Source organism: Paenibacillus sp. Lou8.1 (genome assembly GCF_024213565.1).
GTDB classification, from domain to species: domain Bacteria; phylum Bacillota; class Bacilli; order Paenibacillales; family Paenibacillaceae; genus Paenibacillus; species Paenibacillus polymyxa_B.
In genome coordinates this window covers 230,686-288,356 of record NZ_JANAVN010000005.1, presented here as the reverse complement: position 1 = coordinate 288,356, position 57,671 = coordinate 230,686, and the positions used below count along the sequence as shown (strand labels likewise).

General features: G+C 46.2%; 51 protein-coding genes, 1 tRNA gene, 1 pseudogene and 3 riboswitches (2 of these 56 only partly in view). Of the genes and pseudogenes, 22 read left to right on the top strand and 31 right to left on the bottom strand.

The window, feature by feature from the left end; translation table 11 throughout:
- Window positions 1-101: the 5' portion of an alanine/glycine:cation symporter family protein gene (locus NLX78_RS09525; protein ID WP_235308583.1), read on the bottom strand. 1,318 nt of this gene lie to the left of the window's left edge; 101 of the gene's 1,419 nt are visible here — the first part of the coding sequence; the start codon lies at window positions 99-101; its stop codon lies beyond the left edge, outside the window.
- Window positions 102-261: 160 nt separating this feature from the next.
- A riboswitch (glycine riboswitch) is annotated at window positions 262-356 on the bottom strand.
- Window positions 357-374: 18 nt separating this feature from the next.
- Window positions 375-451: riboswitch (glycine riboswitch) on the bottom strand.
- A 168-nt stretch (window positions 452-619) separates the two neighbouring features.
- Window positions 620-1,813 (bottom strand): annotated as a pseudogene (locus NLX78_RS09520) (glycoside hydrolase family 1 protein); the annotation flags it as partial.
- 130 nt (window positions 1,814-1,943) lie between these two features.
- Here NLX78_RS09520 and NLX78_RS09515 point away from each other — a divergent pair.
- The 4 genes from NLX78_RS09515 to NLX78_RS09500 all read left to right on the top strand — a co-directional run bounded on the left by NLX78_RS09515 (window position 1,944) and on the right by NLX78_RS09500 (window position 6,736).
- On the top strand, window positions 1,944-2,915 hold the full coding sequence (locus NLX78_RS09515; RefSeq protein WP_061828835.1) for a LacI family DNA-binding transcriptional regulator: 972 nt from the start codon (window positions 1,944-1,946) through the stop codon (window positions 2,913-2,915).
- Between the two features lie 233 nt (window positions 2,916-3,148).
- Complete coding sequence (gene licT, locus NLX78_RS09510) at window positions 3,149-3,991, top strand: BglG family transcription antiterminator LicT (protein ID WP_235308579.1); 843 nt, start codon at window positions 3,149-3,151, stop codon at window positions 3,989-3,991.
- 234 nt (window positions 3,992-4,225) lie between these two features.
- Window positions 4,226-6,082: a beta-glucoside-specific PTS transporter subunit IIABC gene (locus tag NLX78_RS09505; protein ID WP_254350241.1), complete on the top strand. Its 1,857-nt coding sequence runs from the start codon at window positions 4,226-4,228 to the stop codon at window positions 6,080-6,082.
- 138 nt (window positions 6,083-6,220) lie between these two features.
- Window positions 6,221-6,736: a thioredoxin family protein gene (locus tag NLX78_RS09500; RefSeq protein ID WP_254350240.1), complete on the top strand. Its 516-nt coding sequence runs from the start codon at window positions 6,221-6,223 to the stop codon at window positions 6,734-6,736.
- Between the two features lie 199 nt (window positions 6,737-6,935).
- Here NLX78_RS09500 and NLX78_RS09495 read toward each other — a convergent pair whose 3' ends face one another.
- The gene (locus NLX78_RS09495; protein WP_254350239.1) at window positions 6,936-8,294 is read right to left on the bottom strand and encodes a sugar phosphate nucleotidyltransferase; all 1,359 of its coding nucleotides are present in this window, start codon (window positions 8,292-8,294) and stop codon (window positions 6,936-6,938) included.
- 160 nt (window positions 8,295-8,454) lie between these two features.
- Between NLX78_RS09495 and NLX78_RS09490 the strand changes: the two genes are divergently transcribed.
- Window positions 8,455-9,150 carry a response regulator transcription factor gene (locus NLX78_RS09490; RefSeq protein ID WP_061828838.1) on the top strand — a complete coding sequence of 232 codons (696 nt, stop codon included), beginning with the start codon at window positions 8,455-8,457 and terminating at the stop codon, window positions 9,148-9,150.
- 42 nt (window positions 9,151-9,192) lie between these two features.
- Here the strand turns inward: NLX78_RS09490 and NLX78_RS09485 are convergent, their stop codons facing one another.
- Genes NLX78_RS09485 through NLX78_RS09475 form a run of 3 tightly spaced genes read right to left on the bottom strand, consistent with a single transcriptional unit; the run spans window position 9,193 to window position 15,853 of the window.
- Window positions 9,193-13,623: a hypothetical protein gene (locus NLX78_RS09485; RefSeq protein ID WP_254350238.1), complete on the bottom strand. Its 4,431-nt coding sequence runs from the start codon at window positions 13,621-13,623 to the stop codon at window positions 9,193-9,195.
- Between the two features lie 50 nt (window positions 13,624-13,673).
- A complete protein-coding gene (locus NLX78_RS09480) occupies window positions 13,674-15,407 on the bottom strand; it encodes an ATP-binding protein (RefSeq protein WP_254350237.1) in 1,734 nt (577 codons plus the stop codon).
- Window positions 15,404-15,853 carry a hypothetical protein gene (locus NLX78_RS09475; RefSeq protein ID WP_023990008.1) on the bottom strand — a complete coding sequence of 150 codons (450 nt, stop codon included), beginning with the start codon at window positions 15,851-15,853 and terminating at the stop codon, window positions 15,404-15,406. The genes NLX78_RS09480 and NLX78_RS09475 overlap by 4 nt, the downstream gene beginning before the upstream one ends.
- A 45-nt stretch (window positions 15,854-15,898) precedes the next feature.
- Between NLX78_RS09475 and NLX78_RS09470 the strand changes: the two genes are divergently transcribed.
- Window positions 15,899-16,603: a response regulator gene (locus tag NLX78_RS09470; protein ID WP_069290230.1), complete on the top strand. Its 705-nt coding sequence runs from the start codon at window positions 15,899-15,901 to the stop codon at window positions 16,601-16,603.
- On the opposite strand, the gene NLX78_RS09465 is transcribed toward NLX78_RS09470, so the two are convergent.
- From NLX78_RS09465 to NLX78_RS09450, 4 genes are read right to left on the bottom strand one after another with little or no spacing between them, the layout of a single operon-like run.
- Entirely contained in the window at window positions 16,571-17,482 is a 912-nt protein-coding gene (locus NLX78_RS09465) for a glycosyltransferase family 2 protein (RefSeq protein WP_254350236.1), read from the bottom strand. The genes NLX78_RS09470 and NLX78_RS09465 overlap by 33 nt on opposite strands.
- Window positions 17,442-18,668, bottom strand: a complete 1,227-nt coding sequence (locus tag NLX78_RS09460; protein WP_254350235.1) for a glycosyltransferase family 4 protein — start codon at window positions 18,666-18,668, stop codon at window positions 17,442-17,444. The genes NLX78_RS09465 and NLX78_RS09460 overlap by 41 nt, the downstream gene beginning before the upstream one ends.
- The gene (locus NLX78_RS09455; protein WP_254350234.1) at window positions 18,652-19,917 is read right to left on the bottom strand and encodes a polysaccharide biosynthesis protein; all 1,266 of its coding nucleotides are present in this window, start codon (window positions 19,915-19,917) and stop codon (window positions 18,652-18,654) included. The genes NLX78_RS09460 and NLX78_RS09455 overlap by 17 nt, the downstream gene beginning before the upstream one ends.
- Window positions 19,918-19,921: 4 nt before the next feature.
- A complete protein-coding gene (locus tag NLX78_RS09450; RefSeq protein ID WP_061828845.1) occupies window positions 19,922-21,043 on the bottom strand; it encodes a glycosyltransferase in 1,122 nt (373 codons plus the stop codon).
- 397 nt (window positions 21,044-21,440) lie between these two features.
- Between NLX78_RS09450 and NLX78_RS09445 the strand changes: the two genes are divergently transcribed.
- From NLX78_RS09445 to thiE, 5 genes are all read left to right on the top strand, one after another.
- Window positions 21,441-23,162, top strand: a complete 1,722-nt coding sequence (locus NLX78_RS09445) for an NAD-dependent malic enzyme (protein WP_254350233.1) — start codon at window positions 21,441-21,443, stop codon at window positions 23,160-23,162.
- Between the two features lie 92 nt (window positions 23,163-23,254).
- A riboswitch (TPP riboswitch) is annotated at window positions 23,255-23,357 on the top strand.
- 137 nt (window positions 23,358-23,494) lie between these two features.
- Window positions 23,495-24,184, top strand: coding sequence for a thiaminase II (gene tenA / locus NLX78_RS09440; protein ID WP_254350232.1), 690 nt, complete (start codon window positions 23,495-23,497; stop codon window positions 24,182-24,184).
- A gap of 75 nt (window positions 24,185-24,259) precedes the next feature.
- Window positions 24,260-25,102 (top strand): hydroxyethylthiazole kinase, encoded by an 843-nt coding sequence (gene thiM, locus NLX78_RS09435; RefSeq protein WP_254350231.1) that lies wholly within the window; start codon window positions 24,260-24,262, stop codon window positions 25,100-25,102.
- A complete protein-coding gene (thiD, locus tag NLX78_RS09430; RefSeq protein WP_254350230.1) occupies window positions 25,099-25,929 on the top strand; it encodes a bifunctional hydroxymethylpyrimidine kinase/phosphomethylpyrimidine kinase in 831 nt (276 codons plus the stop codon). The genes thiM and thiD overlap by 4 nt, the downstream gene beginning before the upstream one ends.
- Window positions 25,926-26,639, top strand: coding sequence for a thiamine phosphate synthase (gene thiE, locus NLX78_RS09425; protein ID WP_254350229.1), 714 nt, complete (start codon window positions 25,926-25,928; stop codon window positions 26,637-26,639). Before thiD ends, thiE begins: the two co-directional genes overlap by 4 nt.
- Here thiE and NLX78_RS09420 read toward each other — a convergent pair.
- The 3 genes from NLX78_RS09420 to NLX78_RS09410 form a co-directional block, all read right to left on the bottom strand.
- On the bottom strand, window positions 26,584-26,751 hold the full coding sequence (locus NLX78_RS09420; protein ID WP_080682975.1) for an aspartyl-phosphate phosphatase Spo0E family protein: 168 nt from the start codon (window positions 26,749-26,751) through the stop codon (window positions 26,584-26,586). The genes thiE and NLX78_RS09420 overlap by 56 nt on opposite strands.
- A gap of 299 nt (window positions 26,752-27,050) precedes the next feature.
- The gene (locus tag NLX78_RS09415; protein ID WP_483311675.1) at window positions 27,051-28,487 is read right to left on the bottom strand and encodes a helix-turn-helix domain-containing protein; all 1,437 of its coding nucleotides are present in this window, start codon (window positions 28,485-28,487) and stop codon (window positions 27,051-27,053) included.
- Between the two features lie 140 nt (window positions 28,488-28,627).
- On the bottom strand, window positions 28,628-29,602 hold the full coding sequence (locus NLX78_RS09410; protein WP_061828852.1) for a LacI family DNA-binding transcriptional regulator: 975 nt from the start codon (window positions 29,600-29,602) through the stop codon (window positions 28,628-28,630).
- A gap of 186 nt (window positions 29,603-29,788) precedes the next feature.
- Between NLX78_RS09410 and NLX78_RS09405 the strand changes: the two genes are divergently transcribed.
- A complete protein-coding gene (locus NLX78_RS09405) occupies window positions 29,789-31,132 on the top strand; it encodes a 6-phospho-beta-glucosidase (RefSeq protein ID WP_013311670.1) in 1,344 nt (447 codons plus the stop codon).
- Between the two features lie 163 nt (window positions 31,133-31,295).
- Here NLX78_RS09405 and NLX78_RS09400 read toward each other — a convergent pair whose 3' ends face one another.
- From NLX78_RS09400 to NLX78_RS09390, 3 genes are all read right to left on the bottom strand, one after another.
- Window positions 31,296-32,198 carry a PhzF family isomerase gene (locus NLX78_RS09400; protein ID WP_254350228.1) on the bottom strand — a complete coding sequence of 301 codons (903 nt, stop codon included), beginning with the start codon at window positions 32,196-32,198 and terminating at the stop codon, window positions 31,296-31,298.
- 341 nt (window positions 32,199-32,539) lie between these two features.
- Window positions 32,540-33,358, bottom strand: a complete 819-nt coding sequence (locus NLX78_RS09395) for an IS4 family transposase (RefSeq protein ID WP_254350227.1) — start codon at window positions 33,356-33,358, stop codon at window positions 32,540-32,542.
- 413 nt (window positions 33,359-33,771) lie between these two features.
- Window positions 33,772-33,845: transfer RNA gene (locus tag NLX78_RS09390), tRNA-Arg, on the bottom strand.
- Window positions 33,846-34,019: 174 nt separating this feature from the next.
- On the opposite strand from NLX78_RS09390, the gene NLX78_RS09385 reads away from it, so the two are divergent.
- Window positions 34,020-34,313: a magnetosome magnetite crystal formation protein family gene (locus NLX78_RS09385; RefSeq protein ID WP_016324668.1), complete on the top strand. Its 294-nt coding sequence runs from the start codon at window positions 34,020-34,022 to the stop codon at window positions 34,311-34,313.
- Between the two features lie 319 nt (window positions 34,314-34,632).
- Here the strand turns inward: NLX78_RS09385 and NLX78_RS09380 are convergent, their stop codons facing one another.
- Window positions 34,633-34,992 carry a hypothetical protein gene (locus tag NLX78_RS09380; protein ID WP_069290242.1) on the bottom strand — a complete coding sequence of 120 codons (360 nt, stop codon included), beginning with the start codon at window positions 34,990-34,992 and terminating at the stop codon, window positions 34,633-34,635.
- A 163-nt stretch (window positions 34,993-35,155) separates the two neighbouring features.
- On the opposite strand from NLX78_RS09380, the gene asnB reads away from it, so the two are divergent.
- Window positions 35,156-37,000, top strand: coding sequence for an asparagine synthase (glutamine-hydrolyzing) (gene asnB, locus NLX78_RS09375; protein ID WP_029518362.1), 1,845 nt, complete (start codon window positions 35,156-35,158; stop codon window positions 36,998-37,000).
- Between the two features lie 168 nt (window positions 37,001-37,168).
- On the opposite strand, the gene NLX78_RS09370 is transcribed toward asnB, so the two are convergent.
- From NLX78_RS09370 to NLX78_RS09360, 3 genes are all read right to left on the bottom strand, one after another.
- Window positions 37,169-37,801, bottom strand: a complete 633-nt coding sequence (locus NLX78_RS09370) for an XTP/dITP diphosphatase (RefSeq protein WP_254350226.1) — start codon at window positions 37,799-37,801, stop codon at window positions 37,169-37,171.
- Entirely contained in the window at window positions 37,801-38,562 is a 762-nt protein-coding gene (gene rph / locus NLX78_RS09365; protein WP_013311675.1) for a ribonuclease PH, read from the bottom strand. Before rph ends, NLX78_RS09370 begins: the two co-directional genes overlap by 1 nt.
- A gap of 92 nt (window positions 38,563-38,654) precedes the next feature.
- Window positions 38,655-39,713 (bottom strand): GerMN domain-containing protein, encoded by a 1,059-nt coding sequence (locus tag NLX78_RS09360; RefSeq protein ID WP_254350225.1) that lies wholly within the window; start codon window positions 39,711-39,713, stop codon window positions 38,655-38,657.
- Between the two features lie 152 nt (window positions 39,714-39,865).
- Between NLX78_RS09360 and NLX78_RS09355 the strand changes: the two genes are divergently transcribed.
- Together NLX78_RS09355 and NLX78_RS09350 are read left to right on the top strand one after the other, a co-directional pair.
- Complete coding sequence (locus NLX78_RS09355; protein WP_039272599.1) at window positions 39,866-40,423, top strand: phosphatidylglycerophosphatase A family protein; 558 nt, start codon at window positions 39,866-39,868, stop codon at window positions 40,421-40,423.
- A gap of 77 nt (window positions 40,424-40,500) precedes the next feature.
- The gene (locus tag NLX78_RS09350) at window positions 40,501-40,938 is read left to right on the top strand and encodes a GNAT family N-acetyltransferase (protein ID WP_254350224.1); all 438 of its coding nucleotides are present in this window, start codon (window positions 40,501-40,503) and stop codon (window positions 40,936-40,938) included.
- Window positions 40,939-41,081: 143 nt separating this feature from the next.
- Here NLX78_RS09350 and NLX78_RS09345 read toward each other — a convergent pair whose 3' ends face one another.
- From NLX78_RS09345 to NLX78_RS09325, 5 genes are all read right to left on the bottom strand, one after another.
- Window positions 41,082-41,873 (bottom strand): SDR family NAD(P)-dependent oxidoreductase, encoded by a 792-nt coding sequence (locus NLX78_RS09345; RefSeq protein ID WP_103050104.1) that lies wholly within the window; start codon window positions 41,871-41,873, stop codon window positions 41,082-41,084.
- 105 nt (window positions 41,874-41,978) lie between these two features.
- Window positions 41,979-42,617 (bottom strand): TetR/AcrR family transcriptional regulator, encoded by a 639-nt coding sequence (locus NLX78_RS09340; protein WP_061828860.1) that lies wholly within the window; start codon window positions 42,615-42,617, stop codon window positions 41,979-41,981.
- A 222-nt stretch (window positions 42,618-42,839) separates the two neighbouring features.
- Window positions 42,840-43,475 (bottom strand): NAD(P)-dependent oxidoreductase, encoded by a 636-nt coding sequence (locus tag NLX78_RS09335; RefSeq protein WP_254350268.1) that lies wholly within the window; start codon window positions 43,473-43,475, stop codon window positions 42,840-42,842.
- Window positions 43,476-43,550: 75 nt separating this feature from the next.
- Complete coding sequence (locus NLX78_RS09330) at window positions 43,551-44,561, bottom strand: MBL fold metallo-hydrolase (RefSeq protein WP_254350223.1); 1,011 nt, start codon at window positions 44,559-44,561, stop codon at window positions 43,551-43,553.
- Window positions 44,562-44,583: 22 nt separating this feature from the next.
- Entirely contained in the window at window positions 44,584-45,369 is a 786-nt protein-coding gene (locus NLX78_RS09325; protein WP_039272606.1) for a class I SAM-dependent methyltransferase, read from the bottom strand.
- 342 nt (window positions 45,370-45,711) lie between these two features.
- Here NLX78_RS09325 and NLX78_RS09320 point away from each other — a divergent pair, with 342 nt between their 5' ends.
- A complete protein-coding gene (locus NLX78_RS09320; protein WP_254350222.1) occupies window positions 45,712-46,590 on the top strand; it encodes a DUF72 domain-containing protein in 879 nt (292 codons plus the stop codon).
- Here the strand turns inward: NLX78_RS09320 and NLX78_RS09315 are convergent.
- Genes NLX78_RS09315 through NLX78_RS09295 form a run of 5 tightly spaced genes read right to left on the bottom strand, consistent with a single transcriptional unit; the run spans window position 46,582 to window position 51,621 of the window.
- Complete coding sequence (locus NLX78_RS09315) at window positions 46,582-47,697, bottom strand: tetratricopeptide repeat-containing glycosyltransferase family 2 protein (RefSeq protein WP_254350221.1); 1,116 nt, start codon at window positions 47,695-47,697, stop codon at window positions 46,582-46,584. The genes NLX78_RS09320 and NLX78_RS09315 overlap by 9 nt on opposite strands.
- Window positions 47,694-48,569 (bottom strand): class I SAM-dependent methyltransferase, encoded by an 876-nt coding sequence (locus NLX78_RS09310; RefSeq protein ID WP_254329279.1) that lies wholly within the window; start codon window positions 48,567-48,569, stop codon window positions 47,694-47,696. Before NLX78_RS09310 ends, NLX78_RS09315 begins: the two co-directional genes overlap by 4 nt.
- Window positions 48,562-49,911 carry a nucleotide sugar dehydrogenase gene (locus NLX78_RS09305; RefSeq protein ID WP_254350220.1) on the bottom strand — a complete coding sequence of 450 codons (1,350 nt, stop codon included), beginning with the start codon at window positions 49,909-49,911 and terminating at the stop codon, window positions 48,562-48,564. The genes NLX78_RS09310 and NLX78_RS09305 overlap by 8 nt, the downstream gene beginning before the upstream one ends.
- Window positions 49,912-49,913: 2 nt before the next feature.
- The gene (locus NLX78_RS09300; protein WP_254350219.1) at window positions 49,914-50,894 is read right to left on the bottom strand and encodes a polysaccharide biosynthesis protein; all 981 of its coding nucleotides are present in this window, start codon (window positions 50,892-50,894) and stop codon (window positions 49,914-49,916) included.
- A 19-nt stretch (window positions 50,895-50,913) separates the two neighbouring features.
- Window positions 50,914-51,621 carry a glycosyltransferase family A protein gene (locus NLX78_RS09295; RefSeq protein WP_254350218.1) on the bottom strand — a complete coding sequence of 236 codons (708 nt, stop codon included), beginning with the start codon at window positions 51,619-51,621 and terminating at the stop codon, window positions 50,914-50,916.
- A gap of 215 nt (window positions 51,622-51,836) precedes the next feature.
- Here NLX78_RS09295 and NLX78_RS09290 point away from each other — a divergent pair, with 215 nt between their 5' ends.
- Together NLX78_RS09290 and NLX78_RS09285 are read left to right on the top strand one after the other, a co-directional pair.
- Window positions 51,837-52,550, top strand: coding sequence for a GT-D fold domain-containing glycosyltransferase (locus NLX78_RS09290; protein WP_250266550.1), 714 nt, complete (start codon window positions 51,837-51,839; stop codon window positions 52,548-52,550).
- Window positions 52,551-52,809: 259 nt separating this feature from the next.
- Window positions 52,810-53,937, top strand: a complete 1,128-nt coding sequence (locus NLX78_RS09285; RefSeq protein ID WP_254350217.1) for an SGNH/GDSL hydrolase family protein — start codon at window positions 52,810-52,812, stop codon at window positions 53,935-53,937.
- 218 nt (window positions 53,938-54,155) lie between these two features.
- Here the strand turns inward: NLX78_RS09285 and NLX78_RS09280 are convergent, their stop codons facing one another.
- Window positions 54,156-54,572, bottom strand: coding sequence for a hypothetical protein (locus NLX78_RS09280; protein WP_254350216.1), 417 nt, complete (start codon window positions 54,570-54,572; stop codon window positions 54,156-54,158).
- Between the two features lie 164 nt (window positions 54,573-54,736).
- Here NLX78_RS09280 and NLX78_RS09275 point away from each other — a divergent pair, with 164 nt between their 5' ends.
- The 3 genes from NLX78_RS09275 to NLX78_RS09265 form a co-directional block, all read left to right on the top strand.
- Window positions 54,737-56,716 carry a methyl-accepting chemotaxis protein gene (locus NLX78_RS09275; protein ID WP_254350215.1) on the top strand — a complete coding sequence of 660 codons (1,980 nt, stop codon included), beginning with the start codon at window positions 54,737-54,739 and terminating at the stop codon, window positions 56,714-56,716.
- A 56-nt stretch (window positions 56,717-56,772) separates the two neighbouring features.
- Window positions 56,773-56,949, top strand: coding sequence for a YjfB family protein (locus NLX78_RS09270; protein WP_235308518.1), 177 nt, complete (start codon window positions 56,773-56,775; stop codon window positions 56,947-56,949).
- Window positions 56,950-57,139: 190 nt separating this feature from the next.
- A protein-coding gene (locus NLX78_RS09265) for a dipeptidase (protein ID WP_254350214.1) crosses the window boundary here: on the top strand, window positions 57,140-57,671 show its 5' portion. The gene runs 824 nt beyond the window's last position; 532 of the gene's 1,356 nt are visible here — the first part of the coding sequence; it begins with the start codon at window positions 57,140-57,142; its stop codon lies beyond the right edge, outside the window.

Genomic DNA, 57,671 nt, shown 5'->3' with positions numbered 1-57,671 from the left:
AAACGGATCGTTAGCCACAACCCAGTGCCCATTACAAGAATAAGAAGCGGCGCTCCCCATATCCAGCTGTCAATCGTTTCTAATACATGTACCAAATTCATTTCAACCCGCTCCTCCAGCATATTAGAAAACAAAAAAGAGTCAAATCAGCTGATTCGACTCCTGGAGAGGTTAAAGGCACGAAAAAATACAACCATCTTGTGCAGGTTTCTACCTCTAATAGCTCATAAAAAAGCCTAGGGGCATTCCCTGTCACAGGTTATTCGCGTCTCTGTCCTTTTGCCTGAGAGTTTAAGCAGATGTTTTCTGCGGTGCACCTTCGGCGCCCAATTAAGGGTCTCTCCAGAGTTCTGTCCGTTTACGGTCCCCGCTTGTTGCTGTAACCAGCCTAAGCACCTGAGAGTTTTGCCCCTTCGGTCGGAACTTTCGTTCCATCTCCCGCAAACATCAACCAGACATATGAAATTTTTATTTATTATACAGAAAACTTTCAGCTTATTACAAGTGAAAAGTTTGTGAAGCCCTCTGAAATATTATTATTGTGTCTATCAAAAAAGCAGATACAGCAAATTTCATCCTTAGGATGTCCTCTGCTATACCCGCCCGAGATGATATGGAATTACAATTCTTCACCATTGGTTGCTATCACATTTTTATACCAGTTAAATGAGTCCTTTTTGGAGCGTTTGAGCGTTCCGTTACCGTCATCATCCAGATCAACGTAAATAAATCCGTAGCGCTTGGACATTTCGGAAGTAGACATGCTCACAAGGTCGATAGGACCCCAGCTGGTGTAACCAATCAGATCAACACCGTCGGCAATCGCTTCCTTCATTTGGACAATATGCTGACGCAAGTAATCAATGCGATACGTGTCATGCACAGAGCCGTCTTCTTCCACCTTATCATACGCACCCAAACCATTTTCCACGATGAACAGCGGCTTTTGATAGCGGTCATATAACGTGTTCAGCGTAACACGCAGGCCGATCGGATCGATCTGCCAGCCCCAGTCGGAGGACTGTAAATATGGATTTTTCACGCCACCAATCAGGTTTCCTGCTGCTTTCTCACCTTCTGGACCTGCAGATACGGTCAAGGTCATATAGTAGCTGAATGAGATAAAATCAACCGTGTTATTTTTCAATATTTCGGCATCGCCTGGTTCTGTGTGTATTACAACATTATTTTCTTCAAAATAACGATTCATGTAGTTAGAATATTCCCCACGGGCATGCACATCCGTAAAGAACAGGTTCATCTGATTTTCATGCTGGGCTTTCAGTATATCCTCTGGGTTACACGTATGTGGATAGCTTTCAATACGTGCCAGCATACAGCCGATCTGAGCGCCCGGGATGATCTCATGTCCCCGTTTGGTCGCCAGTGCACTAGCTACAAATTGATGATGCAATGCTTGATATATCGCTTGTTGTTTGTTTTCTACACGGTCAATAACCACACCGCCACCGGTGAACGGACTCATGGTCATTACATTGATTTCATTAAAGGTCAGCCAGTATTTTACTTTATCCTTATAGCGTATAAACACCGTTTCGGCATAATTTACGTAGTGCTGTATGACTTCACGTCCCAGCCAGCCATTATACTTCTGCGTCAGACCTAGCGGTGTTTCATAATGTGACAATGTTACCAGTGGCTCAATATTATACTTGCGCAGCTCATCAAATACATTGTCGTAGAATTGCAATCCTGCTTCATTCGGCTCGGCATCATAGCCATTCGGGAAAATCCGCGACCAGTGGTTGGACATACGGAATACTTTGAAGCCCATTTCAGCGAACAATGCAACCTAACGATAACCGTTCTCCTTTGAAATGCATTGATAGATACTTTAAAATAGACGTAATGCCTTCATAAGCATCCTAATCGTTGTAACGCGTTTCATGTCAAGTATTTTTTCTTATGTGAGGAGAAGCACCATGTCGAATCTTGATCAAATTGCAAAACTGGCGGGCTTTTCCAAAGCTACGGTATCCAGAGTATTAAATCAGTCCCCCCACGTTAGTCACGAAACAAGAGCTAAGATTTTGAAAATCATGCAGGAATTAGATTATGTTCCTAATCGGAATGCCATTTCTCTATCCAAGGGTCAGACGCTTCAGATCGGTATCATTACTTCAACTATTAATGAAATTGTTCTCGCTTTTCTGGACAGCTTTGTGGAAGTAGCGGGCCAATATGAATTTCAAACCATTATTTATACTTCGGGAGAAGACAAAAAGAAAGAGCTTCAAGCCTTTGAGGATTTAAAAAGAAAAAGAGTCGATGCGCTGGTCATCATTTCCTGCGTGAATGACACTGATTTTTTGAGCACCTATTGCAAATATGGCCCGATCGTGTCGTGGCAACGAATGGAGCATACCGATATTCGCTCCGTCGCTATGGATCAGTATGAAGGATATATGTTAGCGCTCAAACATTTGATACAAAAAGGCTATACTCGTATAGCCAATGCTTTTGGCCGTCCGAGCAGTATTAATACCCATAGTAGACAACGAGCCTACGAACAGATCATGAGTGAGCACAATCTGCCAGTGTTGCAACACTGGAATCACTCTTCTATTTATAATATCCGTGATGGCGAACAGGTCGTACGGGATTTGTTACAGCATCCGGACGAATTTCCAGAGGCTATTTTATGTGCTAACGATTATGTAGCAGTGGGCATTCTCTGCGAAGCACGCAGACAAAAACTGAACGTACCGGAAGATCTGGCAATTGTTGGATTCGATAACACGGAGCTGGCGCATACGCTGGGGATTACAACGATTCAAAATCCTATCATGGCTCAAGCACAAAATGCCTTTTTCATGCTTTCCCCTCAGCTGATTGGACGCCAAATGAAGCTTCATTCGCTAGAGTACAGCCTCATTGAACGTACGACTACATAAGGTAACGATGTACTTGCAAATTAGGCAAAAGGGCCTTGATAAGAAATATTTTTTGTCGAAACAGAATAAAATATGTTGAAATCGCTTTTTTTTGTGCTACAATAGCACTATATCGAAGGATTGTGACCGGTGATGCGGGCAATGCCTGAGTTCAATTGAGTGCTATTGCTAACAATAGTATTGAATTGTGCTTAGGCATTTTTTATTGGTAAAGGATGGGAGGGGGAACTTCAATGATTATTGAGAAGGTGCTCAATAACAACGTCCTATTGACTAAAAACGATAAAGGCAAAGAGGTCATCGTGATGGGAAGAGGTATTTCCTTCAAAAAGGTGGCTGGCGATCAAGTCGATGATGATAAAATAGATAAGATTTTCATGTTAAATGAAAACGAGTTCACGGCCAAACTAACCGAGTTGCTGAACGATATTCCTGTATCTCATCTGGAGGTCGTGAATGAAATTGTAAAGCATGCAACGGAAGTATTGGATACGGAGTTAAGCGATAATATTTATTTAACGTTGACCGACCATATTCATTTTGCCATACAACGGCAAGAAAAAGGACTGGCACTCCAAAACGCGATGCTGTATGAAATTAAACGCTTTTACAAAAAAGAATTTGCAGTTGGGCTGGATGCTCTCCAAAAAATTGAAAATACGCTCGGAGTAAAATTAGGCGAAGATGAAGCGGGATTTATTGCATTGCATGTGGTGAATGCACGGATCGACGGTAACGAAATGAAATCCACACTGAAAATGACCGAGATTGTTCAACATATCTTGAACATTATTACGTATCATTACGGAATTGTGCTGGATGAGTCTTCTTTTAGCTACTCGAGATTTTTGACACATTTGCAATATTTTGCGATGCGAGTGATTCGCAAAGAAGTCATTCACAGTGGTGAAGAATTTTTGTATAACCAGGTAAAGCAGACGTATACCGAAGCTTTTGCTTGTGCCCAAAAGATCAATGAATATCTGGAAAAAACATACGATCAATATTTAAGCAAGGATGAATACGTATATCTAACTATCCATATTCATCGCGTAACTGAACGTAATAACATATAAGACTAACAACTTCATACCTTCATCGTTCATGGATTGTGACTGGTAAGGCAGGCAAAACCTAAACTGATGGTGAAATCGACGTTCCTCTATAGGAGAGAGTGCGTAGTTTTCACCACGAGTTTAGGTTTTTCTTGTTTACAAGTTTAAAAAAAGATGCACGCCGGCGTATCTTAGCAACAGCTGTAAACAGTAAATCCTATCAGTAGCAAGAATAACCCATAAGGAGTTCTGAACATGAGTGATAAAGAACTATCTAAAAAAATAGTGACCCTCGTTGGTGGCGAAGAAAATGTCAATTCGGTATTCCATTGCGCTACACGCTTGAGATTTAAATTAAATGATCGTACAAAAGCAGACAAAGCCGCACTGGAAGCAACCCCTGGTGTCATTACAGTAGTGGAAAGCAGCGGCCAGTTTCAAGTGGTTATCGGCAACAATGTAGGTCAAGTGTTTGAGCATATGATGGCAGAAACAAATTTACAGGATGCTGACAATCCAAATGCGAAAAAGGAAGAGTCTTCCGAAAAAACGAATTTCCTTGGAAAAGCGGTCGATATCATTTCCAGCATTTTTTCTCCTCTTTTGGGAGCTCTTGCAGGGGCAGGTTTGCTCAAAGGGATTCTGGCATTAATTTTGTCGCTCCATTGGATTGATAATACAAGCGGTACGTATCTGATTCTGAACGCCGCTTCAGACAGTGTATTTTATTTCTTGCCTCTATTTCTGGCTATTACATCGTCCCGTAAATTTAAGACAAATGCCTTTGTATCTGTCGCAGTTGCTGGAGCCCTTGTCTACCCGGATGTTATTGCGGCGGTGGACAATCCGGCAAAACTGGCTTTTCTCGGGATTCCAATCATTTTAATTAAATACAGTTCCAGCGTAATCCCAATTATTCTCGCGGTATGGGTACAGTCCTATGTGGAACGCTGGTTCAATTCCTTTATCCATCAATCAGTTAAAAACATTATCGTACCTATGCTATCACTACTGGTCGTTGTTCCGTTGACGTTTTTGGCCTTTGGTCCAGTCGGTAACCTGATCAGTCAGGGCTTGGCGAACGGTTTTACATGGGTATACAATTTAAGCCCATTGATCGCCGGAGCTGTTGCCGGAGCATTCTGGCAAGTATTTGTTATTTTCGGCGTACACTGGGGCTTTGTTCCTATCATGCTGTCCAATATTGCAACATTGGGTTATGACACGATGCTTCCGATGCTTACAGCAGCTGTACTTTCTCAAGCCGGTGCAACACTGGGGGTATTCCTGAAATCCCGGAACACCCAGATGAAGGCTTTGGCTGGTTCCTCTACACTGGCAGCTGTATTCGGGATTACTGAACCAACGATTTATGGTGTAACTTTGAAATTGAAAAAGCCTTTCATTTATGCTTGTATTTCCGGTGGTATTGGGGGCGCTATTATCGCTTCTGGCGGAGCGACTGCAAAATCCTTCTCCCTGCCTAGTTTACTGGCGTTGCCAACTTATTTTGGAACTGGATTCTTGTGGGTAGTCATCGGTTTGCTCGTTGCCTTTGTACTCGCAGTTGTGTTGGTTATGATTTTGGGCTTTGATGATCCAAAAGAAGAAACTGCAAAAACAGAAGCTGCACCCGTAAAGAAAGAAGTGGCAATCGAGAAAGAAATTCTCGTAAGCCCACTGCAAGGTAAAGTATTGCCTTTGGAACAATCTTCTGATGTTGCTTTTGCTTCAGGTGCTATGGGGAAAGGAATCCTCATTGATCCTACAGAGGGTGTGCTGACATCTCCTGTCAATGGAACGATTACGACAGTATTCCCGACCGGACATGCAATCGGTATTACTTCCAATGACGGAGCAGAAATTCTGATTCACGTGGGTGTGAATACAGTGAAGCTGAAAGGACAATTCTTTGACAAGCGCGTTAAGGAAGGCGATGTGGTTAAGCAAGGACAACTGTTGCTTGAATTTGACATCGAGCAAATAAAGGCGGCAGGCTATATTACAGCTACACCAATTATCGTAACAAATTCCGCTCAATACCTGGATGTGTTGAACACAATGGAAACTGAAGTGAAGCGTGAGGATTACTTGTTGACTGTTGTGGTCTAACGTTTTAATTATCAGACTAAAGAAGCTTTCCCAACAATGGAAAGCTTCTTTTTTTATACATAATGAGACAAGTGTTACAGCTAGAAATGGAAATATCATTTACTGTAAGTGTAAGATTGTAAAAAAAGGAGGATTTCTGTGAAAAAAGGATATATCGCCGGGTTAAGTGTCATTGTATTACTTATCATTGGTATCGCTATTTCAGCTGTAGCTAAATTTCAAGACCTAGAGCAGGTTGTTCAACAAAAAGACAAAGAAATCCAAGCGAGCAAAAGCAATTACCCGGAAATATATGACCACTTGAATGCGGTTACATTTGAAAATTTTAAGAGTTTAATTCAACAGGATCGAAGTGTACTTGTCTATGTCGGCAGACCCAGTTGTGGCGACTGCAACCGGTTTGAGCCTAACTTTAACAAGATAATTGAGCAGTATAATCTAGGCTCTAAAATTACTTTTTTGAACGTTCACAAAATCCATAAGGACAAGTCCCAATGGAATAAATTCAAAGAGGATTACAATATAAAATACACCCCCACCATTGCAGAATTCAGAAATGGCAAACTGGTTGATAAAATAGAATGGACGCCTAAAAGAGACCTCAGTACGGACGCCGTAAAAGAGTGGCTGACTTCCAAGAAAATTATTTTATAAGTCTCTTTTCTATTCATCTTATTACAAACACAAAGAACTGTTTATGCAAAAAAAAGGTATTCATGTCTATAATGCATGAATACCTTTTCTTAGGAATGCACAGGTCATCTAAGCTCTAATAAAAAATAGTTCCTCCTACTCTTCACTGCCTTCTGATAAACGCTCATTCATATCTATCAGTCCCTATATTGTAGACACTTCATAGAGTATGGTCGTCAATCGAATCAGGAAATTCATATCGGATAATATCTGTTTCGGATACGATATGTCCGATTTGTGACTCAATGAATTCTAAATCTCCCTCTACTGCCCCTATAAAATGCTTTGTACCGGGTTCTACGACAATAACCTCACCTGGGCTGACTATCTGTGTCACACCATTGATAGAGACACTTCCGGTTCCAGAAACTATGGTCCATACTTCTTTACGGTACTGGTGCTCATGATAGCTGATAAATCTTCCGTTCGATATGACCACGCGTTTGGTCACTGTCTGCAATCCACTTGCCGCCTGCTGATGGGATAATACAGTTTGCTTTCCCCAGAAGCGCTCTTCAAAACGCGGGCCGATTTCAATTTCCGCCACCATATCCTTAATTCCTGTTGACGACTGTCGGTCCGTAACCAGCACGCCATCTGGACCAGCAACGACAATAATGTCCGGGACATTCCAGATGCTAACCGGAATCTCCAGTTCATTGATGATATGCGAGTCATGTGAAGCTTCTGAAATATATCCTGGGCCACTTAGCTTCGAACTTACTTCCCGCACCAACGAATCCCATGTGCCCAAGTCTCTCCACTCTCCATGGTATGGAAGCACGGAGAGCTTATGAGTATGCTCTACTACTGCAATATCGAAGCTAGTTTTAGGCAAGTCTGCATAATTTGTCGAAAGAGAATTGTAGTCGGCTGGTAAACCCATTTGCTCCAGAATATCCAACAAAAAGCCCAGTCTAAAAGCAAACACCCCGCAATTCCATAAGGCCCCTTCGCGGATCAACGCTTCTGAACGGATCATATCCGGCTTTTCTACAAATGAACTAACTCTATAATATGGCTGGTCAAGTGAAGAAGAGGCTGAAGGCACAATATATCCGTATTTATCAGAGGGCTCCGTTGGAGCAGCCCCCATTAATGCGATATGGCTTCCTGATTGCTCTAATATTGAAGGAAGCCTGCGCAGATGTTCAAAAAATTCATCCCCCGCATACCCGTCCACAGGCATGACCCCTACGATCTCGTCGCGTGATGCGCCTGCAACATCATGCAAGTAGGCCGTAGCCAGGGAAATGGCCGGGAAGGTATCCCGCTGAGTCGGCTCCTCAATGACTACAGCACCTCCGCCAATTTGCCCCCGGATCAGCTCGGCCTGAGTTCCACTCGTCGAAAAATAGGCCTTATCTGCCAAATTCGCGTCATCTAATTGCCTCCATATTCGTTGCAGCATACTTTCGGGCCGTTCGTCGTGACGTAGTATGGAAAGAAACTGCTTGGGACGGTTCACATTGGATAAGGGCCATAGACGTTTACCCGAACCTCCAGATAATAAAATCATTCGCAAAGATGCAACCTTCTTCCTGTAAATTAATATTTTTCTTACATTATAGGACTGTTCGATTTTCGCATTTCTGCCGAATACATAAGTATGTATTATCGTGGCAAATACATGATTATGCAATGCTATTGTATCTTTGTCTGTACAGGAGATGTCAGTCATGCCCATAAAAATACTCGTCATTGAAGATCAAAAAAGTTTGGCAGATATGATTGCTCTTCATCTTCAGGAGGAAGGCTATCATACCGAGCTTATTTATGACTCTAAACTTGCAATTCCTACACTTATGCGTTTTAAGCCGGATATTATTGTGACCGCTCTGATGTTTTCCGGTAAAGTCGAATGTGCGCTGATCAGCCAAATCCGTCAATTTACCACAGTCCCTATGCTGGTCATCTCTAATAACACCGTGCTGAATATAAGAATAAAGGCTCTGGATGACGGAGCAGATGACTTCTTATGCAAGCCGTTCAGTCTAATAGAGTTAAATGCCCGTATCAAAGCCCTGCTGCGCCGCTGCGGCCGCAACATGCTCACTGAATCGCAAACGGTAACTCAAAAGATTAAAAAGGTAAGGATTTGGGTGAATGATTACCGTCATTGTCTGTTAGTCGATGACCAAGAAATAGAAGTTACTCAAATCGAATTTTCTATTATAAAAGAGATGTCCTGCTATCCAGGTAAAGTCTTTACCCGCAGTGAGCTGATGGATCGGATCAAAGGCGGAGATGGCGCTTATCTGGATCGCACTATCGACGTACATATTTCCAGCCTCCGCAAAAAAATAGAACGTGACCCTAAAAATCCTCAGCACATCCGTACTGTATGGGGCAGAGGCTACAAATATGAGATGTAGCCGTATCATGGCTACCCATTTCCCCACTGAGCAGCTTGCTTTTTATGGAAGCTTTCGCTTCTTCCATCGCCGATAAGGAAGAAAACAAGCTGCTCCACCCAGTATCCCTATGAGGAATAGCACCCAGCCGAAACGGTAGGCGGAAGCCAGAATAACGACGACTTTCCCGTTTCCGTTACCATCGGTAATGAATCCGGTAGTCACTCCATTGACGGACAGACGGGCTCGCTGATTTTCGCTACCCAGCCTGAACTCCCACAGTGGATTGGGTGATTCGGTCTCCCGGATCAGCACCTGCTCATGCGTTGGATTATATAGCGTAAAACTGCGTTCCATGGAATTTTCACGAGTAGCCTGAATGCTTTCCGAAGTGTGGGGAGCCATAAAAAAGGTATCCAAATCCGTTCCCTCAAACAACGTAAATTGATCCACAGTAATCATCGCTTGATAAGGGATGATGGAATATTGCTTCATTTGAAATAAGCCTGACTGCTTCTTGTGCGCGTGCGCCAAAATCTGAAACTGCATCAAGGCAGTTCCTGCCGGAGCCTTCACAATTTGATCGTAATGATTCCATTGTTCCTTATCTCTCTCCTCCACCTCATCAATATAGGAGGTTTGGAGAACCTGGGACGCTTTATTCAAAAAAATGACCTTCATATGCCGACTTCCAATTTGTTCTGATCGCGCATCCAACTGCACGGCATACTCTTGCAGCGGCTCTGCCTTCATTTTCTTGGACGCATAAATATTCCAGTCACAGGAATAGCTAGGTGCGTAACGAATAGACAGTCCTGTGTCCTTGATTGACATATTCGTCTGACCAGGTCGAATATCCGCCACACATCCGACATCCGTCGTGCTCAATGATTCCTTCGTATCCTCCCCAGGCCTCACCGTCACTTCCTGCCCGCCCATTCGATGAATATCTCCAAAACGGCTCAATGACGGCACCTGACTATCCAGGACAAGGGTTAAGTGATACTTCCCCTTGGTTAGGAACAGATTTTTAAATTCGACTCGGCCATAGTCATTCAGCAGACCGGGAATCTGTATGATTTTCTTGGCAAAACCATCCTGATTGGGCACCGTTTCAATAACCTGCTTTTCGGATAAAGAGGAAGCAGGTAACCACTTATACAACTCCCTCGTATGAATCGTTCTGGTCAACACCTCTCCAGTCTCTTCATTCGTCCACTTCATCGTTAATGACCCCTGGTACCCGGCGGGGAGATTAGCCAAAATAGCTGTGGCATAGGTTCCCGTTTTGGCGACTTCCACATCCCTGCTTAACGTCCCCTTCTGATAGCTGATTCCCCGCCCCATACTAAGTCTTGGTAAAGCACGCTCCGTCTGCACATTCCCTTCGGCGTTAAAATCGTTTTCTGCCTCCAAGGTGAAAAAGAGCTTGCCCCGCTTCAATGCCTGCTCCACGGGAAAAGATAGCTGATCTAGCTGGTCTGTAGGCACAATCGCAAATTGATTGACCGCATTAAAGCCTTGCAGGTTATTAACCGTGACCGGGGTATCTCCTTTGGGAAAGGCATGCACTCCCAGATCGATCCATTGGAATTGGTTCAAGCCATCATCCTGAGTTTTGATATTAACCACTTTGTCGGGCAGTGTGACTTGCAATTTCCCGCCTGTCTTATTCATAAACACTCTAGCATATACATGCGAGGTTTGAGGTTGGTCCAGTTTTTTGTGCATCGTAAACGTATTAGGCTTGCTGTATTGCCCCAAATCACGCAGCTGGATATCATGAATCCACCAGTAATTTTTTTGCTGTGGACGCTGTAAGGTTAACAAATCCATTCGCATCCAATAGCTGCCTGGCGGCGAAACGTATTCCCCGTAAAATTTCACACTGTCAAAATTATATCCCTCCGAGGGCGCCACAACATAGCTAACCCCCAGCTCACGCATTTGCTTATCGTAAAATCTCATTTTTACATGCATTTTGTTCGTCCCGCGGCCAGAAACAGTGATTTGGAACTGATACGGATTATTCTCCTTGGCTTCCAGCAAACCCGATCTAGCGACCTGCCATATATTACTCGGGTCTCCCTTCATAATTTCGCCATGCAGAGTGGGCACATCATTCAATTCCTCACGGGGATTAGCCTGCACACTGAACAACTGCGGATTATCCGGCTTGAAGAAGGTTTCGGTCCGCAACATGGAATCAAAGTCCACGACCGTCTTCCCATCGATGCTGCTCATCTGATACGGGGCCACATCCAGCTTCTTACTGGCAAAGGTAACCGCAATCCCTGCATCCATTTCCATATCGAACGGAAAGTTCCGTATATTTTGGGAGGATAAATACCATAACCAATCGTTGGTCGAGGCAAAGGTTTTGGACCATTTTAAAAAGGCATTACCATCCTCAATGGCATCAAAAGGCCGTAAGTAATCCTCTGCTGGAAGCTGTGACAACAGCAAGTCATTAAAGGACGCCGCTTCCACATAATCCCCTTTGTTAATCGTCTGGATGGTTTTTAGCTCAGGCCTTAACGCACTGAACAGCACTCCAAAGCGGTTAAAATCAAAACCAGGCAGATGACTGTAGCTCTCCAGTCGGCTAAAACCGTAAGGAGTTACAATTTTACTCGCAAGGATGTTCATATAGGGCGGTGTCTGATCGAGATTGAATATGGAAAATAGCCCGTTTTGGTACGTACGTTTCAGCCCGGTCTGACCTTCCAGCTGAGACAGGTGGAAATCCTGCCGCTTCTCCTGCCCCACATATTCATCATGGTAGACCAACTGGTTGACCCCAAAGGTAGAGAACAGCCAGCCTAATCGGGAGCTTAATCCGTTGTCCATAACATACTGCAGAAAATTCATATAGTATGTAATGCCGGGATCATTCCCCTCATGATGAAAGATCGTATTTTTAGGAGAAGAGTATACCTGAAAATCTCCGGTTGCCTTCTCGTTTGCGGTCTTCCCTTTATTCCATTTGGGCGTGGCTACTCCGTTATAGCTCTGAATCATATTGTCAGCAATCGGAAAGTATAATGCCTTGCTATCGAAACGATCCGGGTCAGTCAGCTTTTCAGCCATTTGACTATAAGCCTCCGGCACTTGTACCGGCTTGTAGTACCCCTCAATGAACTGAGTACGCAAGGGAGCAAAATATACCCCGAGGCACAAGACAACGATAACTACTGCTAGCTTTTTATATACACGCTGCAACGGGGATGATCCGAACCATTCCATAAATTGAATGACACCAAAGGTCAGCAACACCCCGAAATTAAGGGCAATCAGTCCAATAAATTTGTTAGGGTCACGGAAAACCGAACCAATCACAGGGGTTTTCGTAACCAAAATGACAAACCACTTGGCAATGGATGGGAACGTCGTCCCGGTAGCTGCAACCAGAAACAGCAGCGTAAGCAGCGAGAAGATCAGAATGATCGGATTTTTATGTGAACGTGTCACCATCGCATACCCGATCAATAGCAACAAAAATCCCCCTCCTACATAAAACATGCTAGGCAGTGAGGACAAGGAAAACATGGGCCACCAATAGCTCAGTAAATAACCTACGTTATATAAACTGCTGTTGCGGCTGAACAGAGATAAGGTATCCACGACGTTGATATTATGCTGAGACGCTTGAGCGTCCATCAACATGCTACCGACATATAGAGACAACCAATAAAAACTGAGCAGACCAAAAAAGACGCCAAAAATGATCCCTTTACGCAAAAAATTGCCGTATAACGGCTGCAAATAGCTGCGACCAGCCTTTCGGTGGGTCCAGGTTAGTTTGATCAATAGCAACAAGGTGAACAATCCCAAATAAATCATGCCAAAGAAAAAATAATGAATGGCCGCAGCACTAACGGTGAATACCGCAGCCAACAGAAACAGGTCGATCCAGTTTCGCTGATACAACTTGTGGGGATGATAGTTTTTAATTTGTTGAATTTGAAATTTGGGGTCCACCGCACTAAAAAAGAATCGCAGCATTAACGGAAACAAACTATATCCACAGAGCAAATAAATATGCTGAATGCGGAAAATAACCCACGGATTCAGCGCATAAAACAACGAGCCGACCATGATGGCAAAAATACGGGTCTTCGTAAAGCTTGGTGAATAATACACGCTAACCAGACGCTTGGCAAAGGCATACATCGAAAATGCCGAAACAAATAACAAGCCTGTAATAAACGACTTGAGCAAGACCGGGCCGCTTTCGTCAAATAAGAGTGACAGTCCATAGAAGGGCAAGATGTACAGGATACGTGGAGCATTGAACAAGGTCGAGGTAGACCATCGCTCGTTCCATACTCCGGTTATTTCCTCCAGATACCGATGAGAGGTGGCTCCAAAAGCAATGTCGCTAAACACAATTTGCCCTGGTCCATAGATGGGTGCAAGATATGCAACAATCGCAATCAGCATCAACATCATTGCCGCCATATCGTAGCGGTAGCGAAATATCCATTTTTTCATGCTTGTCCCCCTCTCTTGAACTTCTCGTATATCTGTCGGTTATCTTGGGTCTATCTTCTCAAACGAACAATTGCCTGCAAGCCCTGATCGGTATTACGCAGCTTTAAACGACCGCCTATGGTCTTCAGGTATGCATCCATATGATACAGGCTGAACGCATGCTCCTGCGAGTTTTGGGAATAGCCTGGCTGGAAATAGCTCCAACGCATTTTATCATCAATCCCGCCGCCCGTGTCTTCAATGTTAATAATAATTTCTCCTTCTTCCAGCCGTGAACTAACCTTAAGCACTTGAGATTGCCGCTTGGACCGCAGACCTGTTCGGCCCTTTTCCTGATTCTCAGGCTGCTCCACACCTTGGCCCATGGCCTGCACTGCATTTTCCAGCAGCCCCTGAATCGTTTTGTACAGCATGGGTGCTTGTGCTGCAATTGATGGAACAGGCTCTTGCCGCAAGATCACTTGAATGTTCTTCATATTCAATGAACGGTTCGCCCATTTCAGCGACTCAGACAATACTTCATTCATATCTGTAAAGCTAATTCCACTATTATCATGCATCTTCTCTTCCAGCTCATCGCGCAAGCTACGAACTCCCGTCAGTAACTCTCCCAGTGAGGATTCCTGTCTAAGACGACCCTGGATGAAATTTTCATTTAACTCGCGAAAATACTCCAGTTCCTCATGAGAGGCTCCTTTTCCCTGACTCGAAGCCGCTTCAAAGCGGTTTGCTAGATCATGATAAAATCCCAGTAGCTTCAAATCATCACCGCCTGTGAGACGGCTAGTCTGCTCCTGCAGCTCTTGTAGCTGCTGCTCAATCGTCTGCATTAACGGCAAATAATAGGTGTCCTGCTGCTGTCGCATATCTTCATCTCGCCGTTGGTCACGCACCTGATTGTTCACGATGGCATCCTTTACAATCCGTTTGCGGAACTGTACGAGCATGGTCCACAGAATGAACAATATCAGAACCATGGCCATCCATAACTGTTTGCGAAAGGAGCTGATTCGCTGAGCTGTATCCTCACTGACATCCTTAACCGATATGTAAAGGGCCTCTTCCCCAATGCGGCTGAATCCTATTCCGTGTTTCTCTCCGCCATCTTCGATGATACCTGTATTGCCTTCCAGCAGCCTACGGGTTACGCCCGTGATGTCCGTTCGGTTAATATCCGAAGTACTTCGGGAAGCTACGACCTTAAATTGACCGTTATAAAATAAAGTCTCATGCTGGTTAATCGGTTTACTTTTAATAATCCCGCTGAGCATATCAGCGTCAACCGTGCGCACCATAAAACCGCCCATCTGCGCCCCTTGAATCCTGCATGCTATATACTGGGCAGGCTGATGATCCTCTGTCACAAAAGAGCTTACTGCACAACCATTTTGCAGCCATTTAATCTGCTGGACTACACTTTTCATCTCACGATTGTCTCGTCCGACCATCACATGGTACTGCTCATCCAGCACATAAAAGGCCCCGCTTTCACGCTTAAAACCCTCAGGATACTGGCGTGTTCCCTGATTCAGCATATCTCTGCCCAGACTGGACGACAGCTCCTTCAGTTCAGCCTGCCATGCGGCATAACGCTCGGTTATGCTGCTAGAAAGTTCCTGTACCTCATACTGGAGCTGTTCGTTCTGAATCTCCGCCAAGTGAACACTGAATTGTCGCACGACAAACCATTGAAGCACGGCGGCCAAAAACACTGTCACACCCAGAACGATCAGGTACAGGATCAGCTTTTGCCAACCTGGTTTCAACAAAGCCCATTGTTTCATGCTTCCCTGTCCCCTCCATTTTGTTCAAGACGGCTCAAAATAGCCTGCATCAGGCATTCCAGCTCGTAGCTGACCAGCGGTAGCCGTGCGCATAGCAACCGGGGAGTGCGACGCTGGAGGGCAGCAAACCTCGCAGCGGTTTCCGTTGCCCCGTCCGTCAGTAGGATCAACTCGCATGTTTTTGCGATATATAAGCGATCCAACTCTTCCTCCCCGTATTCTCGCAGATCAACAACGTAAATATCATGGCGATCGTCCATATGCTGAAGTGCGCTGGAGACAGCCAGGGTCACTCCTGTATGCCGTGCAGCATGATACTGATGAAGGAGACGCATACCTTTTTCCCAGAGGGCATGTTCAGCCGAATCAAATCGTTCACAAAAAAGACGCAACGCCCGTTCTGTATTGACATCTTTCAAAAATGCCAAAACGCTGATATTATACATGTAGTTCCTCATTTCTTACTTCCTGATTGGAGTTGCGCAGTTCTTATGACACCCCAAAACATTCTATTTGTTGACGACAGCCCTATGGTTCTGTCCCTGCTCGAACGGACCTTGACGCAAGAAGCATTTACCTTACATACCGCTCACACGCCCAAAGAAGCCTTACAAGTGCTGGAACAGCACCCGATTGATGTGGTCGTTTCCGATCTGCTCATGCCTGGTCTGGATGGGATTACCTTCCTTCGCATGATTAAGAAGGATTATCCACATATCGTACGAATCATTTTGTCTGGTCACCTGCATACGCAGTCCATTTTATCGGCGATTAATCAAGTCGGTGTGTTCCGTTTTTTGACGAAACCGCTGGAGTTGGATGATGATACGCTAAAGAAAATACTGTATGAGGCGCTTGATCAGGCCAAACTCAACCGAAATAGCCTGCATGCAGAACAGAACGTAGCTTCCGACCTGTCAGCATTTATAGACAGCATTTTGAACGCTCCGTACCGACCCTATGTGCTACTGAATGAACAAGATATCGTAACCGCTGTACACATTGCACTCGCTGAGCTGTATCCTGTCGGCTGCTCACTACGTCATCCTGACGGGGAAGGTATTCAGTTAACCACGCATTCATTATATATACCGTATGAGGAGTCGGAATCTTCCGATCCCGACCTGTACACGCTGGATACGCTGACCCTCGGCCATTCATCGTTACGCCTTATCCGCCTTAGCGAGATCGCCTGAGTGACGGGTGCCGCCCTTTAACACGGCGGCTACCCCAATCACAGTCAGGCATACATACATCCACAACATCCCCATCGTCAGCAAGGGGTGACAGATATAGTTTTTCAAATTCCCCCATGTGTACAGTACCGGACGGAAGAAGTACCAACGTTCCAGCGCCTTTCGCAATCCGCCCTCTTCAGATGACACCGTACGATCCATCACCGAAAAGTAGTAGGCTTTTTTACGTAATACATCGTGCAGATACACCTGTTTTTCATCATGGTATACCCGTGTAAATACCGCCCGGCGAATAACTCCGCCAGACTCTATATAACGCAAGGTTGGCTGTATTTCTTCAAAAGCAATCTGCTCCACATTAAACCCGCCCGTCGATTCATAAGCGCTCATTCGCCAGAAGCGTGCCGCTTCAATGGAGCGTTTTCCCAAGGTTTCACCCGCATTGTTAATCACATTTCGCTCAAAAACTTTCACTTTGGAAAAAAAATTGTCCGCTTCCGAATACGCCTCCTCCGGAATGACCAAGGCGCCAATATCCTGATGATCGTCAAAAAAGTCGATGCTCTGCTGAATCAGATGTTCGGCTAAAATCATATCGGAATCCAATACAAATATGTATTCGGCCCCCAAGTGTTTCGCTTCCTCAACCGCCCTGACCCTAGCGACTCCCCGCTCCCCATGGGGAAGCGCCAGTACCGTTACGGGTACTGAACTCCCTGCCGACAGCATACGAATCGTCTCGACGGTCCGATCATTGGAGCCATCATCAGCAATTACAATATGCAGATCCTTGTAATTTTGCCCCATACAGCTTCGCAAACAAGGCTCTATCGTCCGCTCATTGTTGTACGTGGAGAAGAGAATGACCACTTTGTCCACTCTGTTCCGCCTCCTCTACCCAATCTTCCATCAACTGCTCAAACGCAGCAGCCGTATAATCAAAATGGAATCTTAACGCATATTGATACGCCCGCTCACGGATGGCCATGTAATCTTCGCCGCCCTTCGCTGCTCTTTCCATTTGTTCAGATAATCCCCGGATGTCGCCGTGAAAGCATAGATACCCGCTTTTTCCGAAATCCGTTGCATCCACCAGCCCCGGTGAATTGCTGACAATGCTAGGGGTTCCAACGGCTGCCGCTTCGGTAATCGTCAACCCCCAGCCCTCACGCAAGGAAGGAAACACTAGCGCGTGGGCACGACTCATCAGCTCCAGCTTAAGCTCTGCTGAAACAAATCCGTAAAAGGTAATATCGGCTTGCGATTGCCCCTGTTCATCCGGTTCTCCGTATGTTAATCCATATCGTTTCATAATCGGCAACAATTGTTCTGCCACATAGGTTTTATCGGTTTTTCCGGCAATCCATAACATAGCCTGAGGGAACTTTTCCTTGAGCTGCCCAAAGGCCTCAACGACCAGATCGATCCCTTTATATTTGACGAAGCGCCCAGCATACATGAAGGTCGGATTAGGCTCCTTCGTTAAAAATTGTTCGCGTGGCCAATGATCAAACTCAATGCCTTCCGGTAAAAGATGGACACGATCCGGGTGAAAGCCCAGCTTAAGTAGATCGTATCGAGTAGACGGAGATACCGTAAGCGTCCGATCCTTACGAGCCAGCTTAAGCATCAAGGGCTCCATATGAAACCCAATAATATTTAGCGGGAATTTGGCGTTCTCAAACCATATTTCCCTTGTTAGCTGATGTATGAAAAAGATCCGCTTGGATGCCTCCACCCAAAATCGGGTAAAGAATTGATGCGTATTCGCCTGGTTAATCACATAGTCGATCTTCCTTCGATGACGACGGTAATAGCGCATCGCATAATAAATAACACTGTATATGTTCCCTTTTCGAATATACGTAATACCGTCAATAACTTCATGCTCAGGCATCCCCTCAAATTGGGGTGAAAAATGAATGAACTGGAAGCGGCCTTGCTGTGAGCGTTTAAGCATTTCGTGGGTGAAAATTTCTGCTCCCCCGCTTTTAGGTGAACGAATGTCACGCCAGGAAAGCAATAGAACTACGGTTTTACCGTCCTGTTCATGTATGGTATTCATGGGGTAAATCCCCCTTTATCTTTATTTTGAACAAATGCACATAGGCGTCTATCACAAAGTAGAGAGCCATAGCTCCATAAACAATGAACTCAGATAGCAAAAAATCCACCGGATCTGTGTGGGCAATATGAAAGGCTACTAATAAGGCAGCGGCTCCTGCCATCAGACTGAACATAAATTTGCGTCTGCCCACCAATACGTGCATATGCACAAAAAACAGCACGATGGAAAATAGCCAGTACACCCAGCCACCCCATGGAATATAGGCCTCGGCCGATTGGTAAGAGGCTCCGAATAATATGGGAATAGAGGATGGGAACACAAAGGTCGTGCCCACATATACACAGATCGCAGCTACAGCCATTAATCCGGCATAGACGGCAATCAACTTGCCCAAAGCTTGGCGGTCATGCCCCTGCGCACCGATCTTTGGAATAAAAGCAGCAATGAGGCTATACGAAACGTAATAAACCAACTGGCTGTACTTCAGCGCAATGGCATAGCTGCTGGCCTGCTCGGGAAAGTAATGCTGTACATACAACATGTCGATGGAGATACAAAACAAAATAAATAAATTCGTCATAAGGCTATCGGTGAAATCCTGACTCAATGATTTCCATAGCCCAGAAGGGATATGTTCTCCACTGTATGTGAATAGGGACAAGCCGCGAGCCGAAACGATCCAGCCGTGGAGCAGCGACAGCAACATTCCTCCACAGCTCGCTAACAGTAGCGCTTCCAGCTTTAACCCTAGTGCAGCTAGAACAAAAAACAGGCTCAGCTTCCCTAATACCTCAATGTAATAGTTCACATTGAGCGCCAACATGCGTTCCCTGCCTTGTAAATCTCCGCGGCACGAACTCACCAGAATATGCAGTCCGATCAAGCCATATAGCATGAACAGCGGGCCGGATTCGACGCCTAATAGCGAACGCAGTAACGGATGAAAGATGAGTAAAATGATCATGGCAAGCACGGTTAGCACCAGAGGTGCTTTGAGTAATAAAGAACCGAGCGGTAAGCTTCGTAGCGCAAGCTTTTGGTCTCCCTTAGAGACCAGTTTGGCAGTTAATAGCTGGATGGATAAACCCAAAACGGATAAAAGCGCAAAAAGCGCCAGCAGCGCATTCGCCTGGCCATAAGCTTGTCCGGTAAGATACCAGCTCGCTGCAATGTGGAAGAAAAAATTAAATCCGTTAAGCAGCACATTAAAGAGAGGAAACATCAAAGATCGTACTCGGTTGTACACGTTGTTATCTCACCCGCCGATCCAGTCGCCAAATATCAATGATGGAGCGCAAAAAGCGAATAGAATCCTTCCAGACATGGATGTGCGAGCCATCCCGGTCAATACATTTGACGGGTAATTGCAGCACACGAAGCTGGAGTCGCTTGGCAATAAACATCATTTCCAAATCCAACGCCAGTCCCAGCTGTTCCTTTAAATGCGGAAACATTCGCTTCACTGCAACCGAACTCATCACTTTAAGCCCAGTCTGGGAATCCACTACACCTGTGGGTAAAAAAGGACGGGAAATGACTCGCTTACCAAAGCTGACGACAGATCGCAATAAAGATCGATTCTCAGCGGTCATATCCTTGGTTCCGATCACGACATCATAATAGCCCTGCTGAACAACATTAATCATTCTGGCAATATCCTCAATAAAAAAGGAGTCATCTGCGTCCACAAATACGTAGTAATCCGCACCAATGGTCCGCATCCCTTCCAGATACGTCCCTGCCTTACGTGTATTGCGTCCCAATTCCCTTGTTTGAAGTAGCGGGCTAAGATTCTGATTAATCCGGTTTACGGACAAGTCCGTGGCTGCCTCCAGCGCTTTAATCAAGGCATTCGTACCATCGTAGCTACCATCATCAATGAGATAAATCGAACCTTCAATAATATGGCTGCGGATAAAGACCTGCAATCGTTCAGCAAAGGTTTTGACATGAACAAAACGTTGCTCTTCGTTATATACAGACAAGATAAATGCAATATGTTGGCTTTTGGTCGAATACTCGGGATAGAGCAAGCTTTGTATTTCCGAAAGCATTTCTTCGTTGTCATTGGCTTGCCAAAATAGCAGCCGCAAACGACCTACTCCGATGATTTGCACCATATGCTGATCACTGAACGGAAATGTTACATCCGTCACCAGTAACAATGGCATTTGCGGAAATTGGCTACGGATCTGATTGGCTTTCCGCACTGCCTGCCCCGGCTCCCTATAATCAATCAGGCAACAACATGCGTTCTCGTAGACTGAAGCTGCCTCCGTGTCCTCGCACTGTATATATTGGTAAAAACAAATCACATTGGGATAATCAATAGCCCTGTCGTTATCGCTAAAAATGGCTATAGGTCCCTGCACACAAACCTCTCCTTTTCCTCCGAATAGTTCTATTTTGTTGAAAAAGAATTAAGAATGTTTGCTTATAGGAGTTAAATTAATGTCCAAATACTTCATATTTCCTTAACAAAATAACTGACACTCCATGATATATATGGAGATAAGAGAAGAAAAACTAATTTTCATATTTGATAAAAACAGAGCATTTAGACCTGATTCATTAGAACCAAAATCATCAGGAATGGTTAGCGAATCTATATTGAAAGTTAGTTCTTTTATATCATTAGAAAGAAACAAATATGGTTATTTTGTCATAGATAAATGCAAGAATAAAACATATTTGCACGTCCATACTATGGACAACATGTCATCTTTCGTTATGAATAGTTATGAAAATGAAGAGAAAGAAGGTCTTTCTATGGAAGCTTTTTATGTCAATCGCGATGGCTCATTATCTACTCCATTGCGGGGAAAGGATGTGTTGGCAAATCCCCTTTTGAACAAAGGTGTCGCTTTTACAGAAGAAGAACGCAAAGAACTGGGTTTGGAAGGAATCCTTCCTCCCACCGTCCTTTCATTAGAGAAACAGAGCGTACGGGCATATCAGCAGTTTCTGGCACAACCCACCATGCTGCGAAAAAATGCTTCTCTCAACGACCTTCACAACCGAAATGTCGTACTCTACTACCGGCTGCTAACCGATCATTTGAGTGAAATGCTGCCCGTAGTCTACACGCCGACCGTAGGAACCGCGATTCAAGAATATAGTCACGAGTACAACCGCCCTGGAGGCATATATTTGTCGATAGATAACCCGAACGGTATTGGACAAGCATTCCATAATTCTGGTTTGAGTGGCCATGATGTGGATCTGATCGTCGTGACAGATTCCGAAAGTATTTTAGGGATTGGTGACTGGGGCGTCGGGGGTATTAACATTGCTATCGGCAAGCTTGCAGTGTATACGGCTGCGGCAGGCATTCATCCCGGGCGGGTGCTGCCAATTGTACTGGATGTAGGTACAAATAATGAAAAGCTGCTGAATGATCCACTGTACATCGGAAACCGCCATAAACGGGTTCGCGGAGAAGCCTATAACCAGTTTATTGATACTTTTATCAGCAAAACGTTAGCGCAATTCCCAAAGGCGCTTTTACATTGGGAAGATGTGGGCAGCGTAAATGCACGCCATATTATAGGAAAATACGGTCAAAGCATACTCACCTTCAACGATGATATACAAGGTACAGGAGCGGTGACCTTGGCTGCGATTCTTTCGGCGGTGGATGTCACCAAGACTCCGCTGCGTGAACAAAAAATACTTGTTTTCGGCCCAGGGGCAGCAGGAATCGGTAACGCTGATCAAATTCGGGGTGCTATGATTGAGGACGGCCTTTCCGCAGAAGATTCCTTCAAGTCCTTTTGGGCCTTTGATTATCGCGGGCTGTTAATGGAAGATATGGAAGACGTATTGGAGTATCAGAAACCGTATGTGCGCAAAAAGGATGAAATCAGCTCATGGACCCGATCGGGTGACGGCAAAATACCACTGCTAGAGGTCATCCGTCAGGTGAAGCCTACGATATTGATTGGAACTTCCGGTGTAGCAGGTGCCTTTTCTGAAGAGATCATCAAGGAGATGGCGAAACATGTAGAACGCCCGATCATTATGCCCATGTCCAATCCTACAAACCTTGCAGAAGCAGTACCCGAGGATTTGATACGGTGGACCGATGGCAAAGCACTGATTGCAACCGGAAGTCCTTTTGAGCCCGTCACCTATAACGGTACGAAATTTGAGATTGGACAGGCGAACAATGCCTTTGTTTTTCCGGGACTGGGTCTGGGTGCGATTGTGGTTAAAGCCAAAAGGATTACCCCTGCGATGTTTACAGCGGCAGCAGTTGCTGTTGCCAATGGTGTAGATTCGAATACGCCTGGCGGTGCACTACTCCCTCATATCCGAAAATTACGCGAAGTTTCGTACGCTGTTGCGATTGCGGTTGCAAAAGCCGCGATACAGGATCAGGTAGCCCAGGCGCACATTTCAGATGTGGAACAAGCTATACGGGATGTAATGTGGAAACCGGAATATGCCAAGGTCAAAGCTGTGGAAAGTGTAATTCATCACCCTCACTAAGCTCAAAACACCTAACTAGAGGAAATTTCATATTTTGCACACTATGTTTGACATAGCGTATGAACGTATGTACAGTAATAGTCAAAAGAATAGAAGTCCACTAGGGGAGCCGCTATGGCTGAGACAAGAACGTATCTTGGACCCTTTGAACCTGATCTAGTTCGTACTAGCGTAGGAAAGTGGAGCCTTCGTATATAAGGTTTCAAACGTTTTTTTGCGTATTGGGCCTATTGTTGAAGCCGCTCCATTTTTCCGGGGCGGCTTTTTAGCGTTGTTCCGGAATTATATTCTTACAGGACTTCTTGCTCTTCAATTTGATGGAGGTGGGGAAATTGAGTTTTACACAAGAACTCCGTCGGCAGGCGGACGGCATTTTTCAAGCGATTTTTGAGCACCCCTTTGTGAGAGGTATTGCTGAAGGAAGTTTGACAAGGGGACAGCTGATTCACTATGTAAAACAGGACTTTGAATATTTGAACGCATACATGCGGATATACGGCATCGCAATCTCCAAATGCACGAATCGGGAGGACATGGCTGTATTTAATGAACAAATCTCTTTTATTCTCCACAGCGAGGTTCATCCGCATCAAAATTTCTGTGCTGTCGCAGGGGTGACCTATGAAGAGTTGCAGGGATATCCGCTCGCTCCGTCGGCTCATCACTATATCCGTCACATGCTGACGGTTGCGCATGAGGGTAGCCTGGGCGAGATCTTGGCTGTGCTGCTGCCATGTATGTGGACGTATGCCGAGATTGGTCGCAGGCTGCTGGATGAAGTAAAGCCGGATGAGTCTCATCCGTTCTATGAATGGATGGGCTTCTATGGAGACCAGCTTGATGATACAACACTCAAGTTCCGAGAACGTGTAGATGCTTGGGCGGAAGACGCAACGGCTGCTGAGCGGGAGCGGATGATTGAGCATTTTATACTGAGCTGCCAGCTGGAATATAAGTTCTGGGACATGGCTTATACGCAAGAAGAATGGCCAGTCCAGATGCAGGTAACGGTCTTGGAATAGTTAGCCTGGCAATTCGATTCGTGAAGTACGGTTAAATGCCCTGTTGAACTACCAACTATAGAGAGGATAATCATTATGAGTACATGGGAAAAAAGCTATTCGGATCTCCTGACGAAGGTACAAAACACCAAACCCCTCGTTCACAATATGACCAATGTGGTAGTCACCAACTTTACGGCCAACGGCCTGTATGCATTGGGCGCCTCCCCGGTGATGGCCTATGCACCTGAGGAAGTAGCAGATATGGCAAAAATAGCAGGTGCCGTCGTGTTAAACATCGGTACACTGAACCGCGAACTGGTGGATGCCATGATCATTGCTGGACAATCGGCGAATGCACACGGTGTTCCGGTGCTGCTAGATCCGGTCGGTGCGGGAGCAACGAGCTTTAGAACTGAATCGGCACTGCGAATCCTGAGTGAAGTCAAAATCTCATTGGTGCGGGGCAATGCAGCCGAAGTCGCACATCTTGTTGGAGAAGCGCGTGAGATTAAAGGCGTAGATGCCGGTGACAGTGCTGACAGCGGCCATGTCGATCTGGCAATTCGGGCTGCTCGAACGCTCAATACGATGGTTGTCATTACTGGAAAAGAGGATGTCATCACCGATGGGGCCGAAGCACGAATGATTAGCGGCGGAGACGCGCTCCTCACGAAGGTAACCGGAGCAGGCTGCCTGCTGACCTCTGTGTTAGGTGCCTTTGCAGCTGTTGAACCCAACCTGCTGCTCGCCGGTACAGCAGGTTTGGCATTTTACGGTGCAGCAGCTTCTCGAGCCGCAGCACGTACCGCAGAGCTGGGGCCCGGCAGCTTCCAGATTGCCTTTCTCGACGAGCTGGCCAAACTGCATACAGGTTCACTAGAGGGGCATGTCTCGATCCATGAAGCCGGAACAACAGCAGCAGGTGGTGCGCGATGACAGACGTTCGTGTACCCAGAGCGCTGACGATTGCTGGTTCAGACAGTGGCGGCGGGGCTGGAATTCAAGCTGATCTCAAAACCTTTCAAGAACTTGGCGTGTACGGCATGTCGGCTATTACGGCCATTACCGTACAGAATACCTTAGGGGTCCACGGCGTATATCCGCTACCAGAGGAAGCAACAGCGGAACAGATCGAAGCTGTAGGATTAGACCTTGGAGTGGATGCCCTGAAGACTGGCATGCTGTTTAATGCCGGCATCATCCGTCTTGTGAGCGAGCAGATCCGAAGGTTCGGCTGGAAAAAGGTCGTCGTCGATCCCGTGATGATTGCCAAGGGAGGCGCTGAACTGCTGCAGCTGGAAGCGGTGCAGGCTTTGAAGGACGACCTGCTCCCCTTGGCCCTGGTCGTTACACCGAATATCCCGGAGGCGGAAGCCCTGACAGGGATCAGTATCCATACGATGGAGGATCGCCGCGAGGCTGCGAGACATATTAGCAGTATGGGACCAAAATTCGTTGTGATCAAGGGTGGCCACGCTGACGAGAGCGAGATCAGCGGACAGATTGTTGACCTGCTTTTTGACGGAACCGCCTTTATAGAGCTGAGCGGCAAGCGAGTACGGACTGTCCATACACACGGAACAGGGTGCACTTTCTCGGCAGCGATTACCGCGGAATTAGGGAAAGGGATGTCTGTACCGGAGGCTATCTCGAATGGCAAAGCCTTCATCCAGGCGGCAATTGAGGATACGTTGTGTCTGGGACAGGGACACGGCCCAACCAATCATTGGGCCTACCGACGTCGTCAGGAGATGCTTCTATGAGCGGCAGAATATTGTCAGAGGTGGTGCGCCGCCATCTACAGATATACCTGGTGCTTGGAAGCGTGAATTGCCTCGCGGAACCAGGCTGGGTCGTGCAGGAGGCTCTGGCTGGCGGAGCAACCATGGTCCAGTTCCGAGAAAAGGGTCTCGGCGCGTTAACGGGCGTTCCTATGTTCGAACTTGCGCGCCAGCTACAGGAACTGTGCCGTCACGCTGGTGTCCCCTTCATCATCAATGACGATGTGGAGTTGGCTCTTGAACTCGACGCCGACGGTGTTCACATCGGTCAGGACGATGAATCCGCCGATTCCGTCCGCAAGCGAATCGGAAATCGAATTTTAGGCGTCTCCGCCCATACCATCGAGGAAGCACGTCGAGCCATCCTGCAAGGTGCTGATTATCTCGGCGTCGGACCAATCTATCCCACCATCTCGAAAGATGATGCCCATGCCGTACAGGGACCGGCAATTTTATATGAGATGCGTAAAGCGGGAATTGATGTGCCGATTGTTGGGATCGGAGGTATTACAGTGGACCGTGTTGAGGAAGTCGCACGTGCAGGTGCAGATGGTGTAGCGGTGATTTCAGCCGTGACACAGACAGAGCAGGTTAGAGGTGCGGTCAAGGAATTAAAGAAAAATATGGTCTCATTTCTCAATGATCCGATCTACATGTTTGATATTGATTCAACAGATCATCCAGCTTTTTAGATTGTTCTATTACTTTGGGATGTGTTAAAAATCCATACTTTTTCTGGACCTGGTACAGTTTCTTCCTAGCTCTTTCGACACAAAGTAAAGTCACACTTTGATTCATCAGCATGATCCCTCCTATATGTCATATTTTATAACAAAAAGACGTTTTTTGGATTTTCAAATGATGCGCCTAACAAAAAAAGAACATCACAAAAGTTTGCATAAACAGCGAAACCCCAAAATCCACGTAAAAAAAGCCTCCGTCTCCACTAATAAAGCGGGACCGAGGCTCTTTTTCATAAAAAGATTCAATAAATATTAGAACATACAACCTAACCGTTTTAAGCACCTCCAATTTGTACTTGAGGCGTTATTCTTTGATTTTGGTTATGCGACTGAACAGGCATTGATAAAATAAACAAGAAGCTAGCTGCGATGACCAGCAGAATCATTTTTTTCAACATTGTCTAACCACACCTTTTCTAATAGTTTGAAATACTCTTCCCTTGTTTCGGGAAGCGCATGTGCTTGGAAATGTGCAAAAAGTCCCGTACAGTTTATAAAATAAGTCTCATTATTTAGTATGTGGGCTTTTACCAATGCATATATTAAGTGTTTAAAGCCATCATTGAACATTCCCCGTCTTAAATAGTAATAAGCCAGTTCATAACCAAACCATGCAAAATAATCCGGCATCACTTGTTGGGTGTACATATCAGTAGATTGTGATAGCAGAGCAAAAGAATTAATCTCCACTTCAAAACGTGAAAGGACATCATTGATATCTATTGCATATCGGTTAGCAGCTATCATAACGTTCAGCAACTTGGATAGCTTTTCATTCTCGGTAGTGATTGATGTGGATGCAATATATTCAACATAATGAGGAAGCACATTCGTATCTCCAGATAGGAGTTTATTTACATAAGTATTACCTTCTGCCCAATGCTTGAACAAGTTGACCCAGTGTTGAGTTTTCTGGTCTGTCTCGATCACCCAATCTAAATCTGCGTATGCATTTGTAAATTGTAATGCTTGCTGATAATCGCCTTGGGCTTCACAGACACTCGCACACAGTAAATCAGCATAGGTAATGTACACAAACATCGGGCGACTCAGCCTCTTTTCAGACTCCTCCCACTCTCGCTTTTTCTGTTGATGCTTCAAAGAATATTGGATCTCCGCTTTGGCTCTCATTTTTCGAGCAGTTGCATCGAGCTTGTCCCATTCACGCAGAGAACGATACACATTCGCCAAATCTTTTAACGCATCGAGTTGATCTATTTCATTCAGACGTTCGACAAAGGGTTCAAATCGTGTAGCCGCCTTGAGATTTCGAATCTGATTGTTACCCACCTGAATGGTAAACATACGATACTGACAAGTAGCCAAACGTTCAGAATGCTGGTACTTCTCGCCTTCCGCAATCCCTTCGTAGAGCAACAATGCAGCATTGTGCTGACCTTGTGCGAATAATTTTTCTGCTGCATCAAATAACTTTGGGGAATATAGAAGGTTGTCCATAATATGTCCCACTACAAGCTGTATAGCATCCAACTTGTCCAGTTCCGCACAGCGAAACAACAACGGCTCAATTCGCCTCCAATCCGGGGAACGCTCAATGATGTAGTTATCTATGTATAGTTCGTAAAAAAAACCTTCTGTTAGTCCCATAGCCCAAGTGATTCGATCAAGCTGATGTATAGCAACAGGACGATGCTTGGCAATCCAATTATTAAGTGTTCTTTGATGAACACCTGAATGTTCGGCAAATTGTGCCAGCGTCAAATTGTTTTCCCCTAAATAATCCTCTAACTTCGTCAAAATCGTAGGTGTATGTCCCAAGTCATAACCACCCTTCATACAAAAAATCCAAATTTTATACTTTCACCTCAAATTATTCACCAAGTTTTAACATGTGTCAACATTTTTCTTCCATTATTCCTACTATATAAACTTTAATATGGAAATTAATAACCACTAACATGAGGTCCCTTTTGGAATCAGGTGGTCGCTCGCTCTACTAATTTGAATTCCAGATGATGTATCGTTTCATCCAGCCCTTCGAGGGCATTTCGAATCATAATGAACGCATTCTCAGCTTGCTTGTCTATCGGGTAATGAATCGTAGTTAAATCAAGCAAATGCGAGATTTCGGTGTTATCAAAGCCTACTACTGCAAAATCACTCGGTACAGAAACACCTAGCCTACGCGCTTCAGTCAAAAGACCTGCTGCCAAATAATCGGTAGAACAGGCAAAGGCGTCCGGCCTGTCTGTTTGTGCTCGTTCTGCCCACCAATGAGCTATTTGTTCACCAGCTGCTATTGAATTTAAATCATAAAAATGCGGGAAGGCCTCAGCGTCCAAATCATATTTTTCGCAAAAGTCATGATAAGCTCGAATGCGTTCTTTTGTATTCAACCCCCGCATGCTGCCGTACACATTCACAATTTTCCGATATCCTCGGGCGTACAAATGTTCCAATGCCAGCGTATAGCCCTGATACTGATCCATAAATACAGACGGGATTGCCTCAATGTTTACACGCTGCCAGGTCACAATCGGACCATATTTTGTATAATGCTCAATCACACTCCACTCATTGACACGAATCATGCAGACCAAGGCGTCCAGTTGCTTTCTCCGCAACATTTCCAGCGCCTCAAGTTCTCGCCCCTTCTCCCCATTCGTAATAAACAGCGCTATATTAAAGCCATGCTCCTGGGCATACATTGTAAATCCACGCACAAATAAACCCAATGAATCATTAAAAGAAAGTGAAATAATCCCTATGAGCTTGGTCATGCCCTTTTTTAACGATACCGCATTTAAATTAGGAACATAATCCAGCCGATCTATGACCTCCTGCACACGCTGCCTTGTGGGTTCACTCACGTACGGATGGTTGTTAATGACACGGGATACCGTAGCCGAGGATACCCCCGCCAGCTTTGCAATTTCATGAATATTCGCCATTTTTCTCACCTCGTTCTTTCTATTTTAGCATGTTCGTGTCTAGCATGTTCGTAGTGTCCGCCCTATAATTGTCACCTTCCCAAAATAAGTTTTTTAAAAGCGCTTGACCTGTAATGCATTACAGGGATTACAGTGAATTTGTGCTTAAGAAAGCGGTTTACAAAACATACTTAGGAGGCACTAACTATGAAAAAAGGCATAAAGATTGCAACCATTGGCGGAGGCTCCAGCTATACACCAGAACTAGTAGAAGGCTTCATCAAACGTTATGCAGAGCTTCCCATTCGGGAATTGTGGCTGGTAGATATTGAGGCAGGACGTGAAAAACTGGAGATCGTAGGTGCTATGGCCAAACGGATGGTGAAGGCCGCAGGCATTGATTGTGAGGTACATTTGACGCTGGATCGTCGGGAAGCGTTGAAGGACGCCGATTTTGTAACGACCCAATTTCGGGTAGGCTTGCTGGAAGCCCGGATTAAGGATGAAAGTATTCCGTTAAAACATGGCATGATCGGTCAGGAGACCAATGGGGCCGGAGGAATGTTCAAAGCGTTTCGCACCATACCCGTTATCCTCAGTATCGTCGAAGATATGAAAGAACTATGTCCGAATGCATGGTTGATTAATTTTACCAACCCTGCGGGTATGGTCACCGAAGCCGTGCTTCGTTATGGTCAGTGGGATAAAGTCATCGGATTATGTAATGTTCCAATCGGCGCGATCAAGAGTGCATCAGCTGTGCTGGACAAACCGGAAGAAGAGCTGTTCTTTAAATTTGCAGGGATTAACCACCTTCATTGGCACAAGGTTTATGACAAAACAGGGGCCGAATTAACAGAGCAAGTTATTGAAGGACTGTACGCTCCGGGTGCAAAACCAGAGAAAGTCGTTGAAAATATTAAGAACATGCGCTTCCTGTATGATCAAGTTCGTCAATTGAAAATGCTGCCTTGTCCTTACCATCGGTATTACTATATGACGGATAACATGCTCAAGGAAGAATTAGAGGAAGCCAAAAACGAAGGAACTCGGGGCCAAGTGGTCAAACGTCTGGAAGAAAGTCTGTTCGAACTGTATAAAGATCCGAATCTGGATTACAAACCAGAGGAATTATCCAAACGCGGTGGTGCGCATTACAGCGATGCAGCCTGTGAAATCATTAATTCCATTTATAACAACAAAGGCACATTGATGGTCGTTAGTACACGTAACAATGGTGCGATTGATGATGTTCCTTATGATAGCGCCATCGAAGTGACCAGTGTTATTCGCGCCCACGGTGCCGAACCTGTCAACTTTGGCAAATTCCCACCTGCACAGCGGGGCTTGCTGCAAGTAATGAAGGCAATGGAAGAGCTGACGATTGAAGCGGCGGTCACCGGTGACTATGCAACAGCACTGCAAGCCTTCACCCTGAATCCGCTCGTACCAAGCGGGGACATTGCTCAAACCGTACTGGATGAATTGCTAGAAGCACACAAAGAGCATCTACCTCAATTCTTTGCTCATAAGGAGAAGGCGACGGTATAAAGCTAGAATCAATTATCCTGCTGGAACACAAAAAAAGCTTCCTACATGTAGGAAGCTTTTTGCTATACGTCCCAGGAGTACTTGCTGGGACGTTGGTGTTATTGGGTTTGTACTTGGCTTGACAATCCGTCATTAAGCTTATTGATAAATTTGTTAGACTTTTTTAAAGTATGATCTCCGTTGAAAAAGCAATAACCGCTTTCCCCGTAATTTGAACTAATACGGGTTTTCCCTGTTCCTTTTTCACATGAACATGCATTGTTCCCTCTCTTTTGATTGCCTCACCTTGTAAAATATCAAAATCAAAAGACTGCTCATTCTCATTTTGCAAAATGTTATAGTGTACCAAATAGGCTCCAAGCGGTCCGTTTGCATTTCCTGTCACCGGGTCTTCAGCTATTCCAATTGCAGGAGCAAACATTCTTCCGTGAACCAATATATCCTCTTGTGGATTTAATGTAAAAACATAATATCCATTACATCCAATATGCTTGCTGATTTCTGTAAGCTTCTGCAAATCAGGTTTTAAACTATGTAGTATTTCATTGGAGTAAATCGGAACCATTACCTTAGAATGACCTGTTGAAGATATTGCAACTGGATATTCCATGCAAATATCTTTACAAGAAATACCTAACGCATTTGCAATCTGACTTCTTATTTCATCATTTAAAGGCTCTGATATAGAAGGTTCTCCCTGTGTCATTACAATAGAATAGTCATCTTCATACTTTATAACATCAACAGGCAATATACCTGCTTTTGTTTTTTGAATAATTCTTCCAGTTTCAGCTTTTCTCTCAATTGCATAAATATAATGTGCTGCTACTGTTGCATGACCACAAATTGGAACCTCTGTTGTTGGAGTAAAAAATCTTACTTCAACATCATAATTTGAAGAATCTGTTTCAAAAATAAATGCAGTTTCCGAATTATTTAATTCTCTTGCAATTCTCTGCATCTGCTCATCTGTAAGTCCATTTGCATTTGGAACAACTCCAGCAGGGTTACCATGAAATCTATTTTTTGTAAATGAGTCTACTTGATATATTCTATATTTTTTCATAATTTCGCCTCTATAAATACTAGTTTGTCTGTCTGTTAAATCTGATATTAACATACTTTTTAGGCAGTTTCACTTAAATTAAAAGATATAATATGGCCCTTTAATGAAAACGAACTGATCCTTATTATAGAATCGCGCTCTTTTATGGAAGATTGTTATTAAACTAAAGCCGCAGTTAGCTGAAATGGTCTTCTCAATCCTTATCTAAAAGCGGAATAAATCTTTTATGATTATAGATACTTTTAGATTCTGCCACGCCTGTTGAATAACCAAAATAAGTAACTCAATTCATGAAACAAGAGGTGCACTGAAGAAGAACGCGCCGAATCTGAATCAGCCATTCAACAGGTAGTTTTGAACAGAAATAGACGAGAAAATCGCGCAAAGGAAAGAACGGCATGTTGGGGCCATGAAGTCTGAGCAGCAACAAATAGCCAATTGAGCAGGACATAGACGATTAGAGCACAGAATAATTGCCCATAGACCGCATTTTCAGTCGTACCAAACAGCGTTGGAATATTCAAATGTTGCTTGATCCAACGAAAGAAGACTTCAATCTGCCATCGAGCCTTATAGATCTGTGCGATTTGTTCTGCGGTCACCTGCATTAAATCGGTAACCACCCGAATTTCCCGACCTTCAAAATCCCGAAACATCACCACACGATGACGTTGTCTGGAACGACACTGAGGGGTTCCCAACTGGCAAGTGATATCCCGAATGACGGATGAATCTGGCTTCGTAAGGCGACGTAGCGCATGAGGCTTTTCCAAATGGACGTTGTCGCGAAGCCGAATGACAAACGATTGTCCATGGGTTTTGAAGTGATCCAGACGCTCCAGTTTCCCATAAGCACGGTCCATCACCAAAATGTAGTCCGGTTGAGCCAACGCTTCACTCATGGGGCCATCATGCTTGGAGCCCAGCGTTTCGACCACCTGAAGGGGTTGCCCATTTTCTGCTCGTAAAGCGACTTGAAGTTTAATACCTGCACGCTCCCCGTGATAAGGAGCCCAAGGCAAACGCGTTTTTCCCACCGTCATCGTGGTTGAATCGATGAGTAATAATTCTTTTGGGCCTATTAACTTCACAACCCTTTGAACTTCTTCAGGAGTCAGCATAGATTCAAGGATAGATGTAATCGTGATAGAATTTTTCATGAGATCGTCTTCTTTCGGATTCGTTTGGATGGTACCAACGATTCTACAGAAAAGACGATCTTTTTTCTACCATTTTGTGGTTATTCAACAGGCGTGCTACTATATAAAGGTATTAGTTTACTGTATGTTTCGGAGCGGCTTGGTCACGCCTCATTAGATATCACTACCTCTACATATGCCCACCTTATGAAAGAGCTACGTGAACAGGATTCAAAACAACAGACATTTTTGAACATTTATATAGCGTGTAAAAATCGTGTGTATAATTTGAGTAAACAGGTGTATTGATCACACCTTTTTCTAACGTTTTCTATCGTAACCCCAATAAAAGAAAAAACGCCCCAAACCCTTATATATCAAGGATTTGAAGCATTTTTAATTTCGTTCAAACTTTACATATCTGAACGCTTCGACGTCCCAGGAGGGATTCGAACCCCCGACCGACGGCTTAGAAGGCCGTTGCTCTATCCAGCTGAGCTACTGGGACAAGATGCTGATCAATAAAACCTTATGTATTCAGCGCATTGATTATTATATCACATTTCGAGCAACTGTCAAAAGCATTTTTTCATGATGTAGGGAAGTGGGCTGCAAAAGGAATCATTTGGACGCTAACGGGGTATTATGTACAAAGAACCATGCATAAAGGAGGGGTTAATCTGTGAGAGGTCTTTTGTCGTCACTTTGTTATTTCAGCATTTTCTTCGCACCTTTTCTAGTGCCTGTCATTGTGTGGATTGCAGTACGGGACGAATATGTTCAGGGACATGCAAAAAAAGCTATTTTATCGCATATTTTCCCCATTATTGCGGCAATTCCGCTAGTGTATTTTATTATTACCGCGAATCATGCAGGTTCAGTGATCGGTTTTGTACTGCTATTCGTAGTGGTCTATCTCGGAGTTTTTGTTTATAACATCTACAAAGGGATTATGACGCTGCGTGAAGCGGCTTAGTTCAAAAAGAAGCCTCCTACATACCGCTAATTTGGCGGGATACGGAGGCTTCTTTAGGGTCATTTTTGATGAGTTGCTGTTGCTATTGGGTTCAATGGATGCTTATTTATTCCCAAAGCGTTTAGGACTTCTCCGTACTTCATGTCTTACGTTTTTCTCCAGCACTTCTTCCGCGAACTCATTGTTATGAATATAACTGCTGCCTTTGTTTTTCTTATAATTCGCTTTGCCGTCTATGATTTCCCCCTCCTTTCACGCTGATCCGGCGATGGCGCCGGGGCCCAAATCAACAAAAGCCGAGGCATAGCACACCATATCCTCATGCTCCGAACTCCTTGGCGAACTCTGTGCTGAGCTGCCCATAGGAGAGCAATTCTTTTTTAAACTTCTCTCGCTCCTCACCAGCAGTAATGTGTGTAGAGTCGGTAAAAGCCTTGTCTGTCACTTCCTCAAATGCCGAATGCAGATTATTGTCGTACCAATCCAGCTCCAGATCGGCGTCATTGCGGATGATCCGTATCATGTCATAGTCATGCTGACCATCCGTCTGATCCTTGGCCGTAATATAGACCAACAGTTCCGGGTCATCTGCGGCACCGGGCCGCACCTCTACCTCAGCGCAGCGCACTCCGTCAAGTTCAGTGAAGCGGCGTATTTTGGCATCCTTGATGTAGTACATGGTCTCCCTCCTTCCTTGCGAGTAGACGGGTTGCCCCATCTGTAGTTTTCGGAACGGACAGACATTTTATGCTTCTTTTCGGCATATATACTGATGAACTGGGGATTTAGTTTTTGATTCATTCCAACACTGGATGAACACGACAAAGAGAGGATGAACAGACATGTGCGGAATTACAGGTTTCATACAGTGGAACGGAGACTTAATGCATCAATCTGAGCTGCTGCTGAATATGACACAAACGCTCTCCGATCGCGGACCGGATGCTGCGGGTACCTGGATATCCAACCCGTGTGCCTTCGGACACCGAAGATTGAGCGTTATGGACCCGGAAAATGGCGCTCAGCCCATGATCCGGCAGCTGGAGGATATCACTTATACGATTGTATATAACGGGGAAATATATAACGCGCCTGAGCTGAAAAAAGAGCTGCAACAGCGCGGGCATTTTTTCCGTACACAATGCGACACGGAGGTGCTGCTCGAATCCTATATCGAATGGGGCCCTGAATGTGTGGATCGGTTAAACGGCATTTTTGCGTTTGCGGTCTGGGATAGCGAGCGGGAGCAGGTATTTCTGGCACGAGATCGGCTGGGAGTAAAGCCGCTATTTTATAGCCAAACCGAAGAAGTATTCGTATTTGGCTCAGAACCCAAAGCACTGCTCCAGCATCCAGCGGTAGAGGCAGCAGTGGACGCCGAGGGATTGGCCGAAATTTTTATCATCGGGCCTGCACGTACCCCCGGACACGGCGTCTATTCGTCTATGAAGGAGCTACGCCCCGGGCATACGTTAACCTACAGCCGCGACGGCGTGCGCATCCAAGCCTACTGGACACTGGAAAGCATTGCGCATGAGGATAATACCGAAGAAACGGCACTTAAGGTAAGAGAGCTGTTGCTGGATACGGTGGAGCGGCAGCTCATTTCGGATGTTCCCGTGTGCACCTTATTGTCTGGCGGGCTGGATTCAAGCGCTCTATCCGCATTAGCTGTCGATTATTACAAACGTACCGGGCAGGGACAAGTTCATACGTATTCGGTCGATTATGTGGATAACGACAAGCATTTTAAAGCCCATGCGTTTCAACCCGGAGCCGATGCTCCCTGGATTCAGCGGATGGTGGATGAATTAGGGACAAATCATCACTGGATTGAATTCGATACGCCAGAAGTCGTAGCAGCTCTGAACAACTCCACGCTAACGCGGGATTTACCCGGAATGGCGGACGTCGATTCGTCGCTGTATCTCTTTTGCCGGGAGATTAAAAAAGGAGCTACGGTCGCTATTTCCGGCGAGGCTGCGGATGAAGTTTTTGGCGGATATCCTTGGTTCCACCGGGAGGATATGCTGAATTCGGGGACATTCCCGTGGGCAGTTGCACCCGATATGAGAGCCAGTCTGTTGTCTCCTGAGGTACGGGACTGGATCAAGCCGCTGGAGTATTTGAACGATCGCTACTCAGAAGCGGTAGGAGAGGTCCCGAAGCTACCGGGGGAAACAGGAAAAGCTGCGCAAATGCGCGTCATGTCCTATTTGAACATCACCCGCTTTATGCCTACTCTACTGGATCGCAAGGATCGGATGAGTATGGGAGCCGGACTGGAAGTGCGGGTGCCGTATTGCGATCATCGTTTGGTACAATATGTATGGAACATTCCGTGGAGTATCAAGATGACAGGCGGACGTGAAAAAGGTATTTTGCGCAAGGCGCTGGAGGGTGTATTGCCGGATGATGTGCTGTATCGCAAAAAAAGCCCATATCCCAAAACGCATAACCCTTCCTATCTTGAGGCTGTGAAAAAGCAGGCGCTGCAGCTACTGGATGACTCCTCTTCCCCACTGCTCAAGCTGATCGATGCGCAAAAGGTACGTGATATTGCCGCCTCACCGGAGGCATCCACCAATCTGCCTTGGTTTGGTCAGCTGATGTCGGGTCCCCAGTTGTTCGCCTATTTGGCTCAAGTGGATAACTGGTTGCGCACTTACAAGGTAGCTATTCGATAAGCTACGCTGAATGCTGAAGCAATAGAGCTTCTAAGCGGCAGCGCAATTTTTCGCTGTGTACTATATGGGGAACAGAAAGTACCAAAAAGGCTATCCGCAGCTTATGACTGACGGATAGCCTGTTTTTCGTTATGTGAATGGGGGATGATTTCGCCCCTGTTACCAATGCTATGCCTGTGGATTACCCAACTTTGTTGCCAAATCACGCAGAGCTATCCCTCGGTGACTGATAGCCTGCTTTTGTTCTAACGTTAGCTCGGCCATTGTCTTTTCAAACTCTGGCAAATAAAACAGCGGATCATACCCAAATCCGCCGCTACCGGCGGTTTCAGTAGTAATCCAGCCCTCCACAGAGCCTGTCGATTCCAACGTCTCGCCAGTCTGCGGATTATATAGAATCAAGGTACAGACGAATTGAGCCGGGCTTAGCAAAGGCTGTCCCGTATCATCACCCAGCTGCTTCGATTCTAGAACGTCGAGCAGCTTAATATTGTTTTCGTGATCGCTGGCACCTTCTCCAGCATAACGGGCAGAGTATACCCCCGGTGCACCGTCCAGCAAGTCCACGCAGAGGCCGGAATCATCGGCCAGTACGGGCAATCCGAGCACATCTCCAACCGCTTTAGCTTTTTTCAGTGCATTTTCGGCAAAGGTTTTGCCATCTTCAACGACATCAGGAATGTCGGGATAATCGTACATGCTTCTGACTTCCTTGCCGAACGGCGCAAAAGCATGCGCAAATTCCCGCACCTTTCCTTTATTTTTCGTAGCGACAATGACGATCGGGCCATCCAGCCGCATTAGGCGCCAGCTCCTGTACGTCCAGCACCGATCTTATCAGCAATCGGTCCAAGCACTTCTTTTTGGCGCTCAATCATTTGCAGAATCCCTTGTTCGCCCAAGCTAAGCAGTTGATCCAATTCGTTACGGTCAAATGGGCTTTCTTCACCTGTACCTTGCAGCTCAACATATTTTCCGCTGCCAGTCATAACAAGATTCATGTCTACTTTGGCCTTGGAATCCTCTTCATAGTTCAGATCCAGCAACGCTTTTTCACCAACAACCCCTACGCTGACGGAAGCCAGGAAATCGGTAATTGGAAAAACAGGCAACTTGTGCTGGGTGGCAATTTTATTGACCGCAATCGCCAACGCTACGAAAGAACCGGTAATTGAGGTTGTGCGTGTTCCGCCGTCCGCCTGAATGACGTCACAATCCAACGTAATCGTCCGTTCACCAAGCGCCTGCAAATTGACCACCGAACGCAACGCTCTTCCAATCAGACGCTGAATTTCCATGGTGCGGCCTGTCAGCTTGCCACGCGCAGCTTCACGCTGATTACGGCTATGAGTCGCACGCGGAAGCATGGAATACTCTGCGGTCACCCAGCCCTTTCCTTGTCCCTTCATAAAGGGGGGTACGCGTTCTTCTACAGTAGCCGTGCAAATGACTTTCGTCTCGCCAACCTCTATAAAAACAGAGCCTTCCGCGTATTTATTTACTCCTGCTGTCAATTTCATCGGGCGCAGCTCATCACCGTTTCGTCCGTTAGATCTACTCATGCTTTTTCCTCCTACGTCGTATGCAACCTGTTCTTATATGTTTATTTTACCAAAGTGTGCAGGCAAAAGCACCCCAAGGACGATTCTCGCCCTTAAAGAGGGATTTCGTTAATATGTTGCGGCTTGGCTACAGGCTCTCCATAATTTTGATTATTTTGTCCAATTACGCTTTTTTCACCATTCAGTTCAATCCGAATTTTTGTTTTGACCGCATCATCTGAATTGTCTGCCGCTGTCAGCACAACCGATTCCAAAAATTCAGCAGGCACAGCTTCTCCTTTAGCAAACATATCATCTGAAAGAGATACCGTAATTACGTTGTCTTTGGAGCGTTCTACCGATTTCAGCGCCGTCTCCCCTGTCATCACTTCTTGTAACCCATCTTTGGTCTGCGGCCCTTGAATCAATTGATGCAGTGCTGACTGGACACGATCTTTCTCAGGGCTAACCAACCGTGTTACAGGTACATAGTATTGAACTCCAGCAGGAGAAGAGGAAGAGAAATACACAGTGACTGGACTGGAATCCAGGGGTGTCACGCCATGACCAATTTCCAAATTAATACCTACTGCACGCGTCAATGGATGATCCAGCGGTGTGCCGCCAACAGGCATTTCGTTCAGTTTTTTGCCCTCCACCCAGATCTGTACGCTCTCAATATCGGGACGGTCGGTTAGGGTCCAGGTCAAGCTCTCCATTAATTGGCGTTCTTCCTGTGGCTTATAGTTGGCGAAAGATTTGTTGAATTCGACAACAGCCAGCTTGTTGTTCTTGTCCACTGTCACACTTTTTACTTCTGTACCCTGGGGTATTACCCCTTTAAATCCCTCTGGTAATAATCCAGCATATGGCCCGCCCTCAACCAATGTTTCCAGCGCTGACTTGGCATCTGCCTGCACATCACCTGTAGCAATCGGTAAAGATACCGGGGCCAGCAAACCGTTATGATCTTGCAAAAAAACAGCCCTCAGTTGCCCTGTACTGGCAGGTGCTTTTCCCGTTACAGCCTTAATCATGGACTGCTCTGTCGTGGACGGCGGGGGGTCAATAGATGCCGATTCGTCGCCGAAAAGGCTGCAGCCTGACAACAACAGGGGTAGGGATAGCAGTCCAGCTACAGAGGTCATACGCCATGGGTGTTTTATATTCATAAGTGAAGTTCCTCCCTAACAATTTTGTACAGATTGTACTAATATGTATACGAGCCTCGCGTAAAAAATAACTACTTTTTCAGCAGACTGGACACACTGATCATAATTGCAGTAGAAATCAGGATCTATACGAGGAGGGGAATTTCAACTTTATGGACAAGAAAAAAGCACCATACAGCTTGAATAGTAAAAAGGTAGCCGATGCCACCCGCGAGTTGCTGCACAAGCGTGGTGTACACCTGACTGAAATCGCAGAACTGGTCATGCTTTTACAAAAAAAATATTACCCGACCCTAACGATGGAAGAATGTATTGAGAATGTGGACAAGGTGCTGATGAAGCGCGAGGTTCAAAATGCAGTGCTCACGGGCATCCAACTGGATATCCTTGCCGAACAGGGCGCTCTTCTTCCCCCATTGCAGGACATGATTGAGAATGATGAGGGATTATACGGGGTGGATGAGATTCTGGCCTTCTCCATCGTAAATGTGTATGGTAGCATTGGATTTACCAATTACGGTTATGTTGATAAACTCAAACCCGGTGTGCTGGAACGCCTAAATGATAAAAGCCTCGGGCCGATCCATACGTTCCTGGACGACATCGTGGGCGCTATCGCAGCTTCGGCCAGCAGCCGTATCGCCCATCGCAAACAGGCAGAGCGCGAGCAGGAGCTTGGGGAAGAAAGTGCACCGAATACAACCCGTTAAAAAAACAACAACACCCTAAATTATAAACAACACGTTTGAATATAACAGATATAGACAAGCTTAGAGGAGAACTAGACATGGCAAACGTAACTGAAGGATATACATTCCGTACGATGCAGGCTGACGATTATGATCAGGCTATTGAGCTTTGGAATGGCTTAGACGGATTAGGATTAAGCGAGGCCGACTCACCGGAGCGGGTTGCACGCTTTTTACAACGGAACGAAGGACTTAGCTTTGTCTGTGAGTACAACGGAAACATTATAGGCACGATTTTAGCGGGTCACGATTCTCGCAGGGGGTTTTTGTATCATCTGGGTGTAGCCACAGCACATCGTGGTCAAGGGATCGCGCCCAGACTGGTGGATAAGGCGTTATCTGCTTTGCTGAGAGAAGGCATTGATAAATGTCATCTGTTTGTAATGGAGCATAACGCAGGGGGGCAACGCTTCTGGTCAGCTAACGGCTGGGAGAAACGGGATGGAATTTTACTATATTCCCGAGGGCTTGAATAAGGTCTAAGTGCTTGATCTATACAAATAGGAACGCCGGGTCTGATTCAAGTCGAGTTAGAAACGATCAGACCCGGTGCATAAAACTCACAACATATTGATTAGCAATCCTGACATTTCAAGCCCAGATTACCTTCATTCATAAATTACAATCCATTTTTTGGACGCAGTGCACGTTCTACAATTCCCAGCGTGGATTGACGAGAGAATAACCGGGATACCTGAGCTACCCAATAGTTCTGGCGACCGGAAATGATGTGACTACGCCCCTTTTCAAATGCTCTCAACGCGTTCTTCACAACGGTTTGGGGAGTTTCCCTAATTCCAACTGACGCTTCACTTGCGCCAACAATATCAAAAAAAGGCGTTTCTGTTGAGCCTGGACAAAGGGCCAGAACTTTAAGCCCCCGTTTCCGATTTTCGGCCCATAGCGCTTCAGTAAAAGAAAGCACAAATGCTTTGGTTGCTCCATACACCGCCATATAAGGATCGGGCTGAAATGCAGCTGTGGAAGAAACATTGATTAATCCACCATCCCGCTTACGCAATAAATCAGGCATAAATGCATGTGTGATGTCGACTAAAGCAGCCACATTGAGCATCACTTCCTCATGCTGTCGTTCTCCTGAAACCTGCTCAAAGTATCCATAGGTGGCAAAACCGGCGTTGTTAATCAAGAGATCTACCTTTAGCTGTTGCTTTTGAACCTCCTGATGCAATGCTTGTGGTGCTCCTGGTGTGGAAAGATCCATCGCAATCACTGTTGCTTTTACGTTATATTTAGCTGAGAGTTCTTTAGCCAGCGTCTCTAATTTGGTTTCATTGCGTGCTACCAAAATGAGATTACATTTCTTAGCTGCGAGCGAATAGGCAAAGGCCTCGCCAATCCCGGATGAAGCCCCTGTGATCAGAGCTGTTTTGTTTGCGTACATAAACATGATGATAACCTCCATAGTATCATAGTTTTATTTCAGAAACATTGTTACCACTACTCTATAATGAACTGAAGTCATCTACTATGACGACCTCAGTACACTTCATATTTACGATGGGGATGAGGATGTTTTAAATGCTACGAGCGTATTCTTCAGTGTAAATGTATACACTCCTTGAGCCATATCTACATCTGAAAAATGACCTGCAAACTGAAGATGTATGACTCCATGTAAAGCAGACCACAGCATTCGGACAACCAACAGCGGATCTTCCTCTTTCAGTGCCCCTATCTCCATAGCATGTGTGACGGTGTGCAGAATTCGTGACAATGCCGTTGTGGTACCCTCCAAGCTCTGTTCATCCGGCTTGAAATCAGATAATGCACCGCCAAACATCATTTTGTAATAAGCTGAATGAAGCTGCGCAAATTCCCAGTACGCCCAGCATAGAGCTTCAAGATCAGCGAGTACGCTTTCGGTAACAGGTACTTGCTGGAAGGATTCAGCCAATAGCCGACATCCATCCAGGTACATCTCATTGGCAAGACCGTCCTTACTGCCAAAAATACTGTAAATGATCTTGGTGGAACAGCTTAATTTCTGCGCAACTCGCCGCACGGTCACGGCCTCTGGCCCTTCTTCCGCAAGAAGGATGCATGCCGCATCGATGACATTTTTACGTAGCAATTGCTGCTGCTGTAGCTTCACTTCCGAATAGGTTTTATAGGGATGCGATGGCTCGGACATGATTCAATACACTTCCTTTTGCTTATTAAGAACTGTAGCTTGATGCTACTATAATAAATTAAAGATCTACACAAGATTTTCAGGTAACAGCGTTTCCGTTAAGAATCATAGTATTCTAAGCTTAAGTATTTGTCAAATTAAAAAAAGAACGCAATGAGTAGGTACATCTTACCGCGCTCTGGTTGAATACTTAAAAATGAAGCTATGTTTGGCGTTCCATGATTAGTAGGCAATGCCTACCCGTGTACGGATAAATTCGCAACTCTTGCATTGACGATAGGTAAAATCAGCCGTATCCGCGGTGGTAATTTGTGAGCCACCTTCAGGCAAAAAATCTTTTTCCACACGATAAATCCCTGTCCGCGCTCCATCCGGCAGATAGGTTGGACATACGATTGTCCAGTCTAGTGCTGATTCACGCAGCAATTCGTACACTCGCCGATGTTCCTCAGCCGCACGAGTGCTGCGTCGCCGGGTCTCGGAGGACTCGTACCGATACAGGTCCGGTTCGGTCCGGCTTTGTAAAATCCCTGCCGTTCCTACCGTAATGAGCCGGGAAATGGACTGCTCCTGCATGAGCCGGATCAGCAGGGCTATATTAGCGGATAAGGTAGTCGCTCCATCCGTATTCAGCGCACTGATCACGGTCGTCGCCCCACCCTTCAGCGCTTGTGCTACGTTCTCTGCATTAGTGGCATCGCCTTGTACGATTTGCAGCTGATTCCCGTATCCGGGTGCGTAATCCTCCAGCTTGTCCGGTGAACGAACAAGGACCGTAACGGCATGTCCGTCCGCTAATGCATAATCTAATATGTACCGTCCTACGCGTCCGGTAGCTCCCAGCAGCAGCAAATTCATAAAATCCTCTTTTCTGGCATGCATGCCGCTTGTCATGTTGCTTCGTCATGTCACTTGTTGGTTAACTTTCCGCGACTATTGACGGCAAAGGGGGTAGAAGCGCGTGATTGAGTCCGTCTCGCTCATAGAGGCCCGTTCACGGCCCACCAGTTCCACCAGATGAGCCAGCGTCTCGGACATGGCAAACCTTAGCTGGTGAATACCCAGCTTGCCACCGAACATGGCAATGCACAGCTCATAGGCTGTGCTGCCCTCCGGTTGGATCAGCTGCTGGAATTTCTCCAGCCGTTCTTCATGATGCGCCAGCAACGCTTGCGTCCGCTCCCGAAAATAACCAAACGGATTGCGGTGCCCCGGATATGCCCACGCTACCTCCAGCTCGCCTAGACGCTGCAAGCCGTCTACATAAGACTTCAACGGCTGGGCATCACTGCCCGGCAGCAGACTGATATTAGGAGAAATCTGCGGCAAAACTGCGTCACCGCAGAGGATAACGCCGCTATTCGGGTCATATAAGGACACATGTCCGGGCGCATGTCCTCCTGTCTCGACGGGGAGCCAACTGCGTTCACCCCATTCCAGACGAGCGTCCATTCCGGTAGGAATAACGGTAATTTCAGGCTGTGGATTCACTTGCAAATATGCCTGCCGCATATGTAATTCCAAGGCCGACACTTGCTCCAAAGGAAAGCCATGCTGGACAAAAAAGCTGGGAAGCCTGTTCTCCATAGCGACCGTCGATTCTGGAGCGTCCCACATCATCATCGCTTCCTTATGGCTTCGAGCTGACATATGTACACGAGCCTGACTTTGCTGCTGCATCCAGCCCGCCAATCCGTAATGATCGGGGTGATGATGAGTCACCACAATGTCAGAGATATCCCCAAAAGACATCCCCAGCTGTTGGAAGACATGCGCCCATTCTGCCTCAGTGTCCATATTGCGCGGCCCCGGGTCTACAATCGTAAAACCGTGCTGTCCCTTGAGCACATAGCTATTCACCCAGCGCAGCGGAAAGGACATGGATATTTTGACCTGAAAGCCTCCGTCTATTCGCTCACACGGTGTAAGCTCTGGCAATTTCATGGCTTCCATCCGCCTTTCTGTTTTAAGCCCGCACGCCGACAAAAATCATTCGAGGCGAAGCATCTTCAATATATTGATCTTCATTATAGCTTCCGTGTACCTGCTCTACAGATAGTCCGGCTTGCTCTAGCAATCCACGAAACTTTTCATATGGATATAGCTTCACTCGTTCATGATACACACGCGCAGGTTCTCCCTCAGTAGGAGTCGTGCCCAGAGCAGAGGCTACCTCAGTGCCCGCAACGGATGCAGCTGACCGAATCGCAATTTGTTTTTTCACAAAGCCATCTTCAATGACCCGATGCTCCTCAATCCAATTCCCTTCATCCTCCCGTGACGAATGCGGTACCAAATGAGCGGTTACATAAGCAGGGTTCAAATAATCTATGATAAAGCGTCCTCCCGGCTTCAACAGCCGATATATTTCCTTTAATACTTTAAGCTGCTCCTCATCCTTTTCAAAATAACCAAAGGAGGTGAACAAATTCATCACCGCGTCATAGTTTTCATCCAGCGGCACCTCTCTCATATCCCCTTGATGCCAACTTACCCGCCCTTCGGAATCAGCTGCACGAGCCTCTCTCAGCAGCACATTGGAAAGGTCTACACCTGTCACCTTATAACCTGCATCTGCGAGTGCAAGCGAATGACGTCCCATCCCACAACATAAATCCAATACGCTGGAGCCTTGCGGTAATTTGAGCCAGGAGATCATTTTTTGCACTTCCTGATAGGCTCCCTGAAAGTCGCGATGCTTGTATACCAATAAATAATCTTCCCCAAAGCTTTGCTCGTACCATTCTGCCATATCGTTTCTCCTCCATGAACTCATTTCGTCTATTACATACTATATTAGCTTTTTCAAACTGGAAACTCAAAAGCATTACGAATAAGGGTTTTACAAAAAATCCTGAACAACAAACATGTTACAATAATCGTTATTTGAATCCATTTCATAATACCTTCAGTAGCTTTAATAAAGAGTACATATAGATCAAAATGGTTTAATCATTTATGAAATGGATTCATTTGAGCTTAAATATTTATAGGAACTTCATACCAACTTCATGTGATTCACCCCATTTTATCATTAAAATGATTCATGGGAACGCCTTTAGAAGGATTCATAAGAGAAAGGAGCGGGGAAGTTATGATTCAAATTGGACTTACGGGTTGGGGCGATCATGATGACTTGTATCCAACCGGCACCAAAGCTAACCAAAAACTAAGCGTCTATGGAAGCCATTTTCCGGTAGTAGAGATGGATAGTTCTTTCTATGCGGTGCAGCCCACAGATCGTATGGCACGCTGGGCGGCGGAAACCCCTGACTCTTTTTCATTTCTCGTCAAAGCCTATCAAGGCATGACTGGACATACCCGCGGCAAGCAGCCTTACTTCAAAACAATAGATGCCATGTACGAAGCACTGCATGCATCTATACAACCTCTTCGCGAAGCGGGCAAGCTCAAAGCCGTGCTGTTTCAGTACCCACCCTGGTTCGACTGTACACGTGAAAATGTCGCTGTACTGCGAGACACGAAAAAAAGGATGGGAGAGGTCCCATCCGTACTTGAATTCAGACATCAAAGCTGGTTCACACCTGATTTTCGGAAACAAACGCTGGCATTCATGCGTGAAGAAGGCTGGATACACAGCGTATGCGACGAGCCGCAGGCGGGACCGGGATCGGTTCCCATTGTGCCGTTGGCTACAGACGGCAATCTGACAGTTGTACGTCTCCACGGACGGAACATATCGGGCTGGAATCAAAGCTCTGCGCCTAATTGGCGGGAGGTTCGTTATCTGTATCGGTACAATACACAAGAATTGACCGAATGGAGAGACAGATTGCTGGAGCTGGAGCAGCAAAGCCGTGAGGTGTGTGTTATTTTCAATAACAATTCAGGTGGAGACGCCGCTGCTAACGCCAAGCAGCTCATGACCATGCTTGGCATGGACCCTAAACCTTTTCCCCTTCGCAAGCCACCCGAAGAGGATAACGGACCGGAACAGCTTGAACTATTTTGAGGAACGGGCGGAGGGTGGGGAGTTGGAAATAGCCTCCTTGAGCTTACGTGCATTATCCAGTAAATGCGCGTCGTCGGGTAAATAGCGTAAAGCGGTTTGGTTATGCTCATACGAAGCGTCCAGCTGACCTACATGGGCATAGCAATAGCTAAGCCGCACATGAGGTAACCAGGAGTAGCATGGTAGTGGAACAGGTCGCATACCCGGAAGGTGATGCTGTTGCTCCAATGCCTTTTCATACCAGTATGCGGCGGTGGTCCATTCGTTTCGTGTGAAAAACCAGTCACCGATCATGCAGCACAAGTCTGATTGCGGTACATCGTATCGAAAGGAGCGTAACAGGCTATCCAGCTGTTGCTCCGGCTTCCCGAGGTGAAGATAGCATTCTGCCGACCGCGCACAAGCGGTAATCCGATCCTCACGGTAGCCGCTTGGCTCCTCCAACAGATGGTTGAACGCCTCTGCCGCCTCGGAATATTCTTTACGGTCAAAACATTCATTGGCGTGCAAATACAGCAGACGCCCCTCCAGCTTGCCGCTTTCGCTGATCCACCGGGCGAGAATACGTTGGTTACGGAGCGTGTGGTCTTGCATTCGGCGGTGAGTTACTGCCACATCCGAATGCACGATTTGCCCCTGAGGTATCACCAGATCCTCATGCAGACGCCCTTCCCAGCGGTATTGTCGCTCACGCTTCACGAGACGGATACGGCGTGAGGTGAACAACAGTTCACCCTGCTCCCCCTCTGCCAAATGAAGTGGCATTACCACTGCGTCGATATCCATTGACAAACGCCGCTTCAAGGCACGCAGGCGCTCACGGTCCGGCTCCAGCAGCACATCGTCCGCATCCATCCACATGATGTAGGAACACGCCGCCTTGTCAAACGATTCATTACGGGCGGCTGCAAAATCATCCCTCCATTCAAACGTATATAGCCGATCCGTATAGCGGGCTGCTATCGTCTTCGTCTGATCCGTCGATCCCGTGTCCACAATGATGATTTCATCCATCAGGTCTGCGACCGAATCCAGACAGCGGGCCAGTGTCTGCTCCTCATTTTTTACGATCATACACAAGCTGATAGTCATTGGATGCTCAGTCATGACTTCACGTCATCCCCTTTACCTTTGGCTGATTCTGCCGTCGTTTTTCCAGTAGACTCGCCATCAGTATATGCCCCTCTCCTTTCAGCCTGCGTCTTGTCTAACTGTTCGACACGTGCATACCTTTGCAACGGCAAAAGTTGTTCCTCCATATGCCGGATTCGCTGTACCGCCTTGTCGAGTGCGGCCTTTCGCTGATTCATTTTGCGAACATGCTGCTGCTCCACCAGTCGAAATTGCTCCTCGTCCAGTTTCATCCATTCATTCAGATGCTCTACCCCTGGTTTGGCCTCACGCAGTTCTTTCGACTTCTTGCGACCGGCAAAGCACAAATATTTGTGATGCACCTCCAGCGCTTGTGCATCAAAATAAGGATACAACACACGGGAGAGGCTCCCGGCATAGTAAGTCCGCTTGTGATCATGAAACGGATGGTATCCATAAGGTACAGACAAGACGAGCGTTCCCTTTTTATTCAACAAGCGATAAGCATGAGCCAGCAGGGTGTCGGGATGCGCAAAATGTTCCAAAATCTCCCCTAAAATAATGGTGTCAAATCCACCGGGAGGACGCTCAAATTGTGAAATGTCCTTTAACTGAAAGTAGACTCTTCCCCGGACGGGTGCGGATTCCTGGCGAAGTTCTTTTTTCGCATAAGAAATGCTGCCCTCTTCCAAATCAATGGCCGTTACCTTAAATCCTTCCCGCCCAAGCAAAATGGACGTTATGCCCTGACTGCACCCAACATCCAGCACAGTATGGCCCTGTACATGGCGGCAAATCCAGTGAATTCTATTGCGGGTGGCTTCATGGGACTCTTCCGAATTGATTTGCCCGTAATAACGTTCATTTACCTGATCACGGTTAGCCAACAGCGGCGCCCCCCCCATCACCGGGATGCCCCAAGATGACGACATGTCCACCTGTACAATGTGCAGTCGCATTACGTGTATCAAAGACCAGCGGGGCATGGTCGACCAGCTGTTGGTAATCCACCACAGAATGGTCTGTCGTGATGACTACGATATCTGCACTTTCCCATAACTGGGCATTTGCTGTTCGAGAGGAGATTGCTTCACCGTTCAGCTTAAAGCTCGATACATACGGGTCGGTGAAGCTCACCGAAGCTCCCAGTTTTATTAGATGTTCAAACAGGACAAGAGCTGGGGATTCCCGAACATCATCAATGTCCTTTTTGTAGGCCACACCTGCCAGAATAATTTTGGCTTTGTTTATGGCTTTACCTTTCTGAGCGAGCATGGCTTCAATTCGCTCCGCGATATACAGCGGCATACGCCGGTTCATGCGATCTGCCAAGTCCACGAATTCCAGTGGAAAACCATGCTGCTCGGATTTCCATGACAAGTATAGCGGATCAACCGGGATACAGTGCCCCCCGATCCCAGGTCCCGGATAAAAAGGCATATAACCGAATGGCTTGGTTGCCGCCGCATCCAGTACCTCCCATATATTGATGCCAATTTTCTCACAGGCGGCTGTCAGCTCATTAACCATTCCAATGTTGACGCTGCGGAATGTATTCTCGAACAGCTTGGCGGCTTCCGCCACGGTTGTCGAGCTGACTGGTACAATCTGGTCCAAAAAGGAGCCATAAAAACCTACTCCCGCTGCCAGACAATCCGGTGTGCAACCGCCGATCACCTTGGGTGTGTTGCGAATGTTAAAATGAACGCTGCCCGGATCAACACGCTCCGGTGAAAAGCACACATAAAAATCCTTACCTACTGTCCAGCCCCTGCGCTGCTCTATCACCGGCCGAATCAGTTCCTCGGTCGTTCCCGGATAGGTGGTGCTTTCCAGAATCAACAGTGTTTGTCTACGCAAATGAGGTATGGCCTGATCAATAGCCGTTTCAATATAGGACGTATCCGGCTGGTGTCCGTCCGTCAGTGGCGTAGGCACGCAGATCACAACGACATCCGCATGCTCCAGCACCTTGATATCCGTAACCGGATGCAATTGCTGCCCGATCAGACCTTCCAATGCATCATCGCCAATGTCTATGATGTACGACTTTCCTTGAAGGAGCTTGGCTACTTTGACGGGATCGGAATCCACACCATATACATCATAACCAGCCTTTGCCATTTCCACTGCCATGGGCAGCCCTACATAACCGAGGCCGATTACCGCAACCTTTACAGTTCCTTTAGTTATTTTTTCCATAAGCTGCAAAATACCCACCTCTTTCATCGTTACTCCATGCCTCTCAATAGCTCAGCAATTCCAGCGCGGTTCATCAACTCATCGTCCGAGCGATATTGATCGAAGCTCACTCGTTCCAATCCACCATATTGGCTCAGTAAGCGTTCGTCTGCTTGCTGGGGAAGAATAACAAAATAACGATCATCATAGCGATACGTGTGCGGCACCTCATAGGGCGAAATCAGCACCTCATGCAGCTTTTCTCCACCACGTATACCAATCTCCTTCACTTTCAACGCAGGCTGCCCCGCCTGTTCTTTCATCACTTCTGCCAGATCTGCAATATTGCAGCCCTTCATTTTCATCACAAGTATCTCTCCCCCAATCGCCGTGACAGAAGCCTTCAGCAGCAAGCCAATCGCCTCTCCGAGCGTGAGGAAAAAACGTGTCATTTCTGGACTCGTCAGCGTTAAATCCTGCCCTTCCGCGATCTGGCGCTTGAACAGGGGCACGACACTTCCACTCGTCCCCAACACGTTGCCGCCACGAATACACACAAAGCGAGTACGCTCACTTAAAGTGTTGGCGCGGATCATCAGTCTTTCACCTATCGCCTTCGTCATACCATATACATTCACCGGGTCTACCGCCTTGTCTGTAGAGACATCAATTACCTTGGCGACTCCCTGTTCAATACTGGCCCGGATCACATTTTCCGTACCGTGTACGTTCGTCTTAAAAGCCTCTTCCGGCTGTCTCTCACACACGGGGACATGCTTTAATGCCGCCAAATGGAATACATAGTCCACTCCGCGACATGCCTCCTGCAATGCCTGAAGATCTCGAATATCTCCAATCATGAAATTCAGGCGAGGATCAGATTGAAATTGCCGCTGCATGGCAATCTGTGCAAATTCACCGCGTGAGAAAATACGAATTTCCGCCGGTCCCTCCTTTAGCAATTCAGCCGTTAGGCATTGCCCCCAAGATCCCGTTCCTCCGGTCACCAGCAGTTTTTTTCCTTTGAACAATATAATCTCCTCCTGACCGTTACGAATTGGCAATGCCTGTTCCCAGAAATTCAGCCAGCACAGCATTCATTTCATTTTCTGACAGCCGATCCTTCTCTGGCACTTTTTTCACCGAAGTATTGGCGGCATGAATGACGTTCACATAGTTGCGAAGCGGAATGACCTCATGCGGCAGCTCCGTTACATATCCGTGCGTACCCTTCCCAGGAATGACGACACGGTAATCATTTAGAAAATCCTCCACTTGATAGCGAAACACATAAAAAGAAGGCGAACGGTGAAACACCGGTGCCATCTGCCCCTCAACCGCATCCCACAGGTAACCCATCTGGTTCACCAACGCAACCGTCTCCGGTTGAAACTTGTAATCATGCAACTGTTGTACAAATGACTGGTGATACAAATCGTCAGAATCTATTCGAGCAATGAGCAGTTCGTCCGCGTCTTCGATATACGCATTGATACGACGTTTACTTTCAATGCTCGTACCAAAACGAATGTGGTCGGGAATGGGCTCATACTTGGCCAGCTCCTCTTCCACAATGTCACTGCATCCGCCCGCCAGCTTGACGACAGATAAGAAATCCGTATTTGTCTGACTGAGTAAACTACGCAGCGTAAAGGTTCTGAATATATCCAGTCGCTCACTGATCCACTCACGTGTCAGGCGGTTGGGGTTCATCCCATAGTTATTAAAATTAATTTCAATTACAATCTTGCGATTCATTGATCTTCCTCCCTTTCAACCGTCTTCTCTCAAGTTATGAAGACGCTTTTGAAACGGCACGTACAGATGCAACGAATCTTGTAAAAATAGGTAGAATCCAAAAAGAATAGCCGTTCATACAAAAACCTTTTCGCTTTCGACATATGATAGAATACAAAGTTTTTACTCCATCTGAAAAGTTGAACAAGCAGGGAACGACAGGGAGGTAACATGATATGACGAATCCAAAGTATCTGGAGATTGACGAGGTACTGAAACGTTTGAAGCTGGCACTTGATCAGCACCAGTCCTTTTCGCTCATTCGTATTGGGGATGGTGAAAATTTGGTGTTGGCGCAGGACACCGTCTGGCCGATGGAAAAGGTATTGCAGGAACGTTGGGCGGTCAAAGCCAATCTCGGTCAAAAGGGACTGTTTCTACCGAATACGGAACTACGGGACGCGGTGGCTGAGGCAGTGAGCAAAGCCAGCATTGCTGGCATTTTGCCATATGATGACGAATCTATTAAAGCACCATCCTATATGAAGCGGGAGCTGACCGATCAGGTTTTTGCTCACTATGCTCTTTCCCCCGCACTGACTTGCCATGCCTGCCTGAATCGGTATTTGGCTGAGACACCCGCTTTCTGGGACATGCTGAAAAATCGACGCATTCTGCTAGTCACCCGAGCGGCTGCTGAAGTAAAGCCTGTTCTTGAGGCCGATCCGTACAAGCTGCATATCGCGCACACGCTGGCATTTCATCAATATGAACAAATGCCCGAAACACTCCAATGGATCGCAGCACATAAAGATGACTTTGATATTGCGCTGTTCTCTTGTGGTGTCAATGCAGTCGTGTTAGCACAAAAAACAGCAGAGTTAACTGGCAAAATAGGTATAGACTTCGGCAAGGCGATTAATATCGTCATGTTTGGCAAAGCTAATTAATAGATAAAATAATATTTGTGAAAAAATCCACTTAGCAAGTAATCTTTGCTCCGTATATCAAAGAAGCACCAGCAAAATTCAATGGGCTGGTGCTTCTTTGATATCATATGTTGTTCTAAAGTCCGTGATCGAAAAGAATAATCTATATAAAGCCTTGGACCCTTGCTTGTTTAGAAATAGAATTTGAGATTCCCTGTCACTTCTTTTACAATATTACAGAAACTAGCATTCATTTATATATCATGAGGAGGGTGTTGAAATGTCACATAACAAGAGATTGAAGACATACCCACTTACAAAAGCAAAGCATGTAAAGGTTCATGGTCGAACTACGCACACACGTACACCTCTTACTCTGTTTTGGACAGGCAGTGGCATTGAATTAAATATCAAAGGCTCAGAGCTATGGATTGAAATTGAGGCCGATTACCAGGTGTATGAACCCTGGATCAGTATTGTCATCAATGGTGTTCCGATGAGTCGCCTGATGGTGACCGCAGGACGACATTGGATCTGTGTTTTGAGAGGGTTGAACCCTGATACGGTCAAAAATGTCCGTGTAGTCAAGGATGTCCAGCCTATGAGTTCGGACTCGCGCTGCTTGTTGCAAATCCATGCCCTGAAGGTGGACGGGGAATTACTGCCAGTCACTGATAAGTCCCTCAAGGTGGAATTTATCGGTGACAGCATTACCTCGGGAGAAGGAACGATTGGAGCGAAGGAGGAGACAGACTGGGTTCCCATGCTGTTCACAGCACTACGCAATTATACAGCCATAACAGCCGAAGCACTGAATGCGGACTACCGAGTGTTATCACAAAGCGGATGGGGTGTCCTAACAAGCTGGGATAATAATCCGCATGCAAACATACCCGCATATTATGAGCAGGTATGTGGTGTGCTAACCGGTGAGAGAAATGAAGCATTAGGGGCATTTTCAGATCATGATTTTACCTCATGGCAGCCGGACGTGGTCGTAGTGAATTTGGGGACTAATGACGGAGGAGCCTTTTATTCTCCTGCATGGACGGACCCAGCAAGCGGGAAAGTGTACAAGCAACGCTTGAACGAGGACGGCACATTCAATGAAGAGGATTTACAATCTTTTGAAAGCGCTATCGAACGTTTTCTTGTCAAGCTTCGGACCTGCAATCCTGCTGCTCATATTGTGTGGGCCTATGGGATGCTGGGTACTCCGATGATGCCCTCAATCTACCGAGCGGTAGACGCGTACAAGAAAAGAACGAGGGATCGGAATGTGTCCGTATTCCAACTGCCTAACACGACGGAAGAAACGATAGGATCTCGCAGCCATCCCGGGCTCTCCGCCCATGCCAAAGCAGCAGATGAGTTGACAGTGTATTTGCGAGAGATTCTAAAGAAATAGAATCCGAGAAGCACAATCAACTCTGTAGAACACGCTCATAAAGGAAATTACAACAACTAGGTCCATTGTGTTCTGGGTGTTGTTGAGAATTATAGCCACGAGTCTGCAGCAGATGTCTGTCTATGCTCGTGGCTAGATAGCTTGGGCGCAGCGGCCTATCTTAGGAGAACCACGAACAGGCAGCGAGCATTTACTAAAAAAATATTCACCTGATATATTTACAAAAACGGAGTTGAAGCGATGCCCGTGAACACCTCTGGACCATTACGAACAGTGGTCGATACACCAGAAATATAAGAAGAATATACTGTTTGTATTGCCCAGGGAGCGGACAGATCCTGTGCATTAAAAGCTTGCGTTTCATTAGATCCAGTCACGCCCAATACCCCCTCGGCGCGGTAGACTACTTCGCTCGGATTATAGTCGGCTCCACGCACGATTTCAACCGCATACGTATCGCCAATCTCACCGATCAGACCAATGGAACCACTAAAAGTTACAATCGGACCCGGCACAAGAAAGGTTCGCAGGGTGATCAAACCGAACCGCTCCGGTATAGGACCCAGCTGTATATCGGGACCCTCACCTGTTTTTGATGAATTGGTGGAGCTTCTCATATCCAGAAAAAAAACCATACCTTATCCCTCCAAATTGCAAGATACTCCATGCTATGCAAGAAATTCTTTAGCGTATTGGACAAATTAGTAATAAATCTATCAATTCAGCTCAAAATAACCGATAGTAAATACATATGGTATAAATATCAGAAATGAATATGTAGATAGAAAGCAGGGGTTTGATGAAACAACTGAAACGACTGAAAACATTAACACTACGCAAGAAATTGACAGCAGCATTTCTACTGGTCATGCTTGTTCCTAGTATTATTGTGGGCTCTTTCTCCTATCAGGCAGCGTACAACCAGACAGATCGCCAATTACTGGACAGTGCAACGTCTAGCGTTACCGCATCTGATCGTGCTGTTACTCAAACGATTCAGGCCAAAATCGCTGATCTCGAATATTACTCTACAACGATGACGGTTAGTGATAACAGTGCTGAAGCAGATGATACCATTCTGAAAAAATTACAAGTATATTTAAAAATGCATGCAGAAGCTGTTGATATGTTTGTCGGAACTCCCGAAGGTAAACTCATTATTGGCAAAGCCGTAGGCTCCACAAACGATCCTCGTGAGCGTCCGTGGTACAAACAGGCCATGGAAAAACCCGGACAAACCGTAATCAGCCCTGTTGGACTCAATACGGCTAAGGTCCCCGTTGTGTATATTTCACGCACACTTCCCGACAACAGCGGCGTTCTTGGTCTTTCCCTGAACCTGAATAATTTAAAAGAAATCACAAAGTTAAAAATAGGACAAAATGGTTTTATTATGATATTGGATGGTACCAAACGTATCGTAACCCACCCGACAGAAGTCAGCGGAAGTACCAAAATGGGGGAAACGATACCCAAACTGTTTGCCTCCGAGGAAGGTAGCTTTAGTTACGATTTTAATGGCGTAGACAAACACCTGATTTTCAAAACTAATGCGCTGACGGGCTGGAAAATTGCCGGAACGATGGACAAAGCAGAAACCAGTGCCTCCGCCCAGCCGATTCTTATCACGACGATCATCGTGTTGGTGATTGCAGCCATCATCATTGGTGTACTCGCAATGTGGCTAATCAGCAGTATACTTAAGCCCATCCAAAGATTACGTAATTCTATGGATGCCATCAGCCAAGGTAATCTTTCGATTAACGTAGCTACGACCAGCACAGATGAAATTGGTGAATTATCAAGATATTTTCAACAAATGGTAGATAACCTGCGTAACATGATTAAAGAAATTCAAGCGATGACAGGCAATTTGTCGGCATCCTCGCAAGAGCTTGCAGCAGGTGCAGAACAAACGACCCGGGCTATCGAGCATGTGACCATAGCCATTCAAGATGTGGCTGCAGGCAGCGAACGCCAAGTGGGCAGCGCTAAAGCTAATCAGACACGGGTTAGCGACATGGCAACAGATATCACCGCGATGACTGAAACTATGGCTGAAATGACCACTTACTCCACACAGGCCATTCAGGCGTCGGATGCAGGCAGTGAGCATATCGGCAACAGCGTCGTCTCCATTGACGGCATTCGTACTACCGTGGAAGAACTGGATACGATTATCGGTGCTTTGAGTGACCGATCTGGACGAATCGGAACGATCGTCACTGTCATTACGGAAATTGCCAGCCAGACTAATCTGCTCGCATTGAATGCTTCCATTGAGGCAGCACGCGCAGGAGAGCATGGCAAAGGTTTTGCTGTCGTGGCGACAGAGGTCCGCAAGCTGGCTGAAAACTCAGCTCATTCCGCACAACAAATTCGTGAACAAATTCAAGGGATACAGAACGGTGTGTCTGAAGCTCTGGTTGCTATGGAATCAGCGAAGGAACGCGTAAATGATGGTATCAATTCCATTGACCTATCCGGTCGCTCCTTCTCTCGTATCCGTAGAGCAGTAGCCAAATCAGCGAAGCAGCTTGATAACGTCGCAGCTTCTACCGCTGGCGTCGCAGATGGAACGAGTACAGTTGTCAGCAGCATGGAGGAAATTACACGCATCGCTGAAGAAGCGGCATCCCATACAGAAACCGTGTCCGCAGCCGCAGAGGAGCAACTCGCCTCCATGGAAGAGATCGGTTCGTCTGCCGCAGATTTGACCCGTCTGGCAGAGCAGCTTCAAGATTTACTGACACAATTCCAATTGGATGAAACAAAATAACCGTTCCAACCGATAAATACAGAGAAAGAGTCTTCACAATGAAGGAGGGTTGGAACATGGATATCGCAGCATTATCCACAGGTATGAGTCAGGCCAGCTTAGCTCAAGCCGTAAGTGTGAAAGTATTAAGTATGGCTAAGGATCAGGCCGGTGAACAAGGACAGGCTTTAGTGCAGATGATGGAAAAAAGCGTACAGCCTCATCTCGGGGGTCAACTGGACATTCGCGCATAAGTGCATCCATATGCTTGGTTAAGGGCGATTCTGCTCAGGTCTGAACAGACCCGGGTAGAATCGTTTTTTTATCTCCCTATTTTTCGTTCAGCACAAAACGTAGTAAACTAGACATATCGTCCACAACCTCGGTTCGGAGGATAGCGCAACATTCACACGATTTACATTGAAAAAGGAGGATACATAGGATATGAGTTATTCCGAATATTTTGAAAAAGCCAGAGAGCAACAACTAGGCGAGTTACAGGAGTGGTTGTCCATTCCGAGTATCTCAGCATTATCGGAGCACAAAAAGGACATTAACCAAGCAGCTGATTGGCTGGCTGCCAAACTGACTGCTGCCGGTCTGGAAAACGTTGAAATCATTCCAACCAAAGGGCACCCGCTGGTATATGCCGATCATTTGCACGCACCTGGTAAACCAACGATCCTTGTGTATGGACACTATGATGTACAACCCGTAGACCCACTTCACCTGTGGGAAACGCCGCCGTTTGAGCCATCCATCCGTGATGGAAAATTGTATGCGCGCGGAGCGACAGATGATAAAGGACAGGTTTTCTTGCACATTAAGGCAGTTGAGGCCATTTTGAAGCAGGAAGGCAAATTGCCGCTGAACATCAAATTCTGCATTGAAGGCGAGGAAGAAGTGTCCAGTCCGAACTTGCTTGAGTTTTTACAAACTGGAGCTGAACGTCTGGCTGCCGATGCTGTACTGGTGT

Coding starts and splice junctions, on each gene's coding strand:
- NLX78_RS09295 (WP_254350218.1), bottom strand. CDS start 51,621: ATGAATCGCAAGATTGTAATTGAAATTAATTTTAATAACTATGGGATG.
- NLX78_RS09325 (WP_039272606.1), bottom strand. CDS start 45,369: ATGGCAGAATGGTACGAGCAAAGCTTTGGGGAAGATTATTTATTGGTA.
- NLX78_RS09275 (WP_254350215.1), top strand. CDS start 54,737: ATGAAACAACTGAAACGACTGAAAACATTAACACTACGCAAGAAATTG.
- NLX78_RS09475 (WP_023990008.1), bottom strand. CDS start 15,853: ATGTATAATATCAGCGTTTTGGCATTTTTGAAAGATGTCAATACAGAA.
- NLX78_RS09470 (WP_069290230.1), top strand. CDS start 15,899: ATGACACCCCAAAACATTCTATTTGTTGACGACAGCCCTATGGTTCTG.
- NLX78_RS09410 (WP_061828852.1), bottom strand. CDS start 29,602: ATGGCGAATATTCATGAAATTGCAAAGCTGGCGGGGGTATCCTCGGCT.
- NLX78_RS09415 (WP_483311675.1), bottom strand. CDS start 28,487: ATGAAGGGTGGTTATGACTTGGGACATACACCTACGATTTTGACGAAG.
- licT (WP_235308579.1), top strand. CDS start 3,149: ATGATTATTGAGAAGGTGCTCAATAACAACGTCCTATTGACTAAAAAC.
- NLX78_RS09405 (WP_013311670.1), top strand. CDS start 29,789: ATGAAAAAAGGCATAAAGATTGCAACCATTGGCGGAGGCTCCAGCTAT.
- NLX78_RS09355 (WP_039272599.1), top strand. CDS start 39,866: ATGGACAAGAAAAAAGCACCATACAGCTTGAATAGTAAAAAGGTAGCC.
- NLX78_RS09380 (WP_069290242.1), bottom strand. CDS start 34,992: ATGTACTACATCAAGGATGCCAAAATACGCCGCTTCACTGAACTTGAC.
- NLX78_RS09290 (WP_250266550.1), top strand. CDS start 51,837: ATGACGAATCCAAAGTATCTGGAGATTGACGAGGTACTGAAACGTTTG.
- NLX78_RS09305 (WP_254350220.1), bottom strand. CDS start 49,911: ATGAAAGAGGTGGGTATTTTGCAGCTTATGGAAAAAATAACTAAAGGA.
- NLX78_RS09335 (WP_254350268.1), bottom strand. CDS start 43,475: ATGAATTTGCTGCTGCTGGGAGCTACCGGACGCGTAGGACGGTACATA.
- NLX78_RS09460 (WP_254350235.1), bottom strand. CDS start 18,668: ATGAATACCATACATGAACAGGACGGTAAAACCGTAGTTCTATTGCTT.
- NLX78_RS09445 (WP_254350233.1), top strand. CDS start 21,441: ATGGAAGCTTTTTATGTCAATCGCGATGGCTCATTATCTACTCCATTG.
- NLX78_RS09315 (WP_254350221.1), bottom strand. CDS start 47,697: ATGACTGAGCATCCAATGACTATCAGCTTGTGTATGATCGTAAAAAAT.
- NLX78_RS09420 (WP_080682975.1), bottom strand. CDS start 26,751: ATGCTGATGAATCAAAGTGTGACTTTACTTTGTGTCGAAAGAGCTAGG.
- NLX78_RS09400 (WP_254350228.1), bottom strand. CDS start 32,198: ATGAAAAAATATAGAATATATCAAGTAGACTCATTTACAAAAAATAGA.
- NLX78_RS09340 (WP_061828860.1), bottom strand. CDS start 42,617: ATGTCCGAGCCATCGCATCCCTATAAAACCTATTCGGAAGTGAAGCTA.
- NLX78_RS09505 (WP_254350241.1), top strand. CDS start 4,226: ATGAGTGATAAAGAACTATCTAAAAAAATAGTGACCCTCGTTGGTGGC.
- NLX78_RS09515 (WP_061828835.1), top strand. CDS start 1,944: ATGTCGAATCTTGATCAAATTGCAAAACTGGCGGGCTTTTCCAAAGCT.
- asnB (WP_029518362.1), top strand. CDS start 35,156: ATGTGCGGAATTACAGGTTTCATACAGTGGAACGGAGACTTAATGCAT.
- NLX78_RS09395 (WP_254350227.1), bottom strand. CDS start 33,358: ATGAAAAATTCTATCACGATTACATCTATCCTTGAATCTATGCTGACT.
- NLX78_RS09270 (WP_235308518.1), top strand. CDS start 56,773: ATGGATATCGCAGCATTATCCACAGGTATGAGTCAGGCCAGCTTAGCT.
- rph (WP_013311675.1), bottom strand. CDS start 38,562: ATGAGTAGATCTAACGGACGAAACGGTGATGAGCTGCGCCCGATGAAA.
- NLX78_RS09480 (WP_254350237.1), bottom strand. CDS start 15,407: ATGAAACAATGGGCTTTGTTGAAACCAGGTTGGCAAAAGCTGATCCTG.
- NLX78_RS09320 (WP_254350222.1), top strand. CDS start 45,712: ATGATTCAAATTGGACTTACGGGTTGGGGCGATCATGATGACTTGTAT.
- thiM (WP_254350231.1), top strand. CDS start 24,260: ATGAGTACATGGGAAAAAAGCTATTCGGATCTCCTGACGAAGGTACAA.
- NLX78_RS09485 (WP_254350238.1), bottom strand. CDS start 13,623: ATGAAAAAATGGATATTTCGCTACCGCTACGATATGGCGGCAATGATG.
- NLX78_RS09360 (WP_254350225.1), bottom strand. CDS start 39,713: ATGAATATAAAACACCCATGGCGTATGACCTCTGTAGCTGGACTGCTA.
- NLX78_RS09490 (WP_061828838.1), top strand. CDS start 8,455: ATGCCCATAAAAATACTCGTCATTGAAGATCAAAAAAGTTTGGCAGAT.
- thiD (WP_254350230.1), top strand. CDS start 25,099: ATGACAGACGTTCGTGTACCCAGAGCGCTGACGATTGCTGGTTCAGAC.
- NLX78_RS09285 (WP_254350217.1), top strand. CDS start 52,810: ATGTCACATAACAAGAGATTGAAGACATACCCACTTACAAAAGCAAAG.
- NLX78_RS09370 (WP_254350226.1), bottom strand. CDS start 37,801: ATGCGGCTGGATGGCCCGATCGTCATTGTCGCTACGAAAAATAAAGGA.
- NLX78_RS09345 (WP_103050104.1), bottom strand. CDS start 41,873: ATGTTTATGTACGCAAACAAAACAGCTCTGATCACAGGGGCTTCATCC.
- NLX78_RS09350 (WP_254350224.1), top strand. CDS start 40,501: ATGGCAAACGTAACTGAAGGATATACATTCCGTACGATGCAGGCTGAC.
- NLX78_RS09495 (WP_254350239.1), bottom strand. CDS start 8,294: ATGATTTTATTATCTGGAGGTTCGGGTAAACGTCTATGGCCCTTATCC.
- NLX78_RS09330 (WP_254350223.1), bottom strand. CDS start 44,561: ATGAAATTGCCAGAGCTTACACCGTGTGAGCGAATAGACGGAGGCTTT.
- thiE (WP_254350229.1), top strand. CDS start 25,926: ATGAGCGGCAGAATATTGTCAGAGGTGGTGCGCCGCCATCTACAGATA.
- NLX78_RS09280 (WP_254350216.1), bottom strand. CDS start 54,572: ATGGTTTTTTTTCTGGATATGAGAAGCTCCACCAATTCATCAAAAACA.